The 57,671-nt window shown below is 47.9% G+C and carries 60 protein-coding genes and 1 riboswitch (1 of these 61 only partly in view); of the genes, 12 read left to right on the forward strand and 48 right to left on the reverse strand.

What is annotated here, in order from left to right:
- Positions 1 to 26: 26 nt before the first annotated feature.
- The 3 genes from HP398_RS23810 (at position 27) to HP398_RS23820 (ending at position 2,828) form a co-directional block, all read left to right on the forward strand.
- Complete coding sequence (locus HP398_RS23810; RefSeq protein WP_173623823.1) at positions 27 to 1,130, forward strand: glycosyltransferase family 2 protein; 1,104 nt, start codon at positions 27 to 29, stop codon at positions 1,128 to 1,130.
- A complete protein-coding gene (locus HP398_RS23815) occupies positions 1,127 to 2,011 on the forward strand; it encodes a hypothetical protein (protein WP_017251837.1) in 885 nt (294 codons plus the stop codon). The genes HP398_RS23810 and HP398_RS23815 overlap by 4 nt, the downstream gene beginning before the upstream one ends.
- Before the next feature lie 313 nt (positions 2,012 to 2,324).
- Complete coding sequence (locus HP398_RS23820) at positions 2,325 to 2,828, forward strand: S4 domain-containing protein (protein ID WP_173623824.1); 504 nt, start codon at positions 2,325 to 2,327, stop codon at positions 2,826 to 2,828.
- A 45-nt stretch (positions 2,829 to 2,873) separates the two neighbouring features.
- Here HP398_RS23820 and HP398_RS23825 read toward each other — a convergent pair whose 3' ends face one another.
- From HP398_RS23825 to HP398_RS24010, 38 genes are all read right to left on the reverse strand, one after another.
- On the reverse strand, positions 2,874 to 3,710 hold the full coding sequence (locus tag HP398_RS23825) for an N-acetylmuramoyl-L-alanine amidase (RefSeq protein ID WP_173623825.1): 837 nt from the start codon (positions 3,708 to 3,710) through the stop codon (positions 2,874 to 2,876).
- Positions 3,711 to 3,716: 6 nt separating this feature from the next.
- Positions 3,717 to 4,172: a phage holin family protein gene (locus HP398_RS23830; RefSeq protein ID WP_173623826.1), complete on the reverse strand. Its 456-nt coding sequence runs from the start codon at positions 4,170 to 4,172 to the stop codon at positions 3,717 to 3,719.
- A 92-nt stretch (positions 4,173 to 4,264) separates the two neighbouring features.
- Positions 4,265 to 4,402, reverse strand: coding sequence for an XkdX family protein (locus tag HP398_RS23835; protein WP_173623827.1), 138 nt, complete (start codon positions 4,400 to 4,402; stop codon positions 4,265 to 4,267).
- Positions 4,402 to 4,599 (reverse strand): XkdW family protein, encoded by a 198-nt coding sequence (locus HP398_RS23840; RefSeq protein WP_217368853.1) that lies wholly within the window; start codon positions 4,597 to 4,599, stop codon positions 4,402 to 4,404. Before HP398_RS23840 ends, HP398_RS23835 begins: the two co-directional genes overlap by 1 nt.
- Complete coding sequence (locus tag HP398_RS23845; RefSeq protein WP_173623828.1) at positions 4,596 to 8,138, reverse strand: DNRLRE domain-containing protein; 3,543 nt, start codon at positions 8,136 to 8,138, stop codon at positions 4,596 to 4,598. The genes HP398_RS23840 and HP398_RS23845 overlap by 4 nt, the downstream gene beginning before the upstream one ends.
- Positions 8,139 to 8,257: 119 nt before the next feature.
- Positions 8,258 to 8,530, reverse strand: a complete 273-nt coding sequence (locus HP398_RS23850; protein WP_173623829.1) for a hypothetical protein — start codon at positions 8,528 to 8,530, stop codon at positions 8,258 to 8,260.
- Positions 8,531 to 8,848, reverse strand: coding sequence for a hypothetical protein (locus HP398_RS23855; RefSeq protein WP_173623830.1), 318 nt, complete (start codon positions 8,846 to 8,848; stop codon positions 8,531 to 8,533).
- Positions 8,845 to 9,417, reverse strand: coding sequence for a putative phage tail protein (locus HP398_RS23860; RefSeq protein ID WP_173623831.1), 573 nt, complete (start codon positions 9,415 to 9,417; stop codon positions 8,845 to 8,847). The genes HP398_RS23855 and HP398_RS23860 overlap by 4 nt, the downstream gene beginning before the upstream one ends.
- Entirely contained in the window at positions 9,414 to 10,229 is an 816-nt protein-coding gene (locus HP398_RS23865; RefSeq protein WP_173623832.1) for a baseplate J/gp47 family protein, read from the reverse strand. Before HP398_RS23865 ends, HP398_RS23860 begins: the two co-directional genes overlap by 4 nt.
- A complete protein-coding gene (locus HP398_RS23870; protein WP_173623833.1) occupies positions 10,217 to 10,651 on the reverse strand; it encodes a DUF2634 domain-containing protein in 435 nt (144 codons plus the stop codon). Before HP398_RS23870 ends, HP398_RS23865 begins: the two co-directional genes overlap by 13 nt.
- Complete coding sequence (locus HP398_RS23875) at positions 10,651 to 10,899, reverse strand: hypothetical protein (protein ID WP_069851855.1); 249 nt, start codon at positions 10,897 to 10,899, stop codon at positions 10,651 to 10,653. Before HP398_RS23875 ends, HP398_RS23870 begins: the two co-directional genes overlap by 1 nt.
- Before the next feature lie 3 nt (positions 10,900 to 10,902).
- Positions 10,903 to 11,856, reverse strand: coding sequence for an XkdQ/YqbQ family protein (locus tag HP398_RS23880; protein ID WP_173623834.1), 954 nt, complete (start codon positions 11,854 to 11,856; stop codon positions 10,903 to 10,905).
- Positions 11,857 to 11,871: 15 nt separating this feature from the next.
- Positions 11,872 to 12,462, reverse strand: a complete 591-nt coding sequence (locus HP398_RS23885) for a hypothetical protein (RefSeq protein WP_173623835.1) — start codon at positions 12,460 to 12,462, stop codon at positions 11,872 to 11,874.
- Positions 12,459 to 14,663, reverse strand: coding sequence for a hypothetical protein (locus HP398_RS23890; RefSeq protein WP_173623836.1), 2,205 nt, complete (start codon positions 14,661 to 14,663; stop codon positions 12,459 to 12,461). Before HP398_RS23890 ends, HP398_RS23885 begins: the two co-directional genes overlap by 4 nt.
- A 227-nt stretch (positions 14,664 to 14,890) precedes the next feature.
- Positions 14,891 to 15,277, reverse strand: coding sequence for a phage tail assembly chaperone (locus tag HP398_RS23895; protein WP_173623837.1), 387 nt, complete (start codon positions 15,275 to 15,277; stop codon positions 14,891 to 14,893).
- Between the two features lie 14 nt (positions 15,278 to 15,291).
- Complete coding sequence (locus HP398_RS23900; RefSeq protein WP_007723453.1) at positions 15,292 to 15,744, reverse strand: hypothetical protein; 453 nt, start codon at positions 15,742 to 15,744, stop codon at positions 15,292 to 15,294.
- Positions 15,745 to 17,082, reverse strand: coding sequence for a phage tail sheath subtilisin-like domain-containing protein (locus HP398_RS23905; protein WP_173623838.1), 1,338 nt, complete (start codon positions 17,080 to 17,082; stop codon positions 15,745 to 15,747).
- Between the two features lie 2 nt (positions 17,083 to 17,084).
- Complete coding sequence (locus tag HP398_RS23910; protein WP_016741308.1) at positions 17,085 to 17,276, reverse strand: hypothetical protein; 192 nt, start codon at positions 17,274 to 17,276, stop codon at positions 17,085 to 17,087.
- Positions 17,276 to 17,725 (reverse strand): hypothetical protein, encoded by a 450-nt coding sequence (locus tag HP398_RS23915; RefSeq protein ID WP_173623839.1) that lies wholly within the window; start codon positions 17,723 to 17,725, stop codon positions 17,276 to 17,278. The genes HP398_RS23910 and HP398_RS23915 overlap by 1 nt, the downstream gene beginning before the upstream one ends.
- A 62-nt stretch (positions 17,726 to 17,787) precedes the next feature.
- Positions 17,788 to 17,952 carry a hypothetical protein gene (locus HP398_RS23920; RefSeq protein ID WP_020477556.1) on the reverse strand — a complete coding sequence of 55 codons (165 nt, stop codon included), beginning with the start codon at positions 17,950 to 17,952 and terminating at the stop codon, positions 17,788 to 17,790.
- 189 nt (positions 17,953 to 18,141) lie between these two features.
- Positions 18,142 to 18,795 carry a hypothetical protein gene (locus HP398_RS23925; RefSeq protein WP_017251816.1) on the reverse strand — a complete coding sequence of 218 codons (654 nt, stop codon included), beginning with the start codon at positions 18,793 to 18,795 and terminating at the stop codon, positions 18,142 to 18,144.
- A gap of 250 nt (positions 18,796 to 19,045) precedes the next feature.
- On the reverse strand, positions 19,046 to 19,243 hold the full coding sequence (locus HP398_RS23930) for a hypothetical protein (protein ID WP_173623840.1): 198 nt from the start codon (positions 19,241 to 19,243) through the stop codon (positions 19,046 to 19,048).
- Positions 19,240 to 19,467 carry a hypothetical protein gene (locus HP398_RS23935; RefSeq protein WP_017251813.1) on the reverse strand — a complete coding sequence of 76 codons (228 nt, stop codon included), beginning with the start codon at positions 19,465 to 19,467 and terminating at the stop codon, positions 19,240 to 19,242. Before HP398_RS23935 ends, HP398_RS23930 begins: the two co-directional genes overlap by 4 nt.
- Complete coding sequence (locus tag HP398_RS23940) at positions 19,413 to 19,760, reverse strand: RNA polymerase sigma factor (RefSeq protein ID WP_328139040.1); 348 nt, start codon at positions 19,758 to 19,760, stop codon at positions 19,413 to 19,415. The genes HP398_RS23935 and HP398_RS23940 overlap by 55 nt, the downstream gene beginning before the upstream one ends.
- Before the next feature lie 384 nt (positions 19,761 to 20,144).
- Positions 20,145 to 20,621, reverse strand: coding sequence for a DinB family protein (locus HP398_RS23945; RefSeq protein ID WP_106835026.1), 477 nt, complete (start codon positions 20,619 to 20,621; stop codon positions 20,145 to 20,147).
- A gap of 27 nt (positions 20,622 to 20,648) precedes the next feature.
- Positions 20,649 to 21,206, reverse strand: a complete 558-nt coding sequence (locus HP398_RS23950; RefSeq protein WP_017251810.1) for a DNA-3-methyladenine glycosylase I — start codon at positions 21,204 to 21,206, stop codon at positions 20,649 to 20,651.
- A gap of 123 nt (positions 21,207 to 21,329) precedes the next feature.
- Positions 21,330 to 22,073, reverse strand: coding sequence for a type I methionyl aminopeptidase (gene map, locus HP398_RS23955; RefSeq protein WP_017251809.1), 744 nt, complete (start codon positions 22,071 to 22,073; stop codon positions 21,330 to 21,332).
- Between the two features lie 135 nt (positions 22,074 to 22,208).
- Positions 22,209 to 23,024, reverse strand: a complete 816-nt coding sequence (locus HP398_RS23960; RefSeq protein WP_173623841.1) for an alpha/beta fold hydrolase — start codon at positions 23,022 to 23,024, stop codon at positions 22,209 to 22,211.
- A gap of 72 nt (positions 23,025 to 23,096) precedes the next feature.
- Positions 23,097 to 23,426, reverse strand: coding sequence for a DUF2085 domain-containing protein (locus tag HP398_RS23965; protein ID WP_173623842.1), 330 nt, complete (start codon positions 23,424 to 23,426; stop codon positions 23,097 to 23,099).
- A 185-nt stretch (positions 23,427 to 23,611) separates the two neighbouring features.
- Positions 23,612 to 25,150, reverse strand: a complete 1,539-nt coding sequence (locus HP398_RS23970; protein ID WP_173623843.1) for a YcdB/YcdC domain-containing protein — start codon at positions 25,148 to 25,150, stop codon at positions 23,612 to 23,614.
- A gap of 77 nt (positions 25,151 to 25,227) precedes the next feature.
- On the reverse strand, positions 25,228 to 26,100 hold the full coding sequence (locus HP398_RS23975) for a PepSY domain-containing protein (protein ID WP_173623844.1): 873 nt from the start codon (positions 26,098 to 26,100) through the stop codon (positions 25,228 to 25,230).
- A 12-nt stretch (positions 26,101 to 26,112) separates the two neighbouring features.
- Positions 26,113 to 27,477, reverse strand: coding sequence for a HAMP domain-containing sensor histidine kinase (locus tag HP398_RS23980; protein WP_173623845.1), 1,365 nt, complete (start codon positions 27,475 to 27,477; stop codon positions 26,113 to 26,115).
- Positions 27,478 to 27,480: 3 nt separating this feature from the next.
- On the reverse strand, positions 27,481 to 28,167 hold the full coding sequence (locus tag HP398_RS23985) for a response regulator transcription factor (protein WP_173623846.1): 687 nt from the start codon (positions 28,165 to 28,167) through the stop codon (positions 27,481 to 27,483).
- 97 nt (positions 28,168 to 28,264) lie between these two features.
- On the reverse strand, positions 28,265 to 29,605 hold the full coding sequence (locus HP398_RS23990; protein ID WP_217368863.1) for an SLC13 family permease: 1,341 nt from the start codon (positions 29,603 to 29,605) through the stop codon (positions 28,265 to 28,267).
- 56 nt (positions 29,606 to 29,661) lie between these two features.
- Positions 29,662 to 30,846, reverse strand: coding sequence for a glycerate kinase (locus tag HP398_RS23995; RefSeq protein ID WP_173623848.1), 1,185 nt, complete (start codon positions 30,844 to 30,846; stop codon positions 29,662 to 29,664).
- A 144-nt stretch (positions 30,847 to 30,990) separates the two neighbouring features.
- A complete protein-coding gene (locus HP398_RS24000) occupies positions 30,991 to 31,989 on the reverse strand; it encodes an ABC transporter permease (RefSeq protein ID WP_016741326.1) in 999 nt (332 codons plus the stop codon).
- A 1-nt stretch (position 31,990) separates the two neighbouring features.
- Positions 31,991 to 33,481: a sugar ABC transporter ATP-binding protein gene (locus tag HP398_RS24005; protein WP_173623849.1), complete on the reverse strand. Its 1,491-nt coding sequence runs from the start codon at positions 33,479 to 33,481 to the stop codon at positions 31,991 to 31,993.
- 93 nt (positions 33,482 to 33,574) lie between these two features.
- Entirely contained in the window at positions 33,575 to 34,594 is a 1,020-nt protein-coding gene (locus tag HP398_RS24010; RefSeq protein ID WP_026043340.1) for a sugar ABC transporter substrate-binding protein, read from the reverse strand.
- 96 nt (positions 34,595 to 34,690) lie between these two features.
- Positions 34,691 to 34,810, reverse strand: a riboswitch (SAM riboswitch).
- 202 nt (positions 34,811 to 35,012) lie between these two features.
- Here HP398_RS24010 and HP398_RS24015 point away from each other — a divergent pair.
- On the forward strand, positions 35,013 to 36,266 hold the full coding sequence (locus tag HP398_RS24015) for an ATP-binding protein (protein ID WP_173623850.1): 1,254 nt from the start codon (positions 35,013 to 35,015) through the stop codon (positions 36,264 to 36,266).
- 228 nt (positions 36,267 to 36,494) lie between these two features.
- On the opposite strand, the gene HP398_RS24020 is transcribed toward HP398_RS24015, so the two are convergent.
- The 4 genes from HP398_RS24020 to HP398_RS24035 form a co-directional block, all read right to left on the reverse strand.
- Positions 36,495 to 38,204, reverse strand: coding sequence for a hypothetical protein (locus HP398_RS24020; protein ID WP_173623851.1), 1,710 nt, complete (start codon positions 38,202 to 38,204; stop codon positions 36,495 to 36,497).
- Complete coding sequence (locus tag HP398_RS24025) at positions 38,188 to 38,733, reverse strand: RNA polymerase sigma factor (protein WP_173623852.1); 546 nt, start codon at positions 38,731 to 38,733, stop codon at positions 38,188 to 38,190. Before HP398_RS24025 ends, HP398_RS24020 begins: the two co-directional genes overlap by 17 nt.
- A gap of 21 nt (positions 38,734 to 38,754) precedes the next feature.
- Positions 38,755 to 40,266 carry a hypothetical protein gene (locus HP398_RS24030; RefSeq protein ID WP_173623853.1) on the reverse strand — a complete coding sequence of 504 codons (1,512 nt, stop codon included), beginning with the start codon at positions 40,264 to 40,266 and terminating at the stop codon, positions 38,755 to 38,757.
- Between the two features lie 574 nt (positions 40,267 to 40,840).
- Positions 40,841 to 41,584, reverse strand: a complete 744-nt coding sequence (locus tag HP398_RS24035; protein ID WP_017251792.1) for an IclR family transcriptional regulator — start codon at positions 41,582 to 41,584, stop codon at positions 40,841 to 40,843.
- Between the two features lie 190 nt (positions 41,585 to 41,774).
- On the opposite strand from HP398_RS24035, the gene HP398_RS24040 reads away from it, so the two are divergent.
- The 4 genes from HP398_RS24040 (at position 41,775) to HP398_RS24055 (ending at position 45,263) form a co-directional block, all read left to right on the forward strand.
- Positions 41,775 to 42,650: a dimethylarginine dimethylaminohydrolase family protein gene (locus HP398_RS24040; RefSeq protein ID WP_173623854.1), complete on the forward strand. Its 876-nt coding sequence runs from the start codon at positions 41,775 to 41,777 to the stop codon at positions 42,648 to 42,650.
- Between the two features lie 246 nt (positions 42,651 to 42,896).
- A complete protein-coding gene (locus tag HP398_RS24045; RefSeq protein ID WP_017251790.1) occupies positions 42,897 to 43,151 on the forward strand; it encodes a FeoA family protein in 255 nt (84 codons plus the stop codon).
- On the forward strand, positions 43,148 to 43,879 hold the full coding sequence (locus HP398_RS24050; RefSeq protein ID WP_173623855.1) for a FeoB small GTPase domain-containing protein: 732 nt from the start codon (positions 43,148 to 43,150) through the stop codon (positions 43,877 to 43,879). The genes HP398_RS24045 and HP398_RS24050 overlap by 4 nt, the downstream gene beginning before the upstream one ends.
- Entirely contained in the window at positions 43,857 to 45,263 is a 1,407-nt protein-coding gene (locus HP398_RS24055; protein ID WP_173623856.1) for a nucleoside recognition domain-containing protein, read from the forward strand. The genes HP398_RS24050 and HP398_RS24055 overlap by 23 nt, the downstream gene beginning before the upstream one ends.
- A 57-nt stretch (positions 45,264 to 45,320) precedes the next feature.
- Here HP398_RS24055 and HP398_RS24060 read toward each other — a convergent pair whose 3' ends face one another.
- From HP398_RS24060 to HP398_RS24070, 3 genes are all read right to left on the reverse strand, one after another.
- On the reverse strand, positions 45,321 to 46,718 hold the full coding sequence (locus tag HP398_RS24060) for a hypothetical protein (RefSeq protein ID WP_173623857.1): 1,398 nt from the start codon (positions 46,716 to 46,718) through the stop codon (positions 45,321 to 45,323).
- Positions 46,715 to 47,272, reverse strand: coding sequence for a sigma-70 family RNA polymerase sigma factor (locus tag HP398_RS24065; protein ID WP_017251786.1), 558 nt, complete (start codon positions 47,270 to 47,272; stop codon positions 46,715 to 46,717). Before HP398_RS24065 ends, HP398_RS24060 begins: the two co-directional genes overlap by 4 nt.
- Positions 47,273 to 47,428: 156 nt before the next feature.
- A complete protein-coding gene (locus tag HP398_RS24070; protein WP_173623858.1) occupies positions 47,429 to 48,169 on the reverse strand; it encodes a GNAT family N-acetyltransferase in 741 nt (246 codons plus the stop codon).
- A gap of 143 nt (positions 48,170 to 48,312) precedes the next feature.
- On the opposite strand from HP398_RS24070, the gene HP398_RS24075 reads away from it, so the two are divergent.
- Positions 48,313 to 49,485, forward strand: coding sequence for an NAD(P)/FAD-dependent oxidoreductase (locus HP398_RS24075; protein ID WP_173623859.1), 1,173 nt, complete (start codon positions 48,313 to 48,315; stop codon positions 49,483 to 49,485).
- A 45-nt stretch (positions 49,486 to 49,530) separates the two neighbouring features.
- Positions 49,531 to 50,397 (forward strand): RNA polymerase sigma-70 factor, encoded by an 867-nt coding sequence (locus HP398_RS24080; RefSeq protein ID WP_069851763.1) that lies wholly within the window; start codon positions 49,531 to 49,533, stop codon positions 50,395 to 50,397.
- 60 nt (positions 50,398 to 50,457) lie between these two features.
- Here HP398_RS24080 and HP398_RS24085 read toward each other — a convergent pair whose 3' ends face one another.
- The 3 genes from HP398_RS24085 to HP398_RS24095 all read right to left on the reverse strand — a co-directional run bounded on the left by HP398_RS24085 (position 50,458) and on the right by HP398_RS24095 (position 55,617).
- Positions 50,458 to 52,794, reverse strand: a complete 2,337-nt coding sequence (locus tag HP398_RS24085; protein ID WP_173623860.1) for an Ig-like domain-containing protein — start codon at positions 52,792 to 52,794, stop codon at positions 50,458 to 50,460.
- Between the two features lie 116 nt (positions 52,795 to 52,910).
- Positions 52,911 to 53,483, reverse strand: a complete 573-nt coding sequence (locus HP398_RS24090; protein ID WP_173623861.1) for a histidine phosphatase family protein — start codon at positions 53,481 to 53,483, stop codon at positions 52,911 to 52,913.
- Between the two features lie 109 nt (positions 53,484 to 53,592).
- Positions 53,593 to 55,617, reverse strand: a complete 2,025-nt coding sequence (locus HP398_RS24095; RefSeq protein ID WP_254476336.1) for a methyl-accepting chemotaxis protein — start codon at positions 55,615 to 55,617, stop codon at positions 53,593 to 53,595.
- Positions 55,618 to 55,907: 290 nt separating this feature from the next.
- On the opposite strand from HP398_RS24095, the gene HP398_RS24100 reads away from it, so the two are divergent.
- Positions 55,908 to 56,477, forward strand: a complete 570-nt coding sequence (locus HP398_RS24100; RefSeq protein ID WP_017251778.1) for a DoxX family protein — start codon at positions 55,908 to 55,910, stop codon at positions 56,475 to 56,477.
- 234 nt (positions 56,478 to 56,711) lie between these two features.
- A protein-coding gene (locus tag HP398_RS24105; RefSeq protein ID WP_173623863.1) for a peptide ABC transporter substrate-binding protein crosses the window boundary here: on the forward strand, positions 56,712 to 57,671 show its 5' portion. It continues 672 nt past the right edge of the window; 960 of the gene's 1,632 nt are visible here — the first part of the coding sequence; it begins with the start codon at positions 56,712 to 56,714; the stop codon falls past the right edge of the window.

A 57,671-nucleotide genomic window follows, 5' to 3' on the forward strand; every position in this document is an offset into this window, starting at 1 on the left:
ACACCGAAAAGAAGGTGATCATCCGAATGAGCCCGCCTCTCCTTTCCCTATGCATGATCGTCAAAGACGAAGCAGACCAGATCGAAGCTTGTCTGTCCAGCGTGCATATGGTGGTAGACGAGATCATTGTTGTCGATACAGGATCAACCGATGGTACACAGGATATTTGTCGGAAATACGGAGCGAAAGTTCTGGAGATTCCTTGGGAAAACAGCTTTGCGAAAGCGAGAAACGCCGGAATGCAGGTTGCCAAGGGAGAGTGGATTTTATGGCTGGATGCGGATGAAATCGTACAGGAAGAAAAAACGGGGGTGCTTCGTCAGGCTGTGAGCGCGAGCAAAGGCGACGCCTTTTTTATGAAAATGATCCATTACACTGGATCGCAAAAGGTGCAAGCTTCGCACCACTCCGCCTTCCTCTCCGGGCAAATCCGCTTATTTCGTAACAAAAAAGGGTTCCGATTTGTGCGAGACATTCACGAAGTGCTTCAATGGCCGACCACCGTTTCTAGGGATCTCGCCGTCCCTTTGCTACCTGTACATATCCACCATCTCGGATATACGGAAGCTGCCGTTCAACGAAAACAAAAAGCTTTGCGCAACTTGAGGCTCTTACGTCACGAAAGAAAGCAATCCAAACAAGACCCATGGTGCGATTACCATCTTGCAAACGAATTTTTTCGCGCTAAACAATTGGAGCATGCATTTACACTAGTGAATCAAGCAATAAAAGGCTTTTTGACCACCAAACAACCTCCCCCGTCTATTTGCTACAAGCTGAAATTCGATATTCTTTTCCAGCATGGCAGTATGCGCGGAGCATGGCCGGGGATTGCACGAGCTATTCAAATCTACCCCAATTACGTAGACCTTCATTTTTACAAAGGCGTTTTCCTGATGGAGCATGGTCTGTATGCCGAGGCGATAAAGGCTTTCGAGTATTGCTTAGAGATCGGGGACAATCAGTGGGAGCATTTTAGTGAGCAAGGAATGGGGAGCTTTTACGCTTTTCACTTTTTGGGACGATGCATGGAGCGCATGGGCAAGGCACATGAATCCCTTGTCTACGATTACACAGCAAGCTCCCTGCATGCTTCGCACTTCGCACAAAAGCGAGAGGTGGTGCTATGAGCGTGAAAACAAGTGTGCTAATCGGAAGTCCAGTTTGTCAGAAACCAGATGTTCTCCGGATGTTTTTGTTTTCGTTAGAAAGGCTATCGACCTCAAACTTGACGTTGCACTATTTGTTCGTAGATGACAATACCGATCCACTATCGAGCAAAATTCTTCAAAACTTTGCAGAAAAACACACGGGACAGGTCGACATTATCCCCGCTGCTGGTAGCCTGCATCCTTACACATGCGATGAAACGACCCACTACTGGAGCGACGCACTCGTCTGGAAGGTCGGTGGATTCAAGGACGAAATCATCTCCCGCGCCAAACTCCATGATTACGACGCCCTCTTCCTCATTGATTCGGATTTGCTTCTCCAGCCAACTACTTTGGAAGTTTTGCTCGCTTCTGAAAAAGAGATCATATCTGAAATCTTCTGGACGAGCTGGACACCAGATACTGTCCCCGTCCCACAGGTGTGGCTCAAAGACGAATACACCCAATTCGAATGCGCACGCCATGAACAAATTTCCTTAGAAGAACAATACTTGCGGAAGTACGCTTTCTACGGACAACTCCGTGTCCCCGGCGTATATGAGGTAGGTGGTTTAGGGGCTTGCACCCTCATTCGCAGAAAAGCGCTGCAGGCTGGTGTCAGCTTTAAGCAAATTCCAAATCTGAGCTTCTGGGGCGAGGACCGTCATTTCTGCATCCGGGCTCAGGCTTTGGGTTTGTCCCTTTTTGTGGATACACACCATCCCGCTTTTCATCTCTATCGGGAGAGTGACTTTGCGGAAGCGCGAACCTGGATGAAGCAAATCTACGGCTCCGCTCCTTTACGCGTCAAAACCACTCGCTCGCCTGTCGTCAACAATACAATCCCCCTTGGAAACTGAACCATTATATGGTATATTCTTTCCACGTCTATTTGGATGGAAAGGTACGGTAACTACGTATGCCAACAACTACTTTGTAATGGCCTAAAAAACTGGATAGCTGGCCCTTCGGAAAACAAACTGTTTTTCGCACAGGTGCAGTCTGCCCTTTTTTCCCATTACAAAGGAACGTAACGAAATCTGTAGGTGTTTATCCTAACGGAGGTTCGCTATGGGGAATCTCCGTTTTTTTGTGTCCAAAAAACAGGCCTGCCCTACAGGACATCCAAATAGCAGGTGCGTTCCTTTCACTTTTTACACGAGGTGAAGGACCATGCATATCATCGAGCATACGTGGGTTTTACGTGAAAATCATGAAAATCAGCCAGTGCGGCGACATTGCAGCAATTGCGGGCGAATCGTTCTCTTTTTCGATACCAACATCCGCCGCCACAACGCTAACGGCAAAAACATCTATCGCTTCGCTATCTATAAATGCGAAAAAAATCATACATGGAACGAAAAGCTAGCCATCTACAAAGCCTTTACGGATCATCGGGAGGTGCCAGATACGGAGTTTAGTGAAGAAATCGCGCCGCTGCCTACTCTCCCCTTGCATGAATACCAGGAAAAGGGCGTTCAGGAAGTGACGATTCGGATTGAGCGCGCAGAAGCTCGGTTCAGACTCGACAAGCTGCTGTCTGAACAGATAGAAGGCTGGAGCCGCAGTGAGATTGTCCGCAAGATCAAGGACGGGCATATTCGTCTGAATGAGCAGGAGACGAAGCCAAGCGCTGTATTGAGTGCAGCGGATATCGTTCAAATTTTGATTGAGTAAAAGTATGTATAGAAAAGTCGCAGACGGGATCTGCGGCTTTTTCTTTTATTTCTTTAATACGACCATTTTTCTCGACTCGTCCCACTCCACTTGCAATCCAAGTAAGGCAGCCAGCTCTCTTGTTTTCGCAAAAGTAGTTCCCTGGTCGTTTACATAGGAGACTTCCTGTCCGTTCACGGTCACTTTTTGCGTGGAAGGCTCCCATTCCACTGCTCCACCCACTGCCTCCGCAATCATTCGGATGGGTACATAGGATACATCATCGATTAATTTTCCAGTGGAAGTAAGTCTCAGCTCAACTGCGCACTTATCCACATCAGGCTGTGGTTTTTGTGGATAAGCTGTGAGAAACCTGTGGACATCCTGTTGAAACTTTGCCCATGCGTCCTTCGCTGACATTCCCGTATATGTTTGAGCGGTCGTATTGACGACAAAAAAGGCCGGACAGTTTTTCCCCGTAATGTCGTAATGACGCCACAGGTGCTCGACTCCCCAGCCATGTCGTTTCAAGATATCCGCAGTCAGTGCCACTGTTTGCTCGTACATTTTCTCATAGCTTCCATCTGCATTGACGCACATTTCAATCCCAATCGTGCAGTTGTTCGGGTAGTTGCTCAATTTGGTCAAGGCGGCCTGTGAATAAGTTTTCGCCCCGACGTGGTAGCCCATCTCGTCCTCGGGCAGACAGCGAATGATTTGTTTGTCGTCTACAATGTAGTGTGCGCTCGCGACTGTCGTTGGTCTGTTGAAGTAGTTTCGGTTGGCGGCGGCATTTGCACCGCTGCGTTCGTTAGCCGTCCAGTGGATGACGACTCCTTTTGGGACGATTTTCTTTTTCGGGCGGGAATTTTCGTTGGTCAGAAGCATCTCGGTGATTTTCATAGTTTACTAGGACTCCTTTCGTTTGGCTCGCTCAGCCTTTGCCTTGATTTCGGCACTGACTAATTTCTCGACGGATTTGGGCATCGGCCAGCCTGCGCGGTGGGCATTGGCGGTCAGGCTTGTCCAGGTGTGGTAGATGAGGCCGAAGGTGACGCCGTAGAATAAGAAGCCTGGTGTACCCATGACGCGGTCTAGGAGGTTGGCTACGGCTGGTAGGGCCATGAGGAATAGAGTGCGTGGGATTCGGGATAGGCCGTAGTCGGATGAGTAGGATTGGTCTTTTTTGGCGGCGGAGATGCCTGTGATCCAGTCGAGAGCGATTAGGAAGAAGAGGACAATTAGGATGTCTTGGCGGTTGATGCCGTATAGATAGTGAAAGGCGGGCGACACGATTGCACCGGTTGTTGTCGCCCAGGCGTTTGCTGGGGTTGCGATGCTTTCTAGGTTGTGTAGGGGTTTCATAAGTTCGTACCTCCTCGCCCCTTGGGGGAACAAAAATAGCCCCGTTAGTTACGGGGCTGACTCAAATTCTCTGTGTATTAAATTTTTGTAGTTTAATAATCTTGGTTGGTAATTTGCTTGAATTCCTCTGGCGTGATTTCTCCAAAAGGATTGGATGTAGTCTTTACAGCAAATCGCAGCTTATCTGCTGTGACCCACTTCATGCTAAATGCCAACTCCCAAAATGCCATCACTTAGCACCTCCTTTTAATTGGATGAGCTCAAGCTTAACTTGGGCTAGCTGTTCGCCCATTGTTTGGATTAACTCATCCTTTTGGATGTTGCTAATTTTGATTGAGGAGAGCTCCTGTCCCATTGTCATAACAGGGTCTCGCTCTTGTTTTTGCCTGATTTGCGATATCGGAGCTATGTTCTGTGTTTTGATCAATCGAATGCACCCCCGTAACCATTTAATCTGACGCGCTCTGTTGCTGTTCCTTTAGCAATTACTACCCATAAATTGATCGCCCAATTTGCAGCAGTCTTCGTTTTATTCGTAAAAAGATAACCACGGTTCCCCTTTACAGCGCCCGTGCAATCTTCCCATGTCGGCACATCATCCAATGCATTGTTGCAGACCTTTACACTTTCGATGGAGGCACCTTCCGGGATGTACTTCTCCAGCGTTACGAGTACCCGCTGCGGCATACCGTCCAGAATGAAATGCCCCTGTACATCTGGGCTGTTGAAGTTGAGCTTGAATTCGATATGTGATTCTGTTCGGGTAAATGTGTAAATCCGTTCAGAAGAGATTCCCGCTCTATCAGTAGCAACTATCTTGATTTGATGTTGCACGTCTAATTTAAGGCGAAGCCACGCGTCATAGCTGATTTCAAAAGTGTACTGCTGCCCTGGCACACCCGTAAACGACCTGATTTGTTTCCCGTTCAGATACTCGCTAAAAGTGAAAGTATTACCCTCTGGATCGGTGGCAGAATAGTTCACCGTTGGAGGCTGTATGAAAACGCCGAGTTCTTTGTCTTCGCCATCGATTACCGGAGGACGATTCCAAACGACCTTGAAGTTCCGAATGACCTCCAAGCTCTCACCCTGTTTGTTGTCCTCGGCCCACACAATTAGGTGATGGTCAGTGTTCTCGGCAAGATCAACGCCTGTGATGTCTGTATCTACGAGGTAAATCCGCTTGTTGCGATAAGTCAAACTTTTGTCAAACAAAATAGGTGTGCTACCATCCGATATGCTTGATGCAGCCGCCTGAACAGGTCCTTTATTGATTTTGTACCATACAGTGATTACGTTTCCTGCGTCCTCGTCTTTTGACTGACCCACTACTTGGAGAGTTGAGTTTTCGGTCAAAGTCTGATTGTCAGGCGTGTCCAGTGTAACGACAGGACGTTTGTTGAGGTTCAGGACACCCCGATATTTTACCTCGCCAGCCGCTTGATAAAACGTCGATGGAATGCTGAAATCTGTTTGGAAGGACTGGTCATAGCACGTTGCTGGATTGGTGCCTTTACCGTCCACAAACGGACCGCTGAATGATGTGAACTCGTTGCTGGACTCAATCCGCTTGATGTAACCGCCATCTTCGTAGGTAATGATCAGCTTGCCGTTTTTATCGCTGGTGATACTCGCGTTTCTACCTGTAACGAGCTTCTTGGGTGTTGGTAGCCAGTTTGCGCCGTCTACTGAGTTACTGTACCTGATCCATGGGTTAACGGTGTCGCTGGAGTCTGTTCCGTGCCATGAAACGTGCAGCTTGCCATTTGGTGTAGTACATACATCTGGACTTGACTGAGTTTGGGGTACGTTTGTAGTAAAAATAGATTTACTTCCGAATGCGGTTCCATTCCAGTAATATCCAAAGATTAATGATGTTGAAGCGTTAGTCCAGTCAACAATGATACATGGACTTCCGTTTGGTAAAGTTGCTACGGTTGGATTTTTTAAATTTGAGGAAGAATTGTTTTGAATCCCAAGTTGATGAACAGTACTCGGCTTCCCCAGCGTTCCGTCCTGCAAAATTGGCACAGAACCAGCACGAATGTTATTACTGTATGGATAAATAGCGGTTGTACCCGACGTTGCCCACCATAAGTTGGTGCCGTCTGGGGTGGTGAAAATAGAACCACCACCGGAAGGACCTTGCATAGTGTCGACAGTAGTGACAAGTTGATTGTGCGGTGCTATGACGTCGAAATGAACAATGGACGTGTATGAGTTATATAACGTCAGTACATAAACTCTGGTCCCCTTGCATGTTAGTGCAAACTTCACTGGGTTCGCGTTAGTAACGTCAGTCAACGATAACCATGTATTACCATTATTCTGCGACTTGTATACTCTTATCGCTGTTCCACTTTGATGTACCGCTCCTACCAACCATCCGTTGCTCAACCGGACAGGCCGAGCCATTTTCGAAACTAAGAAAGCCGACGATACTACGTTCACTGGAACATATAGTTTGCCATCTTCTTGCTGGATCGTGAAGTTCCGTTTCACCATGGCAGAATCATCCAAACCATCGTATGCCCACACTTGGATAGATGTTGTCTCCGTTGGCAATAAACCCGAAACCTCTTTCTGCCCTTCCCAGAAACGCCCCTGGGAGTATGTCAGCGTCTTGGAAAACGACAGTAGATTCACGCCGTCAGTCGTGCCTACAGGTATACTCTGCGTTGGCCCTCCAGCTATGGAATATTTGACAGACAGAACGTTTCCAACGTCTGCATCGGATACGGTGCCCTCCAGCTTGTAAGTGCTACCTTCCACCAATGTCTGATTATCAGAAGGAAACGTAAGCGTGACAGTTGGAGGAGTGTTGGACATTGGCTCCAAGACCAAAGAAAAATATGACCCTTGTGTATTCGTGCCTGTAGTCATTCCTGCAGAACCAGCATTTAAGTTTCTCGTTTGATACAAGTACCTTCCTGCTAAGTTCACCGAATATCCATTTAAGAAATTCTTGTAAAACATTTGACTAGCGTACATAGGATTGAATGTATAACTGTTGCTACTAGCCATAACAAGCCCGGTCATTAGGTTATTGTCCGTGTCCGTTACAATGTCAAACTCTGGGTAGAACACATGTGTGCCAGTGTAGTAAGCAATCGAGAAATGTTTTATAGACTTTACATTTCTATATACCATACCGATATCCGTCGTGCTCGCTGGCGCTCCGGTCGTATACTTCAAGGGTAAGTCGTTTCCAGTCAACTTTTTATAAAAGACATAAATAGAAAAACCCATGTTTGTTTTTTTCGATGTGAGTATAGACCAACCGTTTTCAGGTGTTGCTGTAGCGTCGGAATAATTAATAGAACTGTATACGAATACGTAGTCGCCGGCAATTGCTCCGTCAGGCATTTTTGTAGCGTGTTCATGAAATCCCGATACTCCCTGAGAAACATAATCGGTTGTAATGTGCTCAACTTGTTTCTTGTTCGTCGAAGGGATTGTGTAGTCAACGACCAAGGTTGGTCGATAGTGGGACTGCGGGTCGTTGGGTCTGTAAATTACCCGACTGTTAGTTTGTATTTCACTCTCGTTCTTGAGCATGATTCCGTAATTCGGATATCTATTGTCCACGAACTCTTGGACAATTGGCGTAACGTCAACCTCTTGATACACATAACTCCCTGCTATTCCCGCGGTTCTGGTTGCCGGAGTTGGGTTATACCGTGGGGACGTGTCCCAAGTTACCCTTTGTGGAATAGCTTGGTCTAATCTGTGCGCGGCTATATGACCTCCGGCGTATCCGTTGTATTGCATCAACTTAATTGTCGCTTTGTCAATTATCGCGTTGTTAGGAACCTTGCCGAAATTGCTATTAAACAATATCCTACGGATGTCAGGTCCGCCATCTAATAACATGTTGCTGCGGTCAACCATCGTAGTAGTAGGCTCTTTGCTACTTATGTCGGCAGCGAACAAATAGTCATTCCAGTTTATTTCTACGCGAGGCACTAAATATCACTCCTTTGTAAGTCACCAACAAGATTTCTGACCTCTATCGTGTCGCAATATCGCGTCAGAAGGAACTGGTACGTATGTCCGTTATTGCGACACGTTCCTGTATCTCCCATCTAAACCTCCAACCGACTCTGTGCCTCGTTGTAGTAGCCCCGAATAATCCTAATTGAGCTGATAGTGGACAAATCATCGTTAAAATTGTTGTGTACAAATCCGTCCGGCAAGGTGGATTCGATCGTATTCACCCGCACTTTCAAGTTCGAGACATCCGCTTTGAGCACAGCGAGCTCTGCGTCAGCATCAGCAATCCCACATTCCCAACGGTTTATATCGTGTTCGGTAACTGGATCATCGTGTTTCCAATCGGTCTTGGCGTTGTACGACACTTACATCCCTCCTCGTGCTTCAATAACAAAGGTAAGGTTTACAAACTGCGCCTCATTCATTTCAAAGGCTCCTGTCTTTTCGGCAACCACGGCTCCAGTTTTTGTCCGCAATTTCACATCCGTGATGACTGGCACGCTGGTTACATGCTGGGCAGATACCTGTAATGCAATTCCGTCTTGTGTGCCCGTAGTCGGATGCGAAGCAATCTCCACGGCCTGTACAGGCACTGAAACTGAGCCGTTTATCAAAATGTCGCCGCCCGACACCCTAGCCAGCAAGTCATTCCGAACAGTTTGAAGATAGCTTGGCAGGATCATTTCACGACCTCCTCGTAGCGCTTTATTGGTGTCATCCCTACACGAAATTCACTGACCTTGTGGTACTCCTTAATCCCAACCACTAAGACATCTCGCAGCTCGATCTTCTCCGACACAACAGGTTCAAAGGCAACACCATTACAATGTACTGGTCTGATCCTCTCCACTGCTTGAACAGCGTTCTTTGTATCAAATCGATCCTCCATCGGATAAACGTAGCGAATGACTTTCTTCTCGAAATCTTCGACCATCTGGACTTGTTGAAATGCGGATGAACTCAAACCAATTGCACGCAGCACGCTTGGAGTAAATCCAAGATACGACCAGTGCTTTTGCATGATATTCTTTCTCCGTTCCTCAACACTCAGCAATTGCTTTCTCCCGAAATAAATCCAATCCCAGACATCCAGCCCCCAGGTAGCTGACCATGGGCTAAACTGCTGTAGGATGTCTTCGCGTTGCGTATCAAAAGAGTCGATTGCTGCTGCGGAACCTTCGAAATGGTACTCTGCCATGTCATTCTCGTACCACTGCGGTGGTAACATGCGTCTATAACGCTCAGGTATCATGTGGTCACCACCATGGTTAGTGTCGATACAGAGTCAGCAGGCACCGACAAATTCAATTCCGCACCGTTTAAGGTGTAGCCTGTAAAATCCGTCACGCCATCCACGAAAAAGAGCGCACCGATCTGCTGGTATACGATCTGCGAACGCCCTTTTAAATAGGTTTGGATTTGCTTGATGATCTGTTCTTGAATCTTTGCCAAATCTCCATCTGGACGCGTAATTACTTTCACATTTACGGCTACCGGAAACACTTTTGCAGGATGGATTTGGAGATCGTGCAGCGCGCGTCGCTTGTCTTCCAGCTTCGTCCGTACTTGTTGTGCCAGCGCAGGTGTAGCTGGCTGACCAGCCAAGTCCGTAATGTACACATCAATAGACAAATCGTGTCGTGCTTTCTCGACGGCGACTGCTCCCCCTACACCCTCAACATTTCGGGTCCAGCGTTCATAGTCTTGCCTGCGTCCGTCCCCTTCTTCTGTTCGAGCCCTGTCGATCAGCCTTTGTCTGTAGACATCGTCCTCTTCTGCCACATTCCTTTGCAGTCCAAAGAATACGCCGATTGCATCCAAAAACTCTCCGTCCGCCCAAGGAAGGAATCTCTGTAGAAATCCATATTCCAAAAGCTGCTGCTGATCGCTGATTTCCTCCGCAATCGGGTAGCCCAGATCATAGTAGATTTCCCCTTCCTCCGTAGCAGGCGGCGTATTCCCGCGCTGCTCAGCCAATTTTTCCATCCGGTTCGCCATCCGTTGATAAATCTGGTCCGGCGTCTCCCGAAGTATCGGCATCTCCGGCTTCTCTAACGTTGCCATGCATCCACCTCCATTCTCGTCGAACCACGCATCCCGGTAATCTCCACATGCAAAATAACCCGATTTCCCTCAAAGCAGATATCGAGCACCTCCGCATGCTCAATCTCACTGTGCGCCTCCAACGCTTCTTGCACCTGTGCCTTAATCACAGACAAGGACAGCGCAGACTGCATTCGCCCTTTGCCAGACAAAAAATCCACACCATACCGCTCCGAATAGATCGCATAGCGAAACCGCCGTGTATGGAGGATCTTTTTCACCGTCTCCTCCAAGTACTCCACGTATGTCTTGGTGCGCAAATATCTGCCGTCTGGTCCCTGCCTCAACTGCTTCGTTTCCCAATCGAACCGATATGTCCACGGAATCGGCAGTTCGGTTCCTTGCGCCAATATCTCTTCTCTCCCTTGCAACTGCGGAAACATCATTCCACCACCCCAAGCAGGAGGTATTGCTCGTTGGTGCATCGCAACAGGGCTACTTTTTTGCCCACATCTTCTGGCTTTAATTGGGCAGAACGCAATGCCGACAGCTCATACGGCTCCAAGGGTGTCGGGTCCTCGTCGAGCTTTACAGACAAGGGCGAGAACGACAAAAGTTTGCCGAATTCCCCTTGCGTATTCTCGATGCCGTCCTGTGCGTGCCCTCGCAGTTTTGCGATAACCGAATGCATCTCTTACGTCCTCCTTTCCAATTGGAGATCCATTGTGTATTGACCGCCCTGCCAACGCGCTTGGCAGCTAGTGACGATCCAATCTGTAATAGTTTTATTGTCTTTTTCCATAATCTTGATGAGCCAGCCCGCACGCAGCCTTGCTGCATTTTCATCCTCGTGCCTAACCGAAATGGACCTTGTCTTGGGGATTTTGGACAACTCCGCGAGTTGCTTGGCTGCCAATCCGGCCACGTTTTTGTCCTCTCCTGCATCGATGACTTTTTGCATGCGTCCTATTTGTTTGACCAGGCTATCATTTGATTTCGTTGCACTGCTCACGACCCGATCATCCCGGTAACGCTCCACTGTCACAACGGTGTATACATCCTCGATACTCTCTCCCGTCGAGCTGCTTGTGAGCAAGCTCGCCTTGAACATCGGGATGATGCTGTTTTTCCCCTCGGGGAGTACCGTCAGTTTGTCTCGCTGGTATTGCACGAAATAGCGGATGCCTGTCTTTTCGTACGCTTGCTCGGTTAGCGAAGTAAAGAGAGACGTGTATGATTGGGACGAGATTCTCTCCTTCACCGTAAAGCCGAACGCCGGGCAGCTAAAATGGATACCTGCCGACTTGATGATTCGTGCAAGCTCTGTCCCTGCATCTCCATCCAGCTTGAGTCTGGAGATTTCGTTTTTTTGCAAATACCAGCCAAGTTCGTATGCTGTGGCCGATAGATCGCCTGTTCGATCGTCTCGGTCAAAACGAACGAGTGGACCATGGAAAAGCTGCTGGGATTCCTTGAGCTCTGCACCCGTAAAGAGCATCAAAAAACCCGCCGATTGCAACGGCGGGCCTTCCTTGATTCTCACATCACAATTTTGGGCGATTTGTCCTCTGGCCGAGGACCAGGAAAGCTCGGTAACGGCTGGGGTCAGGTCATAGCGGGTCTGTTCTTTTCCGTAAATGACTTTCATTTCGTCTGCCCTCCGTTACATTCTATTTTCTCTTTCTAGCTTTTCGTGAATCTCTCTTTTCCTGTCTTCCAACCTTTTACTGTCTATCCGTGGGGCCGCTTGCTGCTTCTGCGTCTTCTTTGCTACCTTCCCGCTCGTATTCGGACGAGCTGGCTGCTGTCGCGTGATGACCGCACCCGGGGATAGAAGCTGCGTCTGATTGCTCCACGTAATGAATTCATCTTTGACAAACAACGGTAGCTCAATCGAGCCGTGAAAATCGACGTTTTTTCCAAGAAATTTGCCGTCGCAAGGCCCAATGAGCACATTCCAAGCCAAATCAAGCTCATCTATAGTCAAAAGTGCTTCAGAGCCCGTTAAGCGATCCAATCCAGCAAGCCACTGTCTAGGCCCTTGGTAGCCTTGCACCTCGACATAGGGAGCCGTACTGTCTCCAGGTAAGATGAAGTCAAAAGAGATGGACTTTGGACGTCTGGAAGAGATGCGATTGCCGGACAATAACGTAATCGATGTCGAGCTTTCGATGTCGTTGCCATAGCCGCGAAACTGGATTTCCGCAGGAGTTACCGGAAACGTCAGCCTGTATTTGCCTTGTAGACGGATCATGTCGTTACCCCTCCCCTCGTCTCTATTGCATCCAGCAGGGAGCGCTCGATGATGTCCTTGATCCTCTGCGCGACAGATGGATCGCTGAGCATTTTTAACATGGTCGGGATATCTTGCAGTACGCCTTGTACGTGCAGTGGAATCGAAACTTGCGGAATAGCAATGGAGACAGGCTGCGGATTCCCAGTTGAGTTACCAACAGGCGAGTGATTCGGAGCAGGAGGACCTGCTTGAATTGCTGGTTTCATAGCTGCAGATGGCGCAGGAGTCTTGTTCTGCCACCACGACTTGATCCCATCGTATAGGGCTCCACCCGCCGCTGATCCACCCATGCCACCAATAAGACCACCAACTATCCCCCCGATTGCTGTACCAATCCCAGGTAACACCGAACCAATAACTGCTCCAGTAGCCGCTCCCGCTGCTGCCCCTCCCCAGCCACCAAGTGCTTCTGCCCCTACTTGTGCTGCAGTATCCAGCTTGTTCGCTGAGCCTGCAATAGCTGTGACGCCTAAGAAAGTTCCCAGAAGAGGAACCCTTCTGAGTCCTCCTTTCAGCAATTGTTTCCAGCCACCTTTGCTGGCAGCTTTACCAGCCTCAGCATGATTGCCGCCACTATCTGATCCGGGTTGATTTCCTGCAGAAGAGGGAGTTGGCGCACTATTTTGATTTTTGTTTTTGCCGTCAGTTTTCTCTGCTTCTTTTTGCGAATTACCGCCACCAGCGTCCGGTTGTTTTTTTCCTGCCGTAGAAGTTGTTGGAGCATTGTTTTTTGTTTTCCCGGCTTGTCCTTGGGGACCACCACTATTCGAAGCAGATTTTTCTCCTGTTGGAGGGCGGCGATCCGGAGAACCTTTTTTCTTTGATTTCTTTTTAGAAGAAGGGCTTTGTGTGCCATCGCAACAACAGCAGCAGTCTTTTCCACCAGTCGCTTCTTGAGGAAACTTTTCTTTGGTTGTCCGAAGATCTTTGATTTTTCTCAGTTGAGATATTATATGGTACAGAGCACTGCCAAGGATTAGTAATCCTCCGGTAAAAATCGCAGTACTTTTTATCGACTCGTCCAAAGAGTTAAACGAGCCCATTACTCCTTCAGCTGCTTTCGAAATCCCTGTATTTATCCCAGACATTTGTTCTGCGTACAGAGTCGCGATCTCCATGGCCTCGTTTCTCGCCATCGCTTGTGCCTGCCCGGGTTTGAAATAAACATCGTTCTGTGCAGACAGTTGATGTGCATTCACCGCTGCATTTCCGACTTTATATTCGCTCTCTTTCCCCTGTTCCGGCACAAAATCCCCTGTAGTCATATCTCTTACTTCTCGCAGAACCTTCGCCATGTCATCTCCGGCATCGCCTGTCAAAGTATCGAATGCACGTTGTTGTAAAGTCTTATCCTGGATGCTAGAAAAAGTCATCAGGAGTTTTCCGAGGGCGATATTTATTGTTTCTTTCTCCCCCGTTGCGAGACTTCGATTCAGCGTTGCTATATCTTGGGCGGCCTTAGCCTTTGCATCCTTCTTATTTTGAGCCTTGTAATGCTTCTCAAGGATTGTGGCAAGATCACCACTGTCTGCCATCTTCATTGCATTCTCTTGTAAAGCGCCATACGTTTTAAAATCATTCAAAAGCTTTCCCATTGAGACAAAAGTAGCGGCCATTTTTTCAGGCGTATTCAGTAATTTGCCATTCTGAAGGTTGAAGTGAGCCATGGATTCCACAAATTTTCCGGTCGCGGCTCCCCCTCCCAAGTTGCTTAAATGCTGAACGGCGTTTGACTGCCTAACGGTACTATCAACTCCAGTAGAAAACTCAATGGAGCTCATCATTTTCATGATTTCATCTTCCGTAAACCTCGTCGTGTTTTTCAGCATGCCTGCTTTTTCTGCATACTTTAAACCATTGGTTGCATGCACAAGTTCGGCTTTGGCGATGAGGACGTATGCTTGATCTTTCTTTATATCAGGATTGAGCTCACGTATGGTTATGGAAGTCTCTTCTACCTTCAGGAGTTGCTCATTACCTTTGCCACCAATTTCAAAAAGCGTCTTTTCTCTTTCAGTTGCCTGAGCTTCTTGGGCAACCGAACTCAGCGTTGTTCCAAGAGACTTTTCGATCATGGGAGTTAGTGAGCCCAGGAGTCCTTTTGCGAAACCGTCATATTTACCTACTAAATCAAACGTTTCCATCATTGTTCCTGCCATTCTTTCACCTCCTTGTCCTCCCAGATGTCTACACCCAGCAGAACCCGAAAAAAGCCGGGAGACCTACCCCCCAGCCCTTTCCTCATCCTCTGCCTCAATCATCTGACAAGCAAAAATAAACAGCTTCTGCTTGTACAAATCGACTTCGTACTCGAGTAGATCCGACGGGCGGCCTCTGCCTTTTAAAAAGGCACGGCAAATATGCCAGGCCTCGCCGTCAGATCGGATTAGTTTTTTGCTTCTTCAATAGCTTCTTCTTCCGTCTGGGTTGCATTGACTTCACGGACCGCATTGAGCAGCTTGGTGTATCCCTCTGGATTGTCGCGGAAAATTTTCTCGACGAGCTCATACTTGGTGCCAACCTTGTACGCTTTCTTGAGCTCTTCCTGATTCCAAGGAAAATCGTGCTCAGTGGCCTTCACCAATCGGGCATCGTTGTACAGGAACCAATCCGTTTTCTCGCCTTTGTCAGCCATTCGTTCGCACTCGCGCAGCTCGGACAAATTCAGTTGGCGAACCTTCCATTCGTCACCGTCGATGGTTACGGTGATTTCTTTTCGCGAAGTTTGTTCATTGGCTTTGGCCAAAAATTTCTCGAGTTTGTTTTTGTTCATATGCAAGCACTCTCCTATTCGGTGTAAGTTGGCAATTCATCCAGGTAGTCTGGCTTTTCGATGGACATCCCTTTCAGGTCGTAGGTCGCGTGATCGTTGCCGTCTGCTTTTGCTTCCCACAGCGTAATTTCGTCTGGGTTCAGCACGATATTGGAAATGCGGACGCGTTCGGAGTTGCCTGCTTCCTTGTCCAGCGTCTCGCCGATCAGGAATGGGAGGACTGGGGTCTTGCCTTGCGTCAATTGATCGACGCAGTAGTATTTCAGCGCAGCGTTGGTTGCGGTAATTTTCAATGTCACTTCTACATGCCAGTCGTTGACGGTCTGGATTTTTCCTTTTTGCAGACGATTCGTATCGCCGTACTCTACCTTGAGGACCATTTTTCCTTCCAAGGTACCGAAGATCGGGTCTCCGTTTTCATCGTAAATTTGGCAGTTCTTCAGTTTAATATCGCGTGCAATAGCCAATTACAGCACCTCCCAGTCAATGTCAAAGTATTCGATGGCATCAAGCGGTTTCGCAGACAAGAGGAAGCCACGGCGATCACCGATGCCGTTCTTTTGATCCGTAAACGTCCAGCCTGTATCAATCGCGCCCTGCTGTTCGCGGACGGTCATGTACGCGTTGACGGCAGAGACAAACACTGCGCCGCCCAAATCGTTGTTGCCGAGCTTGCCTTTGTATTTCTTGCCGACTTGGCTAATGTCGTTGACGATCTGATCCAGCGTCATGCTGACGCGGATTTTGCCGTAGTCCTCGCGCTCATGCGTACCCAGAACAGCCAGCGTATTGACGGCGCTCTCGATAATGTACACATCTCCGTCGCGAGTTGCGATCAGCGTACCAGAGCCGAGCGCACTCAAAATATCGGTGTGGCCCCAATCCTTGTGCGCTTTTTTCAACGGAACGACGACGGCTGTCAGCGATTCATGCGCAGGAGTTGCTGCAATCATACCCGCTACCCATGCGGCCCACTCCAGGCTGCCGTATACTTTTCCGTTGTTGTGTTGACCAGCAATGGCACTATTCACGACAAAACGGGCATTTTGTGCCACAGAACGCTCGATGTGCTTCGCCATGTTCTCGTCATCCGCTGCCTTGCCGCCGATCACCAGCGTGCTGAGCTTCTTGTTTTGCGTGCGACGATCGTTCATGAATTGCTTCGCTGCCGCTTGTACAGCCGCATCGTCAAAAGGCAGATACATCGTGTCAAAATCAGCACCGGAAACCGCCATGAACAGCTTAGTCGAGTCAGCTGGTGTCAGCGCTACTGTGCCACTTTTCGCTCCTGTCAGCGCTGTTTCTGGCACGATTGTAACGGCAGTCTCGCCCAGCTTTTTCACACGCACATAGTTTGATTGGCTCGTTTTCGCTACCAGCTCATTCGCATCCGCAAACGAAAACTTCTCGGTTTGCAGCGGGCCTGATACTTGGAGTTCTTTTTTGCCTGGCTCGGACGTTGAGGCCGTAATGACAACCTTCAGCTCGTTACCCACCAAGCCTGGATACAGAGCCTCGACTCTGATCGCATCGGCTTGCTCATACGCTGCTTTTGTGGCCGTGCCATTCGTCATGCGGTACGCGAGAATCGTCGCGCCGCCTTCTGCTGCCAGCTCCACGGTATCGACCTTGCCAAATGTCTGAGCAAGTCGCTCCTCAAAGCTACCCAGCTTCACCAGCTCATCTGGAGCACCCCACTCTGCTTGATACGGCACCAGTACGACACCGCTCTTCGGTACTACACGTTCTTTTGCTTTTGCGATTAATTCGACCGTTACACCCGGACGTTCACGTTGAATGGTCATGCTTACACCCCGCCTTTGTATTTGGTCAGTCGGCTCTTCACTTGTCCTTCTGCCAGTAGTTGATCATCTGCTTCAGAAAAAAGAGCACCTGCTACCTCGAACCGTTCGGCTCCAAGGTAAGCGGCGCTCTTGATCCACTCTTGTTTGGTTTGCACAAGCTCTGGGGCCTGTGCTTGTTGTTCTTTTCGTGCCACTATGATCGGACCCCCTCTACATCAAATTCGTTGATTTTGTCTGTGACTGCTCTCTGCACCGCCACGTTGTAGGTGAACTGAAACGCGATTTCCGTCCGGTCCTTTTTATCCCGCCAAATACGCAAGGTGGAGCTGTCGATCTCGATGGACAATCCAGACCTCTTGCCTTGATAGCTAAATTGATTTTGGCGAAGGAGCTCACGCAGCGGTTCTGCTGAAAGCGGCTGGTAAACACCTGCTACCTTTGGATAGTGGAGGACGATGGCTGCTTCTGAGACCACCTGATAGGAAGTGAGGCTTCTTCCTTCTTCACGGACTCCTTGCGTCAACAGAAACGCGATTGGCGGTTGGAATCTCTGCGCCATCCAATCGTCCACGTTTACAACTGTAGCGAGCTTTGGATACGCTTCATTCACCAGTTCAATGAGAACGGCTAGCTCACGATCCATCCAGCTTCACCTCCCATACTTGCGGTATCTCTTCTGTCTTCGTCACATGACTCTTCCCCCCACTATTTCACTTCATTTGGCAAGGCATTCACGGCAAATGCCCGCCGAGCAGGGAGCGAGTAGCCTATAGCTTTGAACTCGCCATCGTGTGGCGCCAATCGCCGTTTTCCCCGCTCGCCGAACATTTGAGTCGTCGGCGTACATAAAAAGCCACCCGACAGCTTCATCGGATGGCTCGTATCTCTCTTACTTGTTTCGCTTGACTCAAGTATAACCGAACTGGATGAAAAACTGGGAAAATGACCCGATGTGTCAGGAAGTGTCAACCTTTGTCAGATTCAGCATGCTTGTGAAAATGAAAAGAAGCTGTCTTTATCAGACAGCTTCTCGTTTAGTAAGCCAGGTTCTGTTTTTCATTATCCAGTCTGCAGAGCCTGATCGCCATACATCGCCCATGCCATCTTCATCACGGCACTGCGCTTGATTTCATAATACCGCTGTCGGGACACGCCGATTTCTTTAGCAATCAGATTGTTCTTATCGCCATCCAGCAAAGCTTCGACTATCAAGCGTTCCTGCTCCCCCGGAATCGTCTCGACCGCTTGGTTGATCCGCTCGATTTTATCCTGCAGATTTTGTAGCCTCTTCCATTTCCGCTCCCGGCGTGCAACCTCTGCGTGCGTCTTATCTCCATTGCTGCCTTTTCCTTTCGGCATCCCTGCATCCAGTCCGTACTGTGCGACCATTCCTTCCCCTGCTTCACGCAAAAACCGCTGGATGCGCACGATCTCGATTTGCATATAATTGTAGTCGCGAATTTCTTCTTCGGCCTTTTGTAGAAAATCTACGATGGGTGCTTGCTCACTCAGCCGGACGACGCCTTCTTTTCTAGCGGATACTGTCTTTTTCTGCCCCTTTGCCTCTTGATCCCGCATGTACTTGTCCCACTCCGGGCAAGAATCGATTTTTCCTACGTGCTTATCATGAACCTGGCAATGTGATTTCTTTCCCCAGCACGTCGCCGGACACACCTCGCATACTGCTTCCATGAAAACATCTTTGCTGATCAAGGCACTATTCCCCCTCGGTCATATATATGAAGTCCAAATGATTGCTTAACGGTTTTCGTTGACTCTTGCGCCTTTTCTTAATCTTTGAGACAAACCGATCTGTCCGATAATGACTCCGATCAATAAGACAGCTGCCCCGATTAATGCTGCTTCTATCATTTCGTACGTATCTCCTTTGCATAGACATTTTCTTGTATAATGAAAGAGGGCAAAGAGGATACTCACCAGTTGTATTCTTTGCCCCAAGCCTTTAATGGGGATTCCGATCGTCAGTCGGAGTCTTTTTTTTTTGTTCCAGTTGCTCTTTCTTTTTCTCTTTGTTTGCCTTTAATTGCAGGTTGAACAGATTATTAATCCGAATCTGCAAATCTACCTGCTTAAACGTGACGATTAAAGCAAGGAAGCACACGACAACCGCGAGAACCTGAACGTAATCAATCGTCATCATAGCATCACTTCTCCACTGCGGATCGCTTCGAGCATCGCGGTTTTCATTTCTTGCATGCTCTCTTCGCGAGGTAGTTTGATAAAGGAAGCAAGGTACTCCATGTCGGGAAGCAGAAAGTCGAGGATCGTCAGTACAGCCCGATTATCCCCTGACTGTGCTTTTTGGAGGGTCAGGCTGAACGAGTCAGCTTCTCGGCCAATTGGCGCAAATATTTGTTTTTGCATTTACTCACTCCTTGTCTGGTCATATTCAGTTTTTTGGCTACCTGTTCTTCTGTCATTCCTTGAAGGACGACATGCTTGATAATGATTCGGGCTTTTTCTGGGAGTTGCATCAACACCTCCTGAACATACAGGTGCGACAGGTTGTCCTCGATCGCTTCCGTTCCCCGCATCCCCTCTTTGATCACCGTCTCCCTGTACAAACGCTTCTTGGCAGCGTACTGCAATCGCCAAGCAATCCTCTTGAGCACTTTTCTGCAATGCTCTTTCAACTGCTCATCTGTCACATGCTTCACCTTCTGTCTTTTTCATCCGGAAATAGGAACGTTCGTTCTCTTTGTAGTACAAGTATCTCATACTACGGTAATAAGTTCAAGTTCTTTCCACCAGATTTTTGGAGATAATTTTTTGGTCGATTCTCTGCAAAAACTTCAAAGAAGGCATCAAAAAACACGATCTCAAGTGGAGATCGTGCCTGTGTAGAAGTATGAAATTATCCTTACACAACTGATGTCCCTACTCTTCAAAAGTACATAATTCTCATACTTTTTGAGTTTTATCTGCCCATCACGCAAGAAACACCTTAAATGAAGAAGGACCTTTTTTTATAAATAAAAAAGCAAGCCCCTCTCGCATTCACAACAGAAGAGCTTGCCTGCTTTTCTATCTTTCGCACTCATTTAATCCCATATATTCGGACGTTCAACACCCATCGTTCGCATATAATCTAACAGTTGACCGGTATGTACCGACTCATGATAGGCGATTCGCAGCAGCATGTCTCCAAGCGTGCGGACATAGCCTACATCGGATCGATCGATGCGGACACTCTCTAGATCGCTCTTGGACAACCCTCTGACGAAGCGGAGAAATTCTTCTCGATACGGCTTCGCAAAGGCCAAATCTTCTTCTACGGTCGAAAACTCTTTGGTTTCATACGGATTGGGGATAGTAGACAAAGCGGCGCTTCCCCGTTGGATCAAAATCTGGTGATACAAAAACTCACCCTCGATGACATGGCGAATCATTTCCCCGCACGTGAACGCTTTATCGTCAGGCTTCCAGTTCAGCATTTCTTTAGGAATTGCCTTCCAAACTTTGATGCTTCTACGTCTTACTTCCTCAAAGTTTAAGAGTAAGAGATCATTTTCGTTCATGCCATTCTCCCTCTCCGTAAGCTCGTCCTAGTTTTTTTGATAGAGATCACATGTCGCTGCGTGATCATTGACCATGCCGACTGCTTGCATAAAGGCGTAGCAAATGGTTGAACCGACAAACGTAAAACCCCGCTTCTTCAAGTCCTTGCTCATCTTGTCGCTGATTTCGGTAGAAGCAGGTACATCCTTCATTTCTTGAAAATGATTATGAATCGGCTTCCCGCCTACAAACGACCAAATATAACTGCTAAAGGACCCAAACTCCTCCACAACCCGCAAATACGCGTGGGCGTTCTTCACGACGCCGCGAATCTTCAGCCTGTTTCGAACGATGCCTTCGTCTGTCAGCAATTGCTCGATCTTGGCTTCATCGTATTGAACGATTTTCTCCGCTTCAAAATTATCAAACGCTCTTCGATAATTTTCCCGCTTCTTCAAGATCGTGTACCAGCTCAGTCCGGCTTGAGCGCCTTCCAAATTCAAATATTCAAAGAGCAAACGATCTTCATAGACAGGAACTCCCCACTCGTGATCGTGATAATCCATATAGATAGGGTCTTGATTCACCCAGCCGCACCGATTCATGGAAAGCAACCTCCTTCACATAATGCGAACATATATTCCTATATAAAGAATATACAATCATTGGCTATTCTGCAAGTTTTTCTTCACAAAAAAAGACCTCATCAATCTGAGGTCTCCCTGCAATCAAGCTGTTAAAATAATTGGCTTCCCCTTCGTTATAACGATGGTGTGCTCGTATTGAGCTACATAACTCTTATCAGGCGTAATGATCGCCCAACCGTCCCTGCCATCCTCCACATATTCCGTCCCCGTTGAAATAAATGTTTCAACCGCCAACACGAGACCTTCTGTGAGCAAGCGTCTATCCTTTTTGTCATAGTAATTCAAAATGTAAGCAGGCTCTTCATGCAAGCTTTTGCCGATGCCATGACCCGTAAGGTTTTTGACGACTGTAAAGCCTTTTTTCCTGGCCTCCTGGTGAACAACGCGACCAATCTGGCTTAGCTTCGATCCCGCCTTTACCGCATCCAATGCTTTATACAGCGACTCCTCGGCGCATTGGCATAAGGATTGCTTTTCAGGCTCGCCTTCTCCTACCACGATAGAAGCACCTGTATCGGCAAAGTATCCATCCAGCTCTCCCGAGACATCAATATTGATGATATCGCCATTTTGCAGGACGGTATCATCAGGGATGCCATGCGCAACAATGTGATTGACGCTGATGCATGTATGCCCTGGAAAATCATAGGTGATATTCGGTGCAGACCGTGCTCCGTACTTTGCCAAGATCTCTCCGCCAATCTGGTCGAGTTCTTTTGTAGTCACACCTGCTCGCACGGCCCTAATCATCGTCTCTCTTGCCTCTGCCACAATACTACCGATCCGTTTCAAGCACAGCAAATCATGTTCATTTTGAATCGACATGTGTCTCCCTCCTGTCTACAAATATAATTATTTCCCATATTCATACTCACATTGGAACATTTTTCTTCGCCAATCGCAACCGAAGAAAAAACAAAGAACCCCAGAAGCATCCTCTGCGGCTCTTATCTTACGAAGTTATGCTGGATTCCATACATACATTCCTTGCGCTATTGTCGACTGCTTTTGAATAAACCCAATAGAAATTCGGTTAAATTCTTCCGGCTGATCGACATTGACGACATGACCGCAGTCAGCGACTAGACTCAACTGTGCAAATTGTCTTTTTTTCACACGCATCTGGACGAACGGCAAAAACATATGGTCTTCGTCACCCATAATGAACAAGGTAGGGATGGGAGGCTCTTTATCAAAGAGGGTTCCTAGGAAGCGATTAATGCCTTTTGTCAACTTGAACCATCTCTTGAATTCTTTTTGACAAAGCTTTTTGGCTTCGCGGATAAACAAGGAGCGCGATTCTTTATGACGCTTGCTCGGCATAATCACCCATGCAAACAGTCGATACAGCCACATGTACGGGATGAAATGTTTGACCATATTCCCCAGTGTGATTAGCACCCGCGACCGCACGTTCATGTGCGTCACAGCTCCTGCCAAAACCATTGAGCGCATTCTCTCTGGGGCCTGCTCCGAAATAATCTGCACAATGATCGTCCCCAAGGAAATCCCCACAAAATGGGTGGAAGTGATTTTTACATGATCCAAAACCTCAATGATATCTCTGCTGACATCATCAAAGGTGTATGTTTTGAACAGCTTGCCTGGGATGTCTTTAGATTTTCCGTGACCACGCATATCTACTAGAAGAACATTGAAATTCTCTTTGTATGCCTTCAGTTGTTTATACCAAATCGATGAGCTGCCCCCTGCCCCATGGACAAAAGTCACCCATTCGCAATCTTCACCACGTATGTATGTCTTATAATGGATCACTAATATCCCCCCACCAGTATTATATAGGAGGGATGTCTCAGGTGAAAGGATTACCATAATATTGAAATTCAATCACCTGAGTCTCTCAACCAAAAACCAAACGAGATTGGAAATGAGTAACGACTGTCCGACACCAAAACTAAACCCTGTTAAAAATCGGAGCTTGTTATTGCTTGTCCGCCACTTCCATTGTTGGGTAAAGCCGTCAATGAGCATTGGCAGTAAAAGCAATCCAATCAAATAGTAAGAGGTCACGAGATGCATCCCTGCAAAAACTGGCGCGATCAAGTATCCAGCCAATATCGAAACACATCTGGCACATAGCGGCATTTTTTTACCCGCTATATAGAAGGATCGATCTGCGCGCCGATGACATGGAATCCACTGCGTATTGATCTTCATTAGCCACCTCAATGTGAGCAATCTGGCTTGCAATCACAATCAGGTATACCGCAAATCACCTTGGTATAGAAATACGCCTCCCTCTATCCATGCGATCATGCAAACCGTTAATCCAAGAAAAAACAGATACATCCTCTTCCTTCTTTTCTTTCTACGTGAAAGAGTATCAGCCGTTTCACTTTGCATTACGTCCGGGTCCGGGGCTTAAATTGATTGGTTACGGCATCCAAATATTGATATCGCTCTGTGCGTGCGTATTTGAGCTGATAGACCGGGAACGGAACAGGAGACTTTTCCCTTCTACTTGTATTTCTGTCCTCCACTTGCACATATTCCAGCTCCACGTCATACAAGCTCATGAAGCTCTCCGCAGCTTCCCTGGTAGACACACACGAGCCCGGATCGGGAATTATTTTATTTTTACGTACATCATGCTTGTAAAAACCCGTTACTTGGCCCGTCCAAGGATTAACTTTCACGGAGTACATCCGATTTGTTAAAACGATCCCATTTCGTCGCTCATAGAAGTAATACGTATTTCCCGTGCCACGTAAATAACATAATTCATAATAGTGCAACTCGGTAATCCCCTGCTCGATGTATGTTTCCAAATAGCGCGTGGCTATTCGCAGAGCATCGCGGTCCGACATCCGTGGCGTTATATACTCCATTTTTTGATTAAACGTAAAGGCAAGTAGCTCGTTGGTCTGGCGATTGAGAGTCACACATACAAAATCAGGATCGTAGACGGTTTCCGCGTCTTCTGCTTCTGGCAGCGACCAGAAGTAATGGATCGTAGAAGGCCAGTCCGGCTTTTTCGCAGCATCAATATGTTTGAAATAACCGCTCCTAGGATTATAAGTGACCCCATCCTCGTTCGGTGTCACAAGCGTTTCTCTTTTGATATCCGCTTCGATTACATCAATTTGAAAAGATTCCTTCACCCACAACTCAATCTCTTGCACGTTTGAAAAAATTAGAGATTTTCCTTGGGTTACTACTGGAATAATCTCTGAGTGTTTTTCCTTAGGGTGTCTACCTCCTATCACGGTCTTGGTGATTTGCCCTGTCTCGGCATGAACAACCGCATAGGCCATCGGTGGCTCATCAGGGAGATACTGGAGTATCCCTTCTTCCTGTTCGTCGCAGGCGAGCATCAAATTTTCCTGATACAAAGTAAGATACGCTTGTTTCGCCTCCTCTTTTGTTATCACTTCTGGCTTGGAGGGCTTGTTTTTCGGATCAAAATCATGAAATCCTCGGTAGTAGATGTCAGTCAAGTTCCCCCACTCGTCTAACGTAATAAACAGATACACGCTGGCAAGCGGATTGTCGTGAAAACAATAACGATAAGAAAGCTTCCAATTCTTTTCTTCACGATACTCCGACAAGCTCGCCATACCATCTCTCACCATCCCACTCAGATGGTCGCCATACAGTGCTTCCGCCACTTCTTTGATACGCTGCGTTGCTGTCTTGGCATCGATTGGCTCTCCAGAAGCAACCCAATCTTGATGAATTTCATCCTCCAAACGAAACTCCGTTATATAACCCGTTTTTTTGTCGATTTCTAACTTTGTACGCTCATGACCTAATTTTATCTCCCAAGTTCTCCAGTTATCGCGCGTTTTGATTCGCTGCTGAGACAATTCACGCATACCAGGAAAAATAGCAAACCATTTCTCCATCGTCTCGCGAACCGCTTCTGTCGGATATGTCACCATCTCTTTTCCTCCCGAACGAAAAAACCGTCAATGCAGACACTGACGGCTTTCTCTATTTGAATGCTAAATGCTAAATCTTAATCATCATCACCATCATCCAGTTCATCGTCGTCGGTATCGATGGTGCTCGTGTCATCACTTGAAGAGGTATCCGCCGGAGCACTACCATTTTTATCGGCTGGTGTCGGATCATCATCGTCATCATCATCGGTAGAGCTATTATCGATGGTGGTCGTCGAAAGCACCTTTCCGGTAATAGCATGTACGCGTACATCTACCGTTTTGGAGTCTTTTTTCGTGATCACCCGATAGACTGCTCCACTCTTTGTCTCGATTAAATCAACATCATCGATCTTGCCGCCACTTGTTCTTTCCGTCGCAATCTGTTTCGCTTGCTGCTCGGTAATTTTGGTCTGTGGCTGCGCTGGTGGTTTCACGCTTTGATTCGGTTTCGGCTGCTGTGTTTGGGTTTGGGTTGTAGCTGGCTGTTGTTTACCTGACGCAACAGTCCCCACCGTCCCCGTCCCTGCTGGCTTGGTCGCGCTGCCTGAAGCATCCTTCCCGCCGTTATTCGGTTGCGGCGCTGTGCTAGCTGTCGGATTTGAACCCGGCTGCGTTGGTTTCGTCGCCGTTTCGTTTGCCTTCGGCTGCGCAGTGGCTGCGACCAAGGAGAGCTCCTTCAAATCAATAATTTCGCCCGTATATGCATTTACCATCACACTATATGTTCCGCGCTCATTAAGGAGTTGGAGATTGTAAATACTGTTTTCCCCTACATCCGTCATGGAGATCGATTCAATCTTTCCCGGGTAGCGGGTCGTCACGATCTGTTTGACTTCCTCCTCTGACAAGGACTGCAAATCCATACTCGCGAAGATCCGTTGCATGCCAAATGCCGTAGTGACCAACAGAAAACTCGCCAGCAGCCCTATTTTCCATTTTTTATTCATACGTACCTCCTGCTATTTCTTAGCCTGCCCCGGCAGAAAAACGGTCACGAGCGTCCATTTCCCTTCTTCACTATCGAGTGCAATATCGCCTTGATGGGCATCGACGATCTGTTTGGCAATGGAAAGACCGAGTCCTACACCCCCTGTTTCGCGGCTGCGGGCTTTGTCTACACGGAAGAAACGATCAAAAACATGCTGCAAATCTTCCTCGGGAATCCCCATTCCGTAATCCTTCACTGAGAAAAATGGACGATCTCCTTGAATCCCTACATCCACTTCCATTTCATTCGAGCTGTATTTCATCGCATTGTCGAGTAAAACGACGAGCACTTGTTTTAGTTTTTGTTCATCGGCCATGACAGGAACCGATTCATGGTTTGCGCTCAGTTGAAAGGACCTACCATACGCATTGGTCAATTGTGCAATGGTCGTTTGGCACATTGGGATCAAGTCGATTTCTTTGACATCCAGATTCCATTCGGCGCTATTGTTGGCGAGAAGAAGCATTTGATTGGTCATATCCTTCATGCGCACGGCTTCCGAATAGATCGCTTCCACCGACTCTGCCAGAACCTCCGGCTTTTTCGTTCCCCAACGCTTCAATAGCTTCGCATAGCTTTCTACTACAGTCAGCGGCGTTTTCAATTCATGGGAAGCATCTGAGACGAACTGCTGCTGCTTCTCGAAGTTTTGCTGTAATAAATCCATCATCTTGTTAAAGGTACTTCCTAACGCGTGCAATTCATCTTTGGATGTGTGCTCAAGCGGTATTTTCTTAAAAATACTGCGCGCTTGAATGTCTTCCATCGTTTGAATCATCGAGTTGACTGGTCGCAAAATCAGATTGCTCAACATGCGTCCGGCAAAAAAAGCAGGAATCAGCACAACCAGCGAAGCAAATAGCAGGACGTTTTGCAGCAGGCTCAAATTTTCTTGCAAACCCGCAATACTTTCCATGACTTCTAACGTGACAATTTTTCCATTCGTCCAAATGATCGGGACCTTAACGTACGCGTATTTCGCTCCGTTGACATCGAAGACACCGTCACTCGCTTTTCTATCAAAGATGGGCTGCGGTGCCGGGATTGGCTGCGTGTTGTCTACTTCCTGCGTGACGATGGCCCGCGATTGCTGGTCGATAATCCGGATCATCCCGTTCGACGGCAAATACGGCTGCAGCAGCGTGGCAGGGTCGAAACTTTCTACACCGATCTGATTGAGTCCACTCTGGATATGCAGAACTTCTCGCTGCAAACGGTCCAGCTCTCCGTCTGTTGTCACTTTGTAGAACATGAAGTAAATGAAGCTATTGACCATGAGCAACAGGAGCAAGAGTGCGACCGTGGAGAACAAATGAATTTTATTTTTGATTTTCATAATCTACCCCTTCAGCATATAACCAACGCCTCGTACTGTATGCAAAAGTGGGGTTTCATACCCTTGGTCCACCTTTTTACGCAAGTATCGGATATACACGTCAACGACATTTGTGTCTCCGAAATAATCAAATCCCCATACGTGTGTTAGAATCTGTTCACGATTCAGAACTTGGTTTTTATTCTGCATCAGATAAAACAACAAATCGAATTCACGCGGCGTCAGCTCGATCTGACCGGAACCTCTCGTCACTTCCCGGGATTTTTCATCCAGGCTTAAATCCGCTACTTCTACTTTGGAGCTGGCTTCTACTTTCCTCGTCATTTGGGACAAGCGGAGGCAGGAACGGATGCGAGCCAGCAGCTCTTCGATTTCAAAAGGTTTCGTGATGTAGTCGTTCGCGCCTTGATCGAGTCCATTTACTTTGTCCACGACAGCATTTCGGGCCGTCAACAAAATGACTGGCGTCGCGGAGTCCTTTACCCGAATCCGACGAAGCACTTCTATACCTGACAAACCTGGCAGCAGTACATCAAGCAAAATCAAGTTCCATCCGCCTTGATTGTATTGTTCCAGCGCCTCGAGCCCTGTTTTGGCGATCTCGCTTTCGTATCCTTCGTATTCCAGCTCTAATTGAATCACACGAGCAATTTTCTCTTCATCTTCCACAATTAATATTCGCTCCGACATGTAATCCTCCTAAGCCTTGCATCCATTATCCAGTTGAGTTTAGCAAATATTGGCTGTGGATCAAAGAGCAATCCGTACGAAAGATATAATTTTTTACTTATATCGATAACCCCACCCACTGCCAGTACGCGTAATAAAAGACGACCATCAGGATCGCGTGGGCCGCACCTGCGTACAAGCTCAATCGCAGCAAATCCTTAGGCAAAAAGGTCTCCTTGCCGCTTTCCTGGAACATGAGCAATGCTTTGGAGCTGACAGGGAAGGTCAGGCAATAGTTCATGCCGACGATTCCTACGAACAACACGGTCACTTCATTTAAATCGAGGCTACTCGCAAAGTAGAGAAGCGGCGGAACCAGAATGACGGCTCTCGTTGTATGCGATGTAATGTACAGATGGGAGGTCAGTGTCAGCAAAGTAATGACCACAATGATCAACAGCGACGATTCCCCTTCCAACTGCTCGGTGATCGTGAACAGCTTCTTCATGATCCACTCTGCTGCGCCGCTCTCCAACAACGACTTTCCGAGTGCAATGGCTGCTCCTACAAACAGAATCAGGTTCCATGAGACAGACTGAACGCCATCCTTCCACTTCATGACGCCCACATTGGGGAGTGTCAAAAGAAAGGCGCCGATGACTGTCGTGGTAGCAATCTCGATTCCGTGAAAACGCTCTGTCAGCCAGAAAATGACCATCGCCCCAATCACAGCAACCGTATACTTTTCATTGCGGGACAAGGTGAGGGAAAGCTTTTTACTCGCGAGTGGGCGCTTCATCTCTTCTTTGGTGAGAAATAGAGCCAGAACAATCCGACAAGTAACGATGCTGGCCACTACCCCGAACGGCAGTCCCCACAGCAGCCACTCCGCGAAGCTAATTCCTTCCCCATTGAACTCCTTGAGCATATCGAGTGCGATAAAATGGGAGCCGGCTCCGATCATAGTGGAGCTCGTCGATACTAAAATAATCGTCGGAATCAGGATCGCCATGGCTTTCGTGATTTGCTTATTCTCGATTTCTGAGGTCAGCGAGTGGAAAACAGGCAGTAGCACCGCTGCGCGTCCAGAAGTAGATGGGATAAAGAAAGCGAGAAATTGAACGACGATCGTCAAGAGCCAAAACAAGCTTTTGACGTTCTTTGCCTTGCTCACGACGAGATCTGTGAGTTTGCCTGCCAAGCCTGTCACTTGAAGAGCACCGCCGAGAATGAACGAGCCAATCATTAACCAAATGACATCGGAGGCGAGCGAGTCGAACAATATTTCCTGGTCAGCCGTTCCTGTCACGACGAGGAGTAATACGGAGCCTATCGCTACATAGGCAGAGTTCAGCGAGGTTGTCGTCCACAGGATCACAGCGACACAGAAACAGAACAAGCTCCATTTGGCTTCAAATGTCAGGGAAGACGGCAGCATGAGCAATAATTCAACGAACATAATTAGGACAATTGGAAGGACCCAGGCAGGTCTTTCCTTTGCAACAGTTTGTGCAATCACGATACTTGCTCCTTCGCCATTAAACGATTTGCGAGCTGCAGGCCCACCATGATGGTTCTCATGGAGCTTTCCGAGCAATCAGTCAGCCATTTCTGCGCATGCATGAACGCTTCCTCCAACGTAGACGGCATCGGCAAAATACTCGTGTACGCATCAATTCCGTGCTCATAATTGAGTCGGGCACCTTTGCCAACAGTCCCCACCAAAGCCACTACCGGCAGGGCATGCTTTTTCGCTCGCTTTGCCACTTCCACAGGAATTTTTCCTCGCGGTGTTTGAAAATCAATGCTGCCTTCCGCCGTAAACACAAGGTCTGTCTCTTGAAGCATCCGATCCAAATCAATGTACTTCATGATGATGTCGTAGCGTGGATACAGATTCGCACCCGTCAGCGCATGCAGACCGGTACCCAAGCCACCCGATGCACCACTGCCCGGCCTCTCTCTGACGTCGATACCGAAGTCTCGCTCGATGATAGCCGCGAATTGTTCGAGTGCTTCTTCCAGCTCAACCACTTGCTCCGGTGTTGCTCCCTTTTGCGGGCCAAACACGCGAGCGACTCCGTTTTCCCCACACAGCTTGTTAAACCAATTGCAAGCCACATCGATTTGCACCTGCTTGAGTCTTTTGTCCATGCCGGAAACTTCGATTTTCGTTACTTTTGCCAGCGAGATTCCGCCTTCAATACGGATTTCTTGACCACTTGCATCCAAAAATTTCGCGCCAAGTGCTTGCGCCATGCCTGCCCCGCCATCAGAAGTACCGGAATCGCCGCAGCCTAGCAAAATACGATCTGCCCCCATGTCCAGCGCCGCTTTGATCAATTCACCGACGCCATGTGTCGTCGTTTTGCGCGGATCACGCAAGCTTCTTGGAACCAGTCGCAGTCCCGCTGCTGCCGCCATCTCAATCACAGCCGTTTGACCTGTCGTCTTTGATCCGAATATCCCGAAATGGGAAGGAACCTTTTCTCCTACGGGGCCAGTTACTTCCCTATCGATAATCGAGCCATTCGAAATTTTCACAATCGCCTTTGTAAAGCCTTCTCCTCCGTCCACCATCGGCAGTGTCTGTACTTGGGAGAGCGGGAGTACGCGCAGAATTCCTTCTTTCATGCACTCAGCTGCCTGCTCGGCATCTAAACTTTCCTTAAAGCCCGAAGGCACAACGAGTATACGCATAAAAACAACATCCCTTCTCTTTATTTGAATTTGCTTTCGCATTGGTCTCACTTGAGTAAGACCAATACTAAGCTTCAAAAAAGAGAAGGGAATAATAGGAAGATGAGAAATTGATGAGAGAAAAGTAAGAAGAACGTTACGATCCTAAGCGTTTCGTTTTCTGCGCAGTTGATAATAGGTCACAGCCAAGGCGAGCGCCAAAACCGTCCCCTTAATAATATCGTAAGCGTAATACGGCAGATTGAGCATCGTCATGCCGTTGAGCAGCACCCCGATCAGGATGGCTCCCACAAATGTACCGAATACGTTTGGCTTTCCTGCACCGAATACGGAGAATCCTACGAAAGCAGCCGCTACTGCATCCATCAGCATAGAGCCGCCACTACTCACCTGCCCGGTACCGATCCGCGCTGCCAAGAGCATCCCACCCAAGCCTGCAAAAAGAGCGGAGAGCACATAAGCCAAGGTACGATAGCGATTCACAGGAATCCCCGACAGACGGGCTGCTTCCAAATTGCCGCCTGTCATGTACAGCATCCGTCCCTGTCTCGTATAGGTCAAGTACACATGCGTGATCGCGACAAGTAAAAAGGTCAGGATAACGGGAACCGGTACAGAGAGAATTTCCCCTTGGCCCAGCCAGAGGAACCATTCCTGGAATTTTCCCGGAGCCTGTGAGCCGTCCTGCATCGGCATGTTTGCGTAGATCGAGTAGCCTTGGGAATACGTCATATGAATACCGTTGACGATGTAGAGCATCGCCAGCGTAGCCAGCAAATCAGGAATGCGGATTTTCACGACCAGGAAGGCGTTGACCAGCCCGACGAGCAGGCTGAGTACAATCGGAACCACCAGTGTCGTAAAGACTCCTTGTTCGTACCAAACCATCATCGAAGCAGAAACGACTGTGGTCAATGAAACTGTCGATCCTACAGACAAGTCAAAGCCTCCGACAATCAGCGAGAACGTAACGCCAATCGCGACAAATGTCACAATCGAGATGGAGCGAAGAATGTCCGTCAAGTTGTCGTACGTGAAGAAATACGGGTTGGTCAAACTGAATAACAACATGACAATGACAATGACGGCAACCGTTCCGTATTTATAAACAAAATCAAATAAGCTAAACTTTTTATCTGCCACGTTATTCACCTCCGCTTGTGTAGTACATAATCAGCTCTTGTGTTGCTTCCTCGCGACTCAATTCCTTCACGATTTTGCCCTCGAACATGACGAGAATCCGGTCTGCGATCCCGATGACTTCCTGAAACTCACAGGAGAAATACAGAACGCCCTTTTTCTGCTCGGCGAGATTTCCGATCAGACGGTAAATATCGCTTTTCGCGCCGATATCCACCCCTTTTGTCGGCTCGTCAAACATAAAGAGGTGAGCGTTTGTATCCAGCCATTTGCCGATAGCGACTTTTTGCTGGTTTCCGCCGCTGAGAAAACCGACCAGCTGCTTGATATCGGCTGTTTTTACACCAAGGCGCTGCACCAGCTCTCTTGCGTTAGCCGCTTCCGTCCCTCTTTTGATAAAACCGAGCCAGGACTTCTTTTTCAACGAGGCGACAGACAGGTTGTTCTGTACCGACTCCTCTACGAAAATTCCTTCTTTTCGCCTTTCCTCCGGGACGAGTACGATCCCTGCATCGACGGCGTCTTTTGGCGAGCGCAGTTGGATACGTGTTCCATGCAATCGAATGGCACCGGCCTTTGCCTCATCCGCACCGAAGAGCAATCGGGCGAGCTCAGTCTTCCCTGCCCCAACCAGACCGACGACACCCACGATCTCTCCCTCGTGAACTCGCAGGTCGACTCCTCGTACTTTGCCACCAGCCACACCTGCCGCCTCAAAAATCGTTTCGCCAATCGGCACTTCCATCTTCGGGAACTCCTCGTCAAAGCTTTTGCCCAGCATGTTCGCGATCACTTCGTCCATATTGGTCTTCGCCGTGTCTGTGGTCACGACATGTTGTCCATCGCGCATGATGGTGATCCGATCACAGATTTCAAAGATTTCCGGCAACCTGTGGGAGATATAAATGATCCCGACTCCAGCATTTTTCAACTGCGCAATGATTTGAAACAGACGTTCGCTCTCCTTTGTGCTCAACGGCGCTGTCGGTTCATCGAAAATGACGTACTTCGCCTTTTGAACGGTAGCCCGTGCAATCAAAATCAATTGCTTTTCCGACAGCGTACATTCTTCGACGAGCATCCTCACCGGAATAGAGAAGCCGAAGTTTTTTAAAATCTGCTCCGATTCGTTGTACAAGCTCTGCCAGTTGATTAGTCCCTTGGTTTTCGCCTGGACGAGCTGGCCCGCCAATATGTTTTCAGCAACGCTCAAATACGGGATCAAGGCGGTGTCCACTTCCTGATATACACATTGAATGCCCTGTGCTTTGGCGTCCTGCGGAGATTGAATCGACACGGCCTGTCCATCGATGGTGATCGTACCTCCATCTGCCTGATACGCTCCCGTGAGAATTTTCATCAGGGTACTCTTTCCCGCACCATTAGCACCGAGAAGTGCATGAACCTCTCCAGCGCGCACCTCAAAATCGACGGATCGCAGGGCAGGAACCCCAGAAAACTGCTTCGCCATCCCTTTCATCTGCAATGTGGACATTTTTCACACCTCCTGTTTACCTGCGTGTTCCAACCTCTATAAGGAAAAATCCCGTTGACGGATACAGATCAACGGGAAAAGCCAATTTGGTTCTTACTTGCCCCAATCTTGTACGTATTGGGACAGGTCGCCCATCGTTACTTTCTTATCCTTCGGCAGGTCTTCCTGTTTCACCAGCACTGGATTCAGCTTCACGTTGTCTGGCACTTGCTCGCCTTTGATTTTTTGGAACACGGTTTGGGCATGGATGCGCCCGATATTGGATGGGTCTACCGCTGCCGTCGCTGTCCAAGGAGAGTTTTCCGCCTGGATCATTTGCAGATCCTCATCGCTCAAATCGATGGAGTATACTTTGATTTCCGTACGGCCTGCTTGCTGGATGGCACGTGTCGCCCCTTTGGCAAATTCATCCCATGCCGCCCATACTGCTGTGATGTCGCCTTTGTTGGGATACTTTTTCAAGATCGCTTCCATCTGCGTTTGTGTATCGAGTGCCGTATTATTGGTAGCAGAACCGAATGCAGCAATCTCTTTGATGTCCGGGTATTTCTTCTGGAAAGCTTCATACGTCACTTGGCGTTTTTCCATAGGCGCAAAGCCAGCTACCCAAATTTTTACGATGCTGCCTTTGCCATTTGTATCTGCAGCCAGCTTCTCCAGGCTCAGCTCTGCCAACTTGTTGTCATCCTGCGCCACAACTGGCACACCCGGAATGTTGATGTCTGTATCAAACAGGACAACCGGAATTTTTTTATCCACGGCCTTTTGCGTACCCTGCTGCAACGCTTCTGCCGTACCATGGTCGATCAGAATGCCATCAAACTTTTGGTTCACAGCCGCATCGAGGTTGGACGCCATTTTTGCCAGATCGGTATCCGCGTTGAATACGGTCAACTCACCGCCGTTTTTCTCCACCTCTGTCTTCACGCCATTGATGTATTGTGCGGAGAACGTTCCTACGTTTTGACGCATGATTAATGCGATTCTCTTCGCGTTCTCCCCACCTGACTGGTTCGTGCTACCGGTTCCGGTGCTTGTTCCTCCGCCGCATGCCGTAACGAGAACGGACGCAGCCACAATAAGTGAAGTCAGTAATCCCAGTTTCTTTTTCATCGCAAATGTTCCCCCTTTTTCTCTTTGAAAACAAATGATAAAAGCAAAAAATCCTCTTTCACAGAGAAAGAGGACAAAAATCGACAAGATTCTCGCCTCTTATCTGTCAGGTATTCTACCTGTTGGAGTTAGCACCTTGGCTCGAAAGAACACAATCTCTCGTGCTAGGTTGCCGGGCTTCATAGGGCCATTCCCTCAGCCATCTCTTGATAAGAGTAGTTTCTATTTTCGGAACGTTTGTATAAGTATATACAGAATATAATCTGGCAATTACCTATCTGTCAACTAGGTTTACCGAAAGAATTTTCTTGATAAATATTCCAGTTTCTTCTGTAACAACGAGAGGGATTTTGTTGTGTCTTGTCGAATTATCGTAGATTGATACAAGCCTAGCAAATATTTGCGATGGGGATGCTACATGAGTCTATTAAAAGAAGTTATTCTTCAATGGTTTTTCGCCATTATCCCGTTTGTGTTTTTCAACATCTATTACCGTGACAAAATGAGGAACTACAGCCGTTCCTTTATTGTCTTCACCAGCTCAGCCTGCATGTTTCTCGCGATGACCTTCGCCCCGAGCGTCACCAATGGCATGTTCTTTGATATCCGACATGTCATCATTCTTTTCGGACTGGTTTATGGCGGAATCGAGATTGCCTTGCTCCTTCTGATTGAAGCCTTGGTTTATCGGTACTACCTAGGTGGAGAAGGAACATGGGTTGCGCTGCTGATCCTTACAGTCAATTTTGTCTTGTCACTCTTTTTGTATCGACACTACAAAGCCAGTTATCGGAAAACACTGTATCTTTTTATGACGAGTGCGATTTTTTCTACGGTTGCTTTAGGGACTACTTATTACTTTTTTCCCACGTATGTAACTCAACACCTCGTTTACTACACCATAGTGATTCCTATTCAGAACTTTTTCGGCCTCTGGTTGTTAATGTCGCTTTTCAGCAAATGTGTTTCGGATAAGGAGCTGTTTATTCGCCACGCGCAAAACGAAAAAATCCAGACGATGAGCCATGTTGCTGCATCGCTCGCACACGAGGTCCGCAATCCGCTGACAGCTGTCAAAGGCTTTTTGAAATTAATACAGGAATCCCCGGAAAATTTGGTGAAAATCGATCAATACATTCGCATCAGTCTCGACGAGATCCAACGGACAGAAGCCATTTTGACCGAATACCTTGCGATTTCCAAGCCGCTCAAGGAACGACATGAGATCATTAATGTTAGCGAGCATCTGCATGCCATCCGCGAAGTGATGCTCCCTTTTGCCAATATGCACAACGTAGAGCTTACGCTGCAAGACTTTGAGAGACCTGTGACGATCAAGGCCAATCCAGACGAGTTCAAGCAAGTGTTGGTGAATTTCATCAAAAATGCCATCGAGGCGTGCTCGGATATTTCGGACGGAAAAGTCTCCCTAGACTTGCTCATCGAGCGAAACAAAGCACTGTTGGTCATCAAGGATAACGGTGTCGGCATGGATGCAGGACAGATCAGCCGTCTTGGAACGATTTACTTTTCTACGAAAACAACTGGAACTGGTCTTGGTTTGACGTATTCCTATCATGTCATTCATGCGATTGGCGGAACGGTCAATGTATCAAGCAAGCCACGAGTAGGAACCAAGTTCACCATTATGCTCCCATATAAGGCACAGTAACTTCTTGCAGGTTTTGCAGAGGGACTGTGCCTTTTTCCATTCGAGCGCTTGCCCATGAACAAGGTGACCAGCAGTAATAAAGGAATAATCGTACATACGCGCCCGATGACGAGCATGCTTTCTCCGAATCCTTCCACGTTTGTCCCTCCCCTCACGCTTTACTATGCAATTTCTGGGAGGGCATTATGCCAAAACAAAACACCAGGAGTCTCCCCCTGGTGTCTCTCTTTATTCGTATGGCAGCCATTCTCCCGTAATGGCATCCACATCCCCATTGCTCTTCAGTATCTCTGCCGAATAGACCAAGAGCGGTTGCTCTTGAATCCTATTGTTTTCAAGCGGGAATAGATAGCGGGGACTGAGCCGTTTATGTTGAAGATAAACCTGCGCCGCCTCTTCCGCTGAAATCACCTTGGACGCATCTGGGAAGGCATCCTGCTCATGCGGGAATGTCAACCTTGCCCCGATAATTTCTCCTGTCTGCCCGTCGAGCATGACCTTATAATACTGATCACGCACCAAAACGCCGTTTACTTCCCGGAAAAAGTTCAGTTCAACCTGTCTGCCCATCACGTAAATTTGCTCCTGCATCCGAACAGACTTCACCCTCGTATCCAAATACGGCTCCAAAAAGAAGATCGCACGCTCCTGCAATTCTGCGACGGTGAGTGTCGTATCACCTTCTTTCAGCTCAGGATAAGAAATCTTGAACGCTGTCGCCCGACTATCAACGGTAGTCAGCTGCATGATTCGCTGACCTTTTTTGGCAACGTATTCCCGTTCGTTGTCTCCCATCATATAAGCGGGCACATTGCTCCCCGTAAACGGATAGCCCTCTACCTTCTGACCGAAAAACTCCATGGCAGCCGCAGCCTCTTTTGCCGACGCAGCCATTGCCTTCTTGCCCCCTGGCTTGACGGCGATACTGTCGCTAAAGGACTCCCCACCCCACAAGGTGGTTTTCACTTCCTTGCCTGTCTGCGCGTCAAGATACCCGGAGAAGTTTTCTTCATAGCGAAGGACGTAGTCCACATCCTTCTTTCCAACTCTTTGATACGTCAACTGCATGACTTCTGCAAGCCCACTCTCGGCTTTTTTCGGCGAAGGTAACTCATCTATGGCTTGAAACTGCCCGATGTCCAGATTGATTCCCGTTGTATCGCCTGAATTGATGTAGCCAATCTGACCCACATCGTTCATGCCGATCACATAGGAATCGCCTTCTACCTGTACATCATTTACGTAACGTTGCAATCGGACGGCGGCGTGCGAAACGGCATCTGCTCCCTCTTGCGTATCTAATGGTTCGAACCGATACTGCTCCATATTTTTACCCAGGAATGATTCCATGAATGCCTTCGCCTGTTGTTCTGTTCTCTCCTTGGAAGGCGCTCCCTCGATTTTCTCTTGCCCTGGAATTTTCTCTGCATCGAATCCAAGCAAGGCCCCGCTTTTGGCGTCTAGCTTCGCTCTGGCATATAGTGACACTTCTGTTCGTTCCTTATTGCTGAACGTGCGAAAATCTATGTTGTATACCTCTCGGGGGGCTTTCGTTACATAGACCGATTTTTCCGCTTCCCGAAATGGAGGATATTTCTCGTAAAGCTTTTCCAGCGTTCTGATCGCCGCTTGGCTTAACTCGCCTTCTTTTATTTCTGTCGATAAGAAAGAGCGGGGAACCAATTGCGCTTGTGATTCAAAACGAGATTGTGTGAACAACTCCGGAGTTACACCCAGCATCCATACTGCTGCTGCCACCGTTGCAGCGGAAACCGTCCATGTCGCCAGCTTGATGCCGACTCTATTCGGACGATTCATTTTTTTGCGCGCCCGTTGCACCAGCTTGGCTTCCAGCGCTTCTACGAATTCGCTCCTCGGCTCCGCATCCTTTGACTGGGGAAGAGCCGCGAAGAATTGCTCGTCATTTGGAGTATTCATTGGCCAACCCTCCTATCCAGTCGACATGCAAAACTTTTTTGAGTTCTTTTGTCGCTCGGTGAAAATCTACACGGACTTTGGCTTCGCTGGTGCCGAGGATTTCTGCTGTTTCCCGGATACTGTAAGCCTTGATGCCGCGTAAAATCAGTACATTCCGATGATGTGGCTTCATTTTCTGCATCGCCTGCTCAATTTCCAGCTGTTCTTCCTTGGAAGCCAGCTCCGCTTCCGGCCTACCTAGAAGAGAAGGCAGCCCTTTTAACAATTCCATGCCAAAGAGCGTTTGCACCCGCCTCTTCCGGTAATCATCGATGGCGACATGCTTGGCAATATGCAAAATCCACGTCTTCACACTGGAACGCTCCTCATATCTGCCCAAGGCATCCAAGACCCGGATAAACACTTCCTGCGTCAAATCCTCCGCATGCTCGCGCTTCCCTGTGAAGTAGTAGAGGTATTGATAGACATCTCGGTAGTGCTCGCGATAGATCGCTTTGATCCGCGACTCGTAATCGATTGTGTCCTGCACTGGATTTCCTCTCCCTGCTCCCTACTTGATGGATTGACCCGTAACTGCGTCAACCTTTCCGCCTCTTTCTTTCTGTTCATAGACAAGGACAGGTGTTGCCTGGTACCGTCCGTTAGAGGAAGGAAATACGTAGCTCAGTGTAAGCGGATTGGCTGTCAGCAATGCTTGTACGGCTTGCGCGGGCCCTACGACATTGGAGGCATCATCATAGGATAATTTACCAGTAGCTTCTGGAAAACCGGCGGATACAATGTCTCCCGTATGCATGTCAACTTTTACCGAATAGGTCTGGCCCTCTACCATAATACCTTGGTGTACGGGGAAAAATAGAAACGTTTGCTTGCCTTCTTCTTTGTTAATCATTTGTGGTACCAGCTCCGTTACTTCTGCGTCTACAAACGGTTGCAGAAACGCCACTGCTTTTTCCTCGGCAGCTGCCTCTGTAAGCACCTTCTGCTTTGGCGGGTTTTCTAATACATGAAAGTACGTGATCTGATCATTCATTGTCCTCACCAAGAACCTTTTGTTGCCAACCACGGCATCATACTCCTTTTCCCCTTCGAGAACTAGAGCACCTTTGGTCATTTTAAACACAATTCCTTCAGGCAATGGAATAAAAGTGGAGAGTGCGGTGACTATCTCCTCATTTGTTTTGGCGAAGACCCGCTGGTTTCCAGGCGTTACCGTGATTGGTTTCCCATACTTATTTTTCTTGGTCCATCCGGACTCTACCTCGGCTCCTGATCGTGCATCCAAATAGCCTGTGAAAATTGGGCTGTAGACAGGGCGAAAGCCAGCGGTAATGTCCTTTGCTTTTTGCTCATAGCTGAGGTGCAGCAGGTCTCCTACATGCTTGCCGATTTCATCTGGTTGCTTAACCCCTGACGGAGCGGCGAATTTGCTCGTGTCCATCTGCAATCCTGTTGCTTCGCCTGCGTTTATATAGTCCAGCTTTCCTGCGCCATTGATCGCCACTACGTACCAATCTTCTTTTACCGGAATCTGATTCACGACACGGACGAAGCGTACGTTTGCTACGGCCTCTGTGCCCTCACCATCAACGGTTACCTCTTCTATCCGGTATTGCTTGATGGCGTCACCGATGAAATCCTTCAGGATTTTCTGCGCTTTTTCTTTTCCCATCGCTTCCGTAGGCCGCGCAGTAGGTTTCTTTCCGGGAATATCCCGGGCAGAGAAGGACAGTAGTGCACCGCTGTTTACATCGATTCTGGCATCCGCATACAGGGATACCTTCGTCCGCTCCTTGTTGCTGAAGATGCGGAATTGGATGTGGATGACATCTCGCATCTGATTGTTTCGCGAAATGGTTTTTTCCGCGTTTTTCAATTCCGGGTAGTGTTTGTTTAGCTTGTCTACGGTTTTCTGGACTGCTTTGCTCAACTGGAGTTGCGTTGATGTGGCTGTCGCGGCTTGTACGGTTACTTGTGGTTGCGTAACCCACAATGGGCTTGAGAAGAGCAAAGCAGCAGCTCCTACTGTGATCATCAGCTTTTTGGTTGCGTATGGTTTCATTTTGAATATCCTCCTGGCTTCCTCTTTTTACGTTCTTAGCCCAATAGTCGAAAGCGAAAGGGAAATGTTACAAATGAACCCAAAATTTTTATAGGGAACAAATGGATTTTTTCTCTGAGTTGAATGTCCAGAATCGAGGTTTTCGTACTTCGTTCTTTCTTTTGGAGTTTCTTTTGCTGCAAGGGAGGTCGGTCCTAGTGATTGGCCCGGAAGCAAGAAAAACTCGATTTCCCCGGACTGTTGGGTAGATCGAGTTTTTGCTTTATGTCGTTTGATGATTAAAAAACCCACGCACATATGAGATCGAAAGCCACAAGAGCTGTTACCACCATGAATATTTTCGAAAAGCTAATCTTGCCTCCTGTTTCAGCATGTTTTCCATAATCTGATTGAAATCCCAATAGGTTTAAAAACCCATTTATATAGGAAAACAATATCGTAAATACCCCTCCGAGGATTGATTCCAACAGGTTAGCCCCTCCCGTTACTTCTTGTTGCACTCCCTTTGAAGAAATGTCATTTTTTTCTACGTACGATCTTCACGATTGGTTTCATCAAAATAAAAAAAGGCCAGTCAAGCCTTTGACAGGCAGCCTAGCCGTTGCGAGGTTTTGTGAGCGACATCCTTTACCCGTTCAATCAAATACTGGAGTCGTTCCTCCTTCAAATCATACGTAACAATTCCAATGCTTAACGCCCCGATTACCTTTTGGGTGTAATCAATCACCGGTGCTGCGACGGACGCCGTATTTTCCGTCCGCTCCGCAAAACTGACCGCATGACCAGCTGCTCTGATCTCCTGGAGCTTGTCCATAAAAGCAGACACCTGCTCTTCACCCACCAGCTGCACTACGGTTTGTCGTGCTTCTTCCATAGACATATGTGCCAGCACGACTTTATTGGCCGCACCAATATGCATCGGAATCCGTAAGCCTAATTGGTCGTAGATACGGATATTGTGCTGACTGTCTACGCGATCGACAACAATGGATTCGAGTCCGCTAGGCTGACTGAAGTAAACACTTTCGTTTACTTCTCTGGCGAGCTCCTCGATCATCGGCTTGATCACCTTCCGATAATCGATCCGATCGAGCACGCGTAAGCCGAACTCCATCCATTTAATCCCCAATGTATATTGCTTGGTCGCAGCATCCTGCTCTACCAGTCCATGCTTCATCAACGTGTACAACAGTCGATAAATGGTGCTGACCGGGAGCTGGCATTCCTTCGCTAAATCATTGATCGTCCACCATTTTCTATGCTCATCCGACGAAAGTGCCGTTGCAATCGCCATCGCTCGATCAAACGATTGAATCACGGTCATCCCCCCTTTTCTATCTATCTTCTCACATGAAACTATGTTAAACCATTTGCTCTAATTTTGTGAATCGCAAAAAAACTCCATTGTGGAATCACAGATTGACAGTCAGAAATCAGAATGTGTAAACTAATGGTGAACATTTCGAAATATGAATAATATTCTGTAATGTGGAAAAAGGGAGGCAACTATGTTCCAAGGCAGCCAATCCATGGTCAAAAAGATGAAAACCGTCATCATCAAGCATCCCCATCAAGCATTTATCAGTCAAGAACATCTCGATCAATCGTGGAAAACCTTCAACTATACAGACCGCCCTGACTGGGACCGCGCTCTGCATGAATACGCCAAATTCGAATCGATTTTGCGCGAGCATGTAGAAAACGTCCTGCACTTGCCACAATCCGATAAAACAGGACTGGATTCCATTTACGCCCATGACCCGGTGAAAATTACTTCCAAAGGGGCAATCATCCTCAAATCTGGCAAGGAGCTCCGTCAGGGAGAAGCCGAAGTATACAAAGCCTTTTTAGTAGAAAACAACATCCCAATTCTGGGACAGCTCACAGGCGACGCGTTGTCAGATGGCGGCGATCTCGTATGGCTGGATGACAAAACACTCGCGATTGGCCTTGGCTTCCGTACGAACGAAGCGGCTATTGCTCAAATTACGGAAATGGTCAAGGATTTTACAGATGAAATCATCGTGGTACAGCTCCCGTATGATCGCGGTCCTGCGGAATGTCTGCATCTGATGTCGATTATCAGCATGGTCGATCATGATTTGGCAGTCGTCTACTCCAAGCTGATGCCAGTATTTTTCCGCCAACTGCTCATCGACAGAGGCATTCAGTTAATTGAAGTACCGGATGATGAGTACGATAATCTGGGCAGCAATGTTCTCGCCCTCGCTCCACGAGTGTGCATGGTCGTGGCAGGCAACCCGATTACCAAACAACGCCTTCTCGATGCAGGTGCGACTGTGTACGACTATGAGGGCGAGGAGATTTCTTATAAGGGAACAGGTGGACCTACTTGCCTGACAAGCCCGGTGGAACGCATTTAGCGGGTAGATATACTTGATAGTAGACCATCAAGGTCAAACTGTACCCCCATTGTTAGAGCATTAACGATTGGAGGTGCAGTTTTTTATGACGAAAAAGTTTCCTTAAGCAAAAACTTTGTTGCCTGAGAAAGAATCTTACCTTAAACTAAAATCATGAACATAACGACTACTACGTGCACTTTTTTTTACCTTCATTTTTGCCCTAAGCCAACAGTTTGTCCTTAACGAAAAAGGAGAGTGAACATCATGCCATCTATCAGCATTCCTTTGTCTGATGCCTTGATGGGTAGCCACATCTGTCTGGATCGTATTGACGTTCAGGGTATACTGCGCAGGCGATTGCTGGATCTCGGCTTCGTCCCCGGCAACATCGTGGAAGTCATGCAAAAAAGTCCGCTAGGCGATCCCATCGCCTTTCGGGTAAATAACACGATCATCGCCCTGCGCAAAGAAGAAAGCTCCCTCATATTCGGGGAGTACGTGGGAAGTGACGAAAAATGAATTCTTACACGATTGCCTTAGCAGGAAATCCGAATACTGGTAAGAGTACGTTGTTCAATACATTGACGGGGCTTCGCCAGCATACGGGAAACTGGGCAGGAAAGACAGTCGTAATGGCTGAGGGAGAATTCTCTCGGGGAAATACGACTTTTCGGATCATCGATTTGCCAGGTACGTATTCCTTGTATTCCAACTCGGCGGATGAAGAAGTGGCGAGAGATTACATTATCTTCGAGCAACCTGACGTCACCATTGTGGTACTGGATGCAACTTCATTGGAACGGAATCTCAATTTGGCCTTGCAGGTATTGGAAATGACCCCTCGTGTTGTCGTATGCATCAATTTGATCGATGAGGCGAAAAGGCTTGGCATTCGTATTGATCTGGAAAAAATCTCGCAAAGATTAGGCGTTCCCTGTGTATCTATTTCCGCCAGAAATCATATCGGGATCGAGAATTTGCTCGATCAGGTGGAGAAAGTAGCGAACGGAACCATCGTGCCCAATCCTGTACAGATAACCTACAGTGATCAGATTGAATCCAAGCTGGCACAGTTGGAGCCGCTCATCGAGAAAACCTTGGGTAGCCGTTTTCCGACAAGATGGATCGCTCTGCGATTGTTAGATGGAGATGAAAGCTTGTTGCGAACCTTGAGAGAGCGCATGCAAGATCCGGCTACAACTGCAAGAAAGGAGCCTTTGACCCATGGCCGAACCGTTTGCCACTAATGCTTCTGATTCCCTTGATGCGCTTCTTTCCGCATCCCGGAGCTCAGTGGAAGGAAGTGCGATTCGAGACACGATTGTGAGTGACATTTACCGCACCAGTCGCAGTATTTGTAAGGAAGCTGTGACATACGAAGACAAGCAAAAGCTTTCTAGTGCATATAAGCTGGATAAAATTGTGACGTCCAAAATATGGGGCTACCCCATCATGCTGGCGATTTTAGGCGCGGTATTCTGGATCACGATCGCCGCTGCCAATGTTCCATCCGGAATGCTTGCGGACATGTTCGGTGTTGTCGAGGGTTATCTAACTGCTGGCTTTCAAGCTGTACATGCACCTGATTGGCTGCACGGGATTCTGGTTCTCGGATTCTTTCGCGGTACCTCATGGGTTGTCAGCGTCATGCTCCCTCCGATGGCTATCTTTTTCCCAGTCTTTGCCCTGCTCGAGAACTTCGGATATCTGCCGCGTGTCGCGTTCAACATGGATCGTCTGTTTAAAAATGCAGGAGGACACGGAAAACAGGCATTAACCATGTCGATGGGGTTTGGCTGTAACGCAGCTGCCATCCTTTCAACCAGGATTATCGAATCTCCTCGGGAGCGAATGCTGGCGATTCTGACCAATAATTTCGTCCCGTGTAACGGTCGCTGGCCTACCTTGATCTTATTGGCGTCTCTATCTATGGCGACCAGCACGACCAGCGGATGGCAATCTCTGATTACTGCTCTTATCGTCATGGGTATGGTACTTTTTGGAATCGTTATCACTCTTACCGTTTCCTGGACGCTATCCAAAACAGCTTTGCGCGGAGTACCGACACACTATACGTTGGAGCTGCCCCCTTACCGCCGTCCGCAGATTTGGAAAACGATCCTCATCGCAAGTAAAGATAAATCGTGGAGCGTACTGAAAAGGGCCGTCATTGTAGCCGCCCCTGCTGGTATCATCACTTGGGTATTGGGCAATATCTTTGTCGGTGGGGATAGCATCCTTGCCCATATGGCTGCTTTTTTTGATCCATTTGCGCAAATCATTGGTCTCGATGGCTATATTCTCATGGCCTTTATTCTCGGCTTGCCCGCTAATGAAATCGTGCTGCCGATCCTTCTGATGGGGTATATGTCCTCCGGTGCCATGGTGGATGTGGAAGGGATCTACAATATCAAGGATGTCTTCTTACAGCACGGGTGGACTTGGTTGACAGCACTCAACATGATGCTGTTCTCTCTGCTTCATTACCCTTGCGGCACAACCTTGTTTAATATTTACAAAGAGACGAAAAGTGTGAAATGGACAGTGCTTTCTGCACTCATTCCGCTCGCCATTGCGATTGGAGTAACGTTCTTGACTGCCCAGGTGACAAGGGCACTCGGTTGGGTGTAAAAAACAGTAAAAAGCCTTTGCACAATACCAGACCTCCTGGTTCGTGCAAAGGCTTTCTTATTTTGTAATAGGTATTACACCTTTAAGGGGAAATCTCTCAAACTCCAGTCCGCTCATCTCCAGCTGATACGTATCCTGTTTCGGTACCTTGTAAGTAAGCGAAACGGTCTCCAGATTCTCTGCGACAATAAAATCCTTGTAGTACTGACCATCTACACGCAAGTTAATCTCTTCCGGTCCCTTGTTCGGGATGACGATGAAAAGCTTGCCTTTGTCATAATACACCTTTTCTATGTTCAGCTTTTTCTTGTTGCCAAATGGAATGCTTTGCGGATATTTGGTATTCCGATCCAGCACGATGTTTTCTCTAATGGACTTATTCGCAGATACCTCGTCAAATCGAAGCTCGAGTTTTTCCGGTACGTCTTCAAAGAAGAGCGATGGGAAAAACTGCATGGTATACTTGTCGCTGCCCTGAACCCGGGTAGCATCGCCACCTCGAACCCGTTCCAGATTCTCATTGATTCGGTCATCCATTGCCGGATATTCCTTTCCATTCCCATCTACCAGCTTCACATTCTCCAAGCGATACAGCTCGAATCCATCCTGCAAAGCAGCTTCCAGCTCCGCTTCCATCACCGTCGGAGAAGCTACTATCTGGTTTACCTTCAGACTCGTCAACAGGCTGTCTGTTTCTAGCACAGCCTCTACTTCTGCGTCCGGTTGAATTACTTTTTCCGCTACGGTGACAGACTTTGGAAGAGGCAACAATAATTCTGCCACCACTGCATCATCTTTTCGCATATCTACAATTTGCACAGGCAAGACGGGCTTCGTCTGATTCATGAACTCCCGCATTTTTTTCTCGTCAATTCGGTAATTCGGTGTGATGATAAGATAATGCACACCATCGATTAATTGAAATTCTTTCGGAGCATGCCCTGTTTCTATCAGCCCCCCCAAATCTACACGAAGACTCCCATAGAGCATCTCGCTTCTTGTCGATTCATCCGGAATTCGCGCGATCTCCTCCATTTTTTCACCGGAGATTAACAGCGTAAACGTAATCCGTCTGTGATCGACCATGGCATCCCTGATCTGATAAACAAAACCGTCCTTCTCCAATTTCACCTCAGGCAGAATCGGATAGCCATTTTTCAAAGCATGCATGAAACCTTCATCTGGTGTGATCCATTCAAAGGATTCCTGTCCTCTCTCTGCCCCCGTCAGTCCCCACGAGCTTCCCTCAAAGGGCTGAACAATCTGGAAGAACAAAGTAGCAGCAACAGCTACTCCAGCTGCCCAAGAGGTTACCTGCCAGCGACGGCGACGCTTCTCACGCTGAATTTTTGTGAGTACTTCCTGCTCGAATTTTTCCAAATGAAACGGATATTTTTCACGAACGGATTGCTTTGCTGATTGGCTCCATTCTTTCCACATGCGATCGTCGCTCATCCTTTTACCTCCTTCGACATGGTCTCCTTCAATTGCTTCCTGGCTCGATGCAAACGCGTACGGACGACCTCCTGCGAAACCGCGAGAATGTCCGCCACTTCCGCAATCGACAGGTCTTCGTAATAATGCAGGAGAATGACTTGCCTGTACTTCGGTGCAAGGGATTGAATGTACGTGACGACTTCTTCCCGCTTCACCCGGTTTATAATCTCTTCCTCTACCTGATTGTTTGCCTGCCGATCCATCAGGTCGCCCAAATGATCATCCATCGTCGGAAAAATGTTGCGAAACGACCACGACCGAAAATGCTTTTTGCTTTCATTCATCGCAATCTTGTAGAGCCAATGCTTGATCTGTCCGTCCCCGCGGAACTGATCGAGATGCCGATACGCTTTGATAAACACGTTTTGGGTAATATCGTCCGCCAAGGCATGATTCTTTACCGTGAGACTCACCAGATGAAAAATCTTCTCCCCGTATTGCTGCATCAGCCATTTCAGTCTGGCTTCCCGTGTAACCTCCAGACTCGCTGGCATTATTTCTGCTTCGTTCAACCCGTTCACCTCATCCGTTGATTGCTTGCTATTAGGTATGATCCGTCTCACGGCAAAAAGGTGACAGAAAATGCAAAAAGAAACCGCTGTGGTTTCCACAACGGCTACTTCGCTGTTTATTCTTCCTTTTCCAAAAACCAGACCTTTTGGATCGCTCTATAAAAAATGCTGCATCCAAATATTCGGCTCGATATATACGACTTCTTTCTTTTCTACGTCAACCTGCACGGGAACTAATGCGTCTGGAATGATGTACGAACCGGACTCCGGGAATTTCATCCCTGTCCAGCCTTCCCATTGCGTCAAGCTTCCTCTGATCAGCATGGATTCCGGCGCCACCTGCATGATCGTCGCTCCCAGTTTCCAATGTGTGCGCACCCACGGATCAAACGGAGCGGCATCGGTCGTTTTCCACTGAACATACTTGTCCATTGGCGTGAGCGGGTACTTGTGCTTGAGTGATGGACGTACAGGCGCTACCAAGTACGCCAAACCATTTTCCTTGGCGATATCCTTCATCGCCGTAACCATCTGCTTGCTGAGACCGAGGCCGCGATAGTGGGGATCGATGGAGATAGAGAGTGCCGATAACGCGTTTGGCTGTTTTTCTTGGCGATAGTCTTCAATCCCTTGCAGAAAGACATCATCCCAGCCTTTTGGCAGCCCTTCCGCAGTGCCATCCCAGTAAAATGGAATCGCATTTCCTACAGCCATCAGCTTGTCAGCCTCGTCCGTCAGCATGAATTGATAAGGAGAGAACCAGTCATACAGATGACCGTAATATTCGTTAGCCACTTCGTCATTCAGCATGAAGGCAGACCAGCTTGCTTCGATTAGTGCATCAGCTTGATCGTTTAGATCCGATCTTTGTGCGAAAGTGTAGATGTTGTATGACATGCTTAGAATCCTCCTACGAACTCAGATGTCTATCTTCCCATCTATTCCCTATTCGTTTTTTTTCGACATTTTCCTCTTGCGGTGTGTCACACAATCGCTCCCATGATCGTTATATGGTCAAACCAAATGAGGAGCTGATTGGCATGAAAGAACGAACATGTGTGATTGTCGGAGGCGGGTACGCAGGTATCAACGCGCTAAAAGCCGTTCGCGATACGTGCAAAGGACGCCCGATCCGCTTCATCTTAATCGATAAAGAGCCTCATCACCTTCGCAAAGTCCTGTTGTTCAAACCAGCTGCTGCCAAAACGGATATCTCGATTCCGCTAAAAAGCCTGTTTCCAGAGGGCGTCGAATTCGTACAAGGTACAGTCACATCGATCAAAGGGCAAGAGAAAACCCTCTTATTTCGGAACAAAAATGGTCAAGAGCACGCATTACCCTACGACATGCTCATCCTGGCAGTAGGAAGCATCATTCGCCAACCGGAGCCAGAACAAGGCGGCATCGCTTTGACGGGCGTCGAGACGGCCGAGGCGGTTCGGGAAAAGTGGCTTGCCAACATGCGCCAAGCCGTCCATGAGAAGCAGCCGTCCGAACGCGAGCGATTGTTGACCATCGCCGTTGCAGGAGCGGGCATCAGCGGGATGGAAACCTCCGCGGAGCTGGCTTTCGCTATGCACGAGGAAGCGAAGAACCTCGGCATCCATCCTGATGAAGTCAAAGTCTATCTCATCAACGCACAAGATCGTTTGTTTACCGAAGGCCCTCCCAAAATGGGGCGCAAGCTGGAGAGTGCACTCACGGATGGCGGTGTAACCATTTTGCATGGTCAAAAGGCACTTCATGAGCAGAATGGACTCGTAACACTATCTGGAGGCCGCACGCTTGCTGTCGGACTATGCTTCTGGTCGCTCGGATTGCAACCCAATCCCGCATTGCGCAGCATGGGCGTGCCACTGACCACACACGGCCAGGTGGTCGTCGATGAATCCTATCGTGTAGCGGAAACGCCGGGGGTGTACAGTATTGGCGATTGTGCACGCATCGTAGATCCAGCCAGCGGGCAAGCAGATACGATGACATGCAAGGAAGCCTCCGGACAGGCGATGCGTTTGGGCAAAATTGTGCTGGCCGACTTGGATGGCACCCCTGCCCCCGCACACAAAAGCTACATGGACATTTACTGCGTCGGACTCGGCCCTGAACGCGGAATGGTTTGGACGAGAAAATGGGGACTCGATATCATTTTGACAGGGAAATTGGGGTGGAAGCTTCGCCAGTTCACCTGGAATGTTGCCAGCATGATAAAATAGGAAAAAATAGGGACGTACGAAGACACAAGAGGAAGTGACACAGCCATGGAGGCTCTGTACAAACAATATAAGGGGCTCATGTTCCACCTCGCCTATCAGATGCTCGGCTCGGCCACGGATGCGGAGGATATCGTGCAGGACGTATTCGTGAAGGCCCATGCTGTCTCGCTGGAACAGATGCCCGAACCGAAGGCTTACCTGTGCAAAATGACCACAAACCGATGCCTCGATTTGTTAAAATCGGCCCGTAAAAAACGGGAGCTGTATACTGGACCATGGCTACCAGAGCCCATCTCTACCCCTGATGCAGACGGCTATGATTCTGTCATTACCAAAGAGTTGCTATCCTACGCAATGCTCGTCCTGTTGGAGCGGCTATCTCCCCCAGAACGAGCGGTGTTCGTCCTGCGAGAAGCCTTTGATTTCCAATATGATGAGATTGCCGAGCTGGTTGGAAAAAGCGAAGCGAATTGCCGCAAGATCGTTAGTCGGGCGAAAAAGAAAATGGGGATGGACCCTGAGGCACCTCATTTCACCCCAGAAAAAGAGCTCGGCGAAGAATGGATCGGCCGTTTTCTGTCTGCGCTGGAGCACGGAAATGTTGAGACATTGCTCACTCTGCTTGCCACAGATGCCGTATTGCTCTCCGACGGCGGCGGCAAGGTCACCGCAGCCCTGCATCCGATCTTGTCTGGCAAACGCGTGGCTTCCTTCTTACTCGGCTTGATGCGCAGCTTCTCGAAGCGTCCAGATTTCTCTGTAGAGCTCGCACCTTTGAACAACGAGACCGGGTTTGTGATCAGACAAGACGGCAAGATCGACACCGTGGTGTTTTTGCATATCGAACACGGAGTTATTCGTAACCTCTACTTTGTCAGAAATCCTGATAAGCTAAGATTCATCGTGTCGTAGTCATCAAAACGAAAAGCCACCATGATCAGGTGGCTTTTTTTGTATGTGTATCGATCGGTCTTATTCGACGTTTACCTCAATCGTCACTTCTTTTCCGTCGTAGCTGGCTGTCAGTGTTGTATTACCAGTAGAAACTGCCGTCACTTCACCATTGTCTACAGTTGCAACCTCAGGATTTTCCGATACCCATTCTACCCCTTCGGAAACCAATTCTGTATACCCTCTCTCATATTCGGCATGAACTTGGAGGGTAAAGGTCTCTTCTGGAGAAAGACCTAGTATATAACGATTCAGCTTTAACTGTTTCGTCTCTTTTTCATCGACCACCAAAACTTTTGCTCGCATGTACTTATTGTCGTACTTGGCAGTCACATAAGCTTTTCCGTTCTTTCCTGCTCTGACCTCACCGTTACCAAACACTTCTAGTACATCTGGATCGCTAGAAGTCCAAGTGGCTTTTTCTGTTACATCCCTACTACTCTTGTCCCGGAAGAAAGCTGTTAGGGTTAACTGCTTCTCCTGTTCTGGTTCCAACACAAGCGTTTGCTCGGACAATTCGATAGACTTGACAGTCAATCCCGAAATGCTCACCGGAATCGTAAGCTCCTCCCCTTGATACTGGACGGTAATGATAGATTCGCCTTCTGTTTTCCCAGCAGTAATACGTCCTTTTTTCAAAGAGATCAGATCATTGTCGATGTTGTACGTAGTTTCTTTGTCTTTCGAAATATCCTTGCGCTTTTTGCCGTCTACCACATACACCTTGAGGTTTTTAGACTGATTTGGCTTTATCGTCAGTTCCTCAGGGGACGCTTCCAGGGTAAAGGTTACTTTTCGCTTCACGGTCACTTCTGTAGTTGCTGTCTTGTTCCCGTCGAGGGCTCTTACGGTAATCACTGTCTTCCCTGCGCTTTTTGCTGTTACGTTGCCTTCCTTGTCTACCTCTGCGACTTCAGGGTTGCTACTGGTCCACTCTACAGCTTTGTAGGAAGCGTACGTTGGCTGGATCGTAGCATGCAGCTGGACAGGCTCATCCCCGAGTGTCATAGTGAATGCCTCTTCCTCCAGTGTTACTTCAGAAACCGGATAGTATGAAGGCTGCGGTGGTGGCGTCGGCTTATTCACGACGTTCACGATGCGTGTGACAACGTCAGCATTGTTCCCAGCCGAATCTTTTGCGTGATACTTCAGTGTGTACGTCCCTGTTTGGATAGGATCGATGTGACCTTGGACCTCAGCCTCCAAGCCACTTTCTCGGTCTGTGATGGTTACGCCAGGATCAGTGAATGGGGTTCCTTTGTACAGCGTCATCGTCGCATCGCCCTTTAAGGTAATGACCGGTGCTGTCTTGTCGATGCGAACCTCCACTTTTTCCTCTTCACTCATTTTTTGCGAACCGTTAACCTGAACAGCGACAAGCTCTGTGATTCCTTCGGTCGACACTTTTATTTTGTCGGTGTATGTTTGCCAGGAGCCATTGTTCAGCTTGTACTGAATGGTATTTCCCAGCTCACCCACCATGGTTACTTCCACATCCTGATTCGTCCAGTCGTTATGGCTAAGGGTCATGACTGGCTTGGATGGAGTAGCTTCGACAGGCGTAATGGCGTTGGAAGGTGCAGAAGGAACGGATTCCCCTATTTCATTTGTTGCGGTGACTGTAAATGTGTACTCCGTGCCATCGCTCAATCCTTCAACGGTAATCGGGCTGTTTGTCCCGGTAGCCGTCAAGTTTCCAGGATGGGAGGTAACCGTGTAGCTCGTGATTCGTTTTCCATTTGGATTACCAGACTGGAAACTTACAATGGCACTGTTTTTTTCGAGCGTTGCCTCCACATTTAATGGGGCCTCAGGCTCTTTGAAGTTGAATAAGCCAAATTCCATAATATTTGGATTGTAACCATCATTCGTATCTGTAAAATTGACTCTGACATAACGACTCTTAACAGGAGCAGACAATAATAGAGATGTATTGTATGACTGATTTCCTTTTACTTTCGCATTTACATCTGGAATATCAGAAAAATTGATTCCGTCACTGCTTATTTGTAAGGAATAATCCTTGTTACGATCAATCGCTGCTTCTACTTCCCATAAACGAAACTCAGTCTCTTCCCCCAAGTCTACCTGGAACCATCCCGTACGACCTGTATCACTTATCCAACTGCTCTCAATCCCCACCTGACCATCTACAGCTTTGTCTGGTGAATAGGTTTGATAGTGCCCGCCGGATGTAACGGTTTTCCCAGTAGCCAAATTCTCTGCTCCAAAAGCCGCAAAAGCAGGACTCTCGATCCCCAACGTCAGAAGAACGAGACAAAGGAAGGTAGCCAATCCTTTTCGAAAATGGAGAGGTTCTTCCTTTCGCTTCGATTCTCTGTCTTTTTCGCTAGTCATTTTTATGCCTCCTCTTGTACTTGTAGTCGGCACCTAGCGTATCAAACGATTCTCACAAAAATCTCACAAACCTCCATCGAAATCAGCTACCTTCATATCTTGTCTCTTATATATAGTCAGTCCTTCCATAATCGCGTAGTTTCCAAGAGTACCTCATCCTCAAATTCCATTTTGTAAATATCAGGCTTGGACGTCTTTAATAAAAAGGCCAAGTCGTACTGATTGTCAAAGTACCCCATCATTAGTGTCATAACGGCGCCATGCGTTCCTATTACAACTTTCTGCCCCCTATATTGCTCTAAAATCTTTCGCAACGTTCTTATCGCACGATTCTGGCAAATACGGACGGATTCCCCCCCAGGCAACGAAAAGTCTGGCTCAGCAAACATCTGCTTTACTAGTGGGTATACTTCGTTATCGGCCATGATTTGATCATTTCCTATAAAAACGAGTTCTTTCAGCTCTTCAAAAACGACGATCTCTTTCCCTACGGACTGGGCTAGTTCTTCTATAGTTGCCATTGCCCTTTTATACGGACTTGAAATGAACGCATCTATTCTCTCGCTTTTCAACAATTGAGAAATGAGATGGGCATCTGACCTCCCCTTATCAGTCAGCCCTCGTGTTCTCTCGTCACCTTCGGTTTTTGGTGATTCTCCATGCCTGACCATGTAAATAAAGGTTTTCATGAGTACCCTCCCGTGAAGTATTTCCAATCATTTCTTGCTGATACTTTCATCCCTGTACATGTATTACGAAAAATCCCCCTCTCCGTTTTCACCAGAAAGGGGGACTCTCTTACATTTTGAATCGATGCACGATCTCTTCCATCGTCTGCGTCAAGCCGACATTCCGTTCGGAAATAGACGTAATCTGTTGATTATTGTCCGCGATTATGCGAGATTGCTCCGTAATCGCCTCCACACTATGTGCACTTTTCTCCATGGAGTTCGTTACTTGCTCCACCACAGTAACCACATTGCTAATCGTTGAATTCAACTCTTCAAAAGAAGCACTGAATTCCGCCAGCAACGTATGGAAACGGTGTGCATCCATATTGTACTTCTCTGATGCTTCCATCATGCTATCGTAGTCAGGACTGACCCGCGTTTCGATGAAGTCCAATACGCTCGACGAATGAGTCGCCAGATTGTCTACGGATTCGCGCGCGACCTGAATAATGCGTTGAATATCAATCACGACCTCAGACGATTGCGTCGCCAGTCTGCGTATCTCATCCGCTACGACAGAAAACCCTCTACCGCTGTCTCCCGCACGTGCCGCTTCAATCGCCGCATTCAATGCCAACAGATTCGTCTGCTCAGAGATCGTGAGTATCGCCTCTGCCAACAGGTTGATCTTTCCCATCGATTCCTTCGAGTCGGTGATCGCAATTTCTGTTTGGGCCTTCACATTCATATAGAGCTCTGTCGTCATTTTATCCGCAGCCAATGCATGTTCACGCAAAGCAGTTGCCCGTGAGCTGACATCCTGCGCGGTCGCAGCCGCTTCTTCCGTTCTTTTCGTAATCGAGTGAATGACGGTCTCCATGTCATTCAAGGTCGCATTCATCTCTTCTGTGGCCGCCATCGTCTCCTGCATATGGGCGAGCAAGATTCCCGTAGCCTCCGCGGTTCCGCTAGACTGCTCGCTTACTTTGTCAGTAGACTGCTTCGCGCTTTGCGCATTTTCAGCGACCGAGCGAGACACGGCTGTCAGCTTGCTCACAACCTCGCTCAATTGCTCACGCATAACAATGATCGACTGTGCCGTCAATCCTATCTCATCCTGCGTGCCCTGCTTGTTCACCGCCATTTTTTCCCGCAAATCAAATTGAGCCGTCTGCGTAATGATCTCCCTCATTTGATCAATCGGGCGGGTAATCCAGCGACTCAGCAGGAAGGATAGCAGCAACGCTCCTGCCACGGAACATACCAGCTTCCAGACAACGGACTCCAGATTGTCCGCCAGCTTCTGGTTCAGCTCCGTATTGTCATACACAATCTTGATGACACGTGATCGGCTGAGATCATTGGGATCTTTGCCTAGCTTGTACGGCACGAGGCGATAAGTGAGATCTTTCTCCTCTGTTTTTTCATGAAACTCTCTGATTTCTTGTGATTGGTATGCTTCCGTAAAAATCGGCAAGTGATGATCGATCACCCGCAAGGCTTTCCCGTCGCTCCCTGTTCTCCCCAAAGCGTAACCATCATGAGAAAAGACCAGAATGTCTTTTACCATGTCGTATTTCTCCGTGATCGCCTGCGACACAGCCAAGAAATTAAAGGTCTGGAAAAGAGAGCTGTCCTGCAAATTCACACTGACTTCAAACAGGTACTTCTGGTCAAACGTAGGGAGATAAGCGAATTTTTTAATTTGACCTGTATTGACCGCAACCTCCATGCCATCAGCAGAAAACTCATTTCCATTGATTCGCTTTTTCAACAGCTCCGTAAATGCCCCGGCATTGCTGAAATCAAGCCCAATATCGGTTCTGACGCTGGAATGAACGACCTTGATATTTCGGTCAATGATGAAAATATCCATCCCATACTGCTCACGCAGGACTGCATAGTCCCACGTCTCCACCGCTGGATTTTGCCGATAGTTGTTCGTTAATACTTGCAGTGTTTGCTGCATGCGGGTTTCCATGTCGTTCTCAAAAACGCCGTATGCCATATCCACATTCTTCACTGCATTCGTGACATGATCCTCTACCAGCTGGTACTGTATCGCTTGGTCAGAAATAATATTTGCCTTGAACTGAACATAGTCAATAATAGACAACACAATGGCTACCAGCATCGTAAATAGTGAAATCATCAAGGTAAGCTTAGTACGAAAAGACATCCACATTCGTTTCATAAGTCTGCTCCAAGAAGTTATATTTTTAAACATAACTTAACATAATTTACCACACTTTAACTTGTCAATCTTTCCATGAATTTACTGTATTTTGGCAATATATACACTAGGATTTACCATTAACACCGTGCTTATAGTGTCAATGAACACCGTATGAACTTATGCCCAAAACCGCACTGCACCACCATTTCTTATGTTAAAATCGGCTCGAACGAAGATGTTCAAAACGTATGTAGGAGGACACCCACATGCAAAATCGTCAAAATGAAATTATTATTCCTGAAAATCCTGTTTCACACTTCCTGTTCACCAGCACGAAATCGGCTGCGATCTGGTTGATCATCAGACTGTATGTCGGCTATGCATGGATTACTGCCGGATGGAAAAAAGTCCAGTCCGATAGCTGGACTGGAGATGCAGCTGGCGGCGCGATTCAAGGGTTCGTAAAAGGCTCCTTGGCGAAAGCAGCCGAAGGAAAGGACGTAACAGGGTGGTACGCCTGGTTCCTGGAAAATATGGTATTACCAAATGCCAAGGTGTTCGGCTTCCTCGTTGCTTGGGGTGAGGTACTCGTCGGACTCGGCTTGATCCTCGGTTGCCTGACAGGGATCGCAGCGTTTTTCGGCGGCTTGATGAACGTCAGCTTTCTGTTCGCAGGAACGGTCAGCACCAACCCACTTCTTTTTGTTTTTGCCACTTGGCTCGTTCTGGCTTGGAAGGTTGCCGGCTGGTATGGTCTTGATCGCTGGGCGCTTTCTTATCTCGGAACACCTTGGACGAGAAAAGCGCGCGATGGTGTTTTGCCGATGAACAAGTAATCCTGTCTTTCCTCTCTAATGACAAAGCCACCTTTTGCGGGTGGCTTTTGTTGTTTCTACAGATCGATAGTTATTTAAGTAACGGACAAATTGTATGAATTTATTCCGACAGGTAACCGTGATTTCCGATGAATGTTTATACATTGTGTTGAATGACTGTCTGATTGCTGTGCATTATTCTTTTGAGGAACTATAAATTTTCTTATTTTTCAAATAATTCAACAGGAGGACTGTATGATTAAGTGGCTACTAGGCATTTCTACTGCTGTTTTGTTGTTTAGTCTCTCAGTCGGCTGTAGCTCGAAACCCGCCGACAATATCCAATCCCCTCCAACGAAAGCGACAGCAAAGCCTACTACCTCAGAGCCAATGGTCTTGCACTGGAGCATCACCGGGGAGCCGTCTACGATGGATGCTGGCATTGCAACAGATTCAACCTCAATGGACATGATCAATCTCACCTTCGAAGGACTGACCAGCGTCGACCGTCAAGGCCAGATGATCAACGCCATCGCGGAGAGCTACACGCATACTCCTGACTTCACTCATTTTACTTTTACCATTCGAAAGGACGCCAAATGGAGCAATGGTGATCCTGTTACCGCTCACGATTTTGAGTACGCCATCAAGCGCAATCTCGACCCCAAAACCGCTTCCGGCTACGCGTATCAGCTCTTCTATATCAAAGGGGGCGAGGACTTTTACACCGGAAAAGGCAAGCAAGAGGACGTCGGGGTAAAAGCAAAGGACGACTACACACTAGATTTCACCTTGCGCTCACCAACACCGTTCTTCCGCGAATTGACCTCATTCACTACCTACTACCCGCTTCATAAAAAGACCATCGAGAGCAACCCCCAGTGGGCAACAGAAGCCAAAACGATTGTCGGCAATGGCCCGTTTGTGATGGATAAGTGGGAGCACAAGTCCAAGCTCACCTTCAGCAAAAGCGCTACTTATTGGGACAACGCCAACGTCAAGCTAGATCAGATCCAAATTGTCATCATCGAGGATAACAACACCGCCCTGTCCATGTTTGAAAATGGCGACCTGGATTGGGGAGGCTACCCTTCCTTTGGCTTGTCGCCGGATGCGGTCGGACAGATCAAGGAAGAAGGCAAGCTGCTCGTCGCAGATAACCCCGGCACCAAAGCCGTCATCTTCAATACAGAGAGGCCCCCTTTTACCAACAAA

The sequence above is a fragment of the Brevibacillus sp. HB1.4B genome, from assembly GCF_013284285.1.
Taxonomy (GTDB): domain Bacteria; phylum Bacillota; class Bacilli; order Brevibacillales; family Brevibacillaceae; genus Brevibacillus; species Brevibacillus porteri.

Bases quoted from the DNA above. Each gene is read 5' to 3' on its own strand.
- HP398_RS23810 (WP_173623823.1), top strand. From the start codon at position 27: ATGAGCCCGCCTCTCCTTTCCCTATGCATGATCGTCAAAGACGAAGCA.
- HP398_RS23815 (WP_017251837.1), top strand. From the start codon at position 1,127: ATGAGCGTGAAAACAAGTGTGCTAATCGGAAGTCCAGTTTGTCAGAAA.
- HP398_RS23820 (WP_173623824.1), top strand. From the start codon at position 2,325: ATGCATATCATCGAGCATACGTGGGTTTTACGTGAAAATCATGAAAAT.
- HP398_RS23825 (WP_173623825.1), bottom strand. From the start codon at position 3,710: ATGAAAATCACCGAGATGCTTCTGACCAACGAAAATTCCCGCCCGAAA.
- HP398_RS23830 (WP_173623826.1), bottom strand. From the start codon at position 4,172: ATGAAACCCCTACACAACCTAGAAAGCATCGCAACCCCAGCAAACGCC.
- HP398_RS23835 (WP_173623827.1), bottom strand. From the start codon at position 4,402: ATGGCATTTTGGGAGTTGGCATTTAGCATGAAGTGGGTCACAGCAGAT.
- HP398_RS23855 (WP_173623830.1), bottom strand. From the start codon at position 8,848: ATGATCCTGCCAAGCTATCTTCAAACTGTTCGGAATGACTTGCTGGCT.
- HP398_RS23860 (WP_173623831.1), bottom strand. From the start codon at position 9,417: ATGATACCTGAGCGTTATAGACGCATGTTACCACCGCAGTGGTACGAG.
- HP398_RS23865 (WP_173623832.1), bottom strand. From the start codon at position 10,229: ATGGCAACGTTAGAGAAGCCGGAGATGCCGATACTTCGGGAGACGCCG.
- HP398_RS23870 (WP_173623833.1), bottom strand. From the start codon at position 10,651: ATGTTTCCGCAGTTGCAAGGGAGAGAAGAGATATTGGCGCAAGGAACC.
- HP398_RS23875 (WP_069851855.1), bottom strand. From the start codon at position 10,899: ATGCATTCGGTTATCGCAAAACTGCGAGGGCACGCACAGGACGGCATC.
- HP398_RS23880 (WP_173623834.1), bottom strand. From the start codon at position 11,856: ATGAAAGTCATTTACGGAAAAGAACAGACCCGCTATGACCTGACCCCA.
- HP398_RS23885 (WP_173623835.1), bottom strand. From the start codon at position 12,462: ATGATCCGTCTACAAGGCAAATACAGGCTGACGTTTCCGGTAACTCCT.
- HP398_RS23890 (WP_173623836.1), bottom strand. From the start codon at position 14,663: ATGGCAGGAACAATGATGGAAACGTTTGATTTAGTAGGTAAATATGAC.
- HP398_RS23895 (WP_173623837.1), bottom strand. From the start codon at position 15,277: ATGAACAAAAACAAACTCGAGAAATTTTTGGCCAAAGCCAATGAACAA.
- HP398_RS23905 (WP_173623838.1), bottom strand. From the start codon at position 17,082: ATGACCATTCAACGTGAACGTCCGGGTGTAACGGTCGAATTAATCGCA.
- HP398_RS23915 (WP_173623839.1), bottom strand. From the start codon at position 17,725: ATGGATCGTGAGCTAGCCGTTCTCATTGAACTGGTGAATGAAGCGTAT.
- HP398_RS23920 (WP_020477556.1), bottom strand. From the start codon at position 17,952: ATGAAGCTGTCGGGTGGCTTTTTATGTACGCCGACGACTCAAATGTTC.
- HP398_RS23930 (WP_173623840.1), bottom strand. From the start codon at position 19,243: ATGATGACGATTGATTACGTTCAGGTTCTCGCGGTTGTCGTGTGCTTC.
- HP398_RS23935 (WP_017251813.1), bottom strand. From the start codon at position 19,467: ATGCAAAAACAAATATTTGCGCCAATTGGCCGAGAAGCTGACTCGTTC.
- HP398_RS23945 (WP_106835026.1), bottom strand. From the start codon at position 20,621: ATGAACGAAAATGATCTCTTACTCTTAAACTTTGAGGAAGTAAGACGT.
- HP398_RS23950 (WP_017251810.1), bottom strand. From the start codon at position 21,206: ATGAATCGGTGCGGCTGGGTGAATCAAGACCCTATCTATATGGATTAT.
- map (WP_017251809.1), bottom strand. From the start codon at position 22,073: ATGTCGATTCAAAATGAACATGATTTGCTGTGCTTGAAACGGATCGGT.
- HP398_RS23965 (WP_173623842.1), bottom strand. From the start codon at position 23,426: ATGAAGATCAATACGCAGTGGATTCCATGTCATCGGCGCGCAGATCGA.
- HP398_RS23970 (WP_173623843.1), bottom strand. From the start codon at position 25,150: ATGGTGACATATCCGACAGAAGCGGTTCGCGAGACGATGGAGAAATGG.
- HP398_RS23975 (WP_173623844.1), bottom strand. From the start codon at position 26,100: ATGAATAAAAAATGGAAAATAGGGCTGCTGGCGAGTTTTCTGTTGGTC.
- HP398_RS23980 (WP_173623845.1), bottom strand. From the start codon at position 27,477: ATGAAAATCAAAAATAAAATTCATTTGTTCTCCACGGTCGCACTCTTG.
- HP398_RS23985 (WP_173623846.1), bottom strand. From the start codon at position 28,167: ATGTCGGAGCGAATATTAATTGTGGAAGATGAAGAGAAAATTGCTCGT.
- HP398_RS23990 (WP_217368863.1), bottom strand. From the start codon at position 29,605: ATGTTCGTTGAATTATTGCTCATGCTGCCGTCTTCCCTGACATTTGAA.
- HP398_RS23995 (WP_173623848.1), bottom strand. From the start codon at position 30,846: ATGCGTATACTCGTTGTGCCTTCGGGCTTTAAGGAAAGTTTAGATGCC.
- HP398_RS24005 (WP_173623849.1), bottom strand. From the start codon at position 33,481: ATGTCCACATTGCAGATGAAAGGGATGGCGAAGCAGTTTTCTGGGGTT.
- HP398_RS24010 (WP_026043340.1), bottom strand. From the start codon at position 34,594: ATGAAAAAGAAACTGGGATTACTGACTTCACTTATTGTGGCTGCGTCC.
- HP398_RS24015 (WP_173623850.1), top strand. From the start codon at position 35,013: ATGAGTCTATTAAAAGAAGTTATTCTTCAATGGTTTTTCGCCATTATC.
- HP398_RS24020 (WP_173623851.1), bottom strand. From the start codon at position 38,204: ATGAATACTCCAAATGACGAGCAATTCTTCGCGGCTCTTCCCCAGTCA.
- HP398_RS24030 (WP_173623853.1), bottom strand. From the start codon at position 40,266: ATGAAACCATACGCAACCAAAAAGCTGATGATCACAGTAGGAGCTGCT.
- HP398_RS24040 (WP_173623854.1), top strand. From the start codon at position 41,775: ATGTTCCAAGGCAGCCAATCCATGGTCAAAAAGATGAAAACCGTCATC.
- HP398_RS24045 (WP_017251790.1), top strand. From the start codon at position 42,897: ATGCCATCTATCAGCATTCCTTTGTCTGATGCCTTGATGGGTAGCCAC.
- HP398_RS24050 (WP_173623855.1), top strand. From the start codon at position 43,148: ATGAATTCTTACACGATTGCCTTAGCAGGAAATCCGAATACTGGTAAG.
- HP398_RS24055 (WP_173623856.1), top strand. From the start codon at position 43,857: ATGGCCGAACCGTTTGCCACTAATGCTTCTGATTCCCTTGATGCGCTT.
- HP398_RS24060 (WP_173623857.1), bottom strand. From the start codon at position 46,718: ATGAGCGACGATCGCATGTGGAAAGAATGGAGCCAATCAGCAAAGCAA.
- HP398_RS24070 (WP_173623858.1), bottom strand. From the start codon at position 48,169: ATGTCATACAACATCTACACTTTCGCACAAAGATCGGATCTAAACGAT.
- HP398_RS24075 (WP_173623859.1), top strand. From the start codon at position 48,313: ATGAAAGAACGAACATGTGTGATTGTCGGAGGCGGGTACGCAGGTATC.
- HP398_RS24080 (WP_069851763.1), top strand. From the start codon at position 49,531: ATGGAGGCTCTGTACAAACAATATAAGGGGCTCATGTTCCACCTCGCC.
- HP398_RS24085 (WP_173623860.1), bottom strand. From the start codon at position 52,794: ATGACTAGCGAAAAAGACAGAGAATCGAAGCGAAAGGAAGAACCTCTC.
- HP398_RS24090 (WP_173623861.1), bottom strand. From the start codon at position 53,483: ATGAAAACCTTTATTTACATGGTCAGGCATGGAGAATCACCAAAAACC.
- HP398_RS24095 (WP_254476336.1), bottom strand. From the start codon at position 55,617: ATGATTTCACTATTTACGATGCTGGTAGCCATTGTGTTGTCTATTATT.
- HP398_RS24100 (WP_017251778.1), top strand. From the start codon at position 55,908: ATGCAAAATCGTCAAAATGAAATTATTATTCCTGAAAATCCTGTTTCA.